The sequence below is a fragment of the Pseudoduganella sp. LjRoot289 genome (assembly GCF_964252925.1).
GTDB lineage: Bacteria > Pseudomonadota > Gammaproteobacteria > Burkholderiales > Burkholderiaceae_D > Rugamonas.
In genome coordinates, this window is record NZ_CAXUPN020000003.1 from 55778 (window position 1) to 111699 (window position 55922).

At 64.8% G+C, this 55922-nt stretch carries 55 protein-coding genes and 1 riboswitch (2 of these 56 running past the window's edge); of the genes, 39 read left to right on the top strand and 16 right to left on the bottom strand.

Annotation, left to right across the window (positions count from 1 at the left end; translation table 11 throughout):
- Nucleotides 1–2340, bottom strand: partial view of a methionine synthase gene (gene metH, locus ACSQ8Y_RS29630; protein ID WP_436270171.1) — the 5' portion only. It extends 1458 nt beyond the left edge of the window; only the first 2340 of its 3798 coding nucleotides appear in the window; its start codon is at nt 2338–2340; the stop codon falls past the left edge of the window.
- 157 nt (nt 2341–2497) lie between these two features.
- Between metH and ACSQ8Y_RS29635 the strand changes: the two genes are divergently transcribed.
- Nucleotides 2498–3316, top strand: a complete 819-nt coding sequence (locus tag ACSQ8Y_RS29635; RefSeq protein ID WP_436270172.1) for a glycosyltransferase — start codon at nt 2498–2500, stop codon at nt 3314–3316.
- A 74-nt stretch (nt 3317–3390) separates the two neighbouring features.
- Here ACSQ8Y_RS29635 and ACSQ8Y_RS29640 read toward each other — a convergent pair whose 3' ends face one another.
- Nucleotides 3391–4338 carry a GlxA family transcriptional regulator gene (locus ACSQ8Y_RS29640; protein ID WP_436270173.1) on the bottom strand — a complete coding sequence of 316 codons (948 nt, stop codon included), beginning with the start codon at nt 4336–4338 and terminating at the stop codon, nt 3391–3393.
- A 191-nt stretch (nt 4339–4529) separates the two neighbouring features.
- On the opposite strand from ACSQ8Y_RS29640, the gene ACSQ8Y_RS29645 reads away from it, so the two are divergent.
- The 4 genes from ACSQ8Y_RS29645 to ACSQ8Y_RS29660 all read left to right on the top strand — a co-directional run bounded on the left by ACSQ8Y_RS29645 (nt 4530) and on the right by ACSQ8Y_RS29660 (nt 6300).
- A complete protein-coding gene (locus tag ACSQ8Y_RS29645; RefSeq protein ID WP_436270174.1) occupies nt 4530–5168 on the top strand; it encodes a cysteine hydrolase family protein in 639 nt (212 codons plus the stop codon).
- Between the two features lie 130 nt (nt 5169–5298).
- Nucleotides 5299–5715: a tautomerase family protein gene (locus tag ACSQ8Y_RS29650; protein ID WP_436270175.1), complete on the top strand. Its 417-nt coding sequence runs from the start codon at nt 5299–5301 to the stop codon at nt 5713–5715.
- Nucleotides 5716–5798: 83 nt separating this feature from the next.
- Nucleotides 5799–6080, top strand: coding sequence for a BrnT family toxin (locus tag ACSQ8Y_RS29655; RefSeq protein WP_436270279.1), 282 nt, complete (start codon nt 5799–5801; stop codon nt 6078–6080).
- The gene (locus ACSQ8Y_RS29660) at nt 6055–6300 is read left to right on the top strand and encodes a BrnA antitoxin family protein (RefSeq protein ID WP_436270176.1); all 246 of its coding nucleotides are present in this window, start codon (nt 6055–6057) and stop codon (nt 6298–6300) included. Before ACSQ8Y_RS29655 ends, ACSQ8Y_RS29660 begins: the two co-directional genes overlap by 26 nt.
- 9 nt (nt 6301–6309) lie before the next feature.
- Here ACSQ8Y_RS29660 and ACSQ8Y_RS29665 read toward each other — a convergent pair whose 3' ends face one another.
- The 3 genes from ACSQ8Y_RS29665 to def all read right to left on the bottom strand — a co-directional run bounded on the left by ACSQ8Y_RS29665 (nt 6310) and on the right by def (nt 8883).
- Nucleotides 6310–7224: a LysR family transcriptional regulator gene (locus ACSQ8Y_RS29665; RefSeq protein ID WP_436270177.1), complete on the bottom strand. Its 915-nt coding sequence runs from the start codon at nt 7222–7224 to the stop codon at nt 6310–6312.
- Between the two features lie 90 nt (nt 7225–7314).
- Entirely contained in the window at nt 7315–8274 is a 960-nt protein-coding gene (gene fmt / locus ACSQ8Y_RS29670) for a methionyl-tRNA formyltransferase (RefSeq protein ID WP_436270178.1), read from the bottom strand.
- 66 nt (nt 8275–8340) lie between these two features.
- Nucleotides 8341–8883: a peptide deformylase gene (gene def, locus ACSQ8Y_RS29675; RefSeq protein WP_436270179.1), complete on the bottom strand. Its 543-nt coding sequence runs from the start codon at nt 8881–8883 to the stop codon at nt 8341–8343.
- 161 nt (nt 8884–9044) lie between these two features.
- Here def and ACSQ8Y_RS29680 point away from each other — a divergent pair, with 161 nt between their 5' ends.
- The 4 genes from ACSQ8Y_RS29680 to ACSQ8Y_RS29695 all read left to right on the top strand — a co-directional run bounded on the left by ACSQ8Y_RS29680 (nt 9045) and on the right by ACSQ8Y_RS29695 (nt 14733).
- On the top strand, nt 9045–10148 hold the full coding sequence (locus tag ACSQ8Y_RS29680) for a LysM peptidoglycan-binding domain-containing protein (protein ID WP_436270180.1): 1104 nt from the start codon (nt 9045–9047) through the stop codon (nt 10146–10148).
- 8 nt (nt 10149–10156) lie between these two features.
- Nucleotides 10157–11344: a DNA-processing protein DprA gene (gene dprA, locus ACSQ8Y_RS29685; RefSeq protein WP_436270181.1), complete on the top strand. Its 1188-nt coding sequence runs from the start codon at nt 10157–10159 to the stop codon at nt 11342–11344.
- A gap of 71 nt (nt 11345–11415) precedes the next feature.
- On the top strand, nt 11416–11880 hold the full coding sequence (locus ACSQ8Y_RS29690; protein ID WP_436270182.1) for a DUF494 family protein: 465 nt from the start codon (nt 11416–11418) through the stop codon (nt 11878–11880).
- Nucleotides 11881–12024: 144 nt separating this feature from the next.
- The gene (locus tag ACSQ8Y_RS29695) at nt 12025–14733 is read left to right on the top strand and encodes a DNA topoisomerase III (protein WP_436270183.1); all 2709 of its coding nucleotides are present in this window, start codon (nt 12025–12027) and stop codon (nt 14731–14733) included.
- 74 nt (nt 14734–14807) lie between these two features.
- Here ACSQ8Y_RS29695 and ACSQ8Y_RS29700 read toward each other — a convergent pair whose 3' ends face one another.
- Nucleotides 14808–15518: a hypothetical protein gene (locus tag ACSQ8Y_RS29700; protein WP_436270184.1), complete on the bottom strand. Its 711-nt coding sequence runs from the start codon at nt 15516–15518 to the stop codon at nt 14808–14810.
- The gene (locus tag ACSQ8Y_RS29705) at nt 15518–16219 is read right to left on the bottom strand and encodes a hypothetical protein (protein ID WP_436270185.1); all 702 of its coding nucleotides are present in this window, start codon (nt 16217–16219) and stop codon (nt 15518–15520) included. Before ACSQ8Y_RS29705 ends, ACSQ8Y_RS29700 begins: the two co-directional genes overlap by 1 nt.
- 299 nt (nt 16220–16518) lie before the next feature.
- On the opposite strand from ACSQ8Y_RS29705, the gene ACSQ8Y_RS29710 reads away from it, so the two are divergent.
- Complete coding sequence (locus ACSQ8Y_RS29710; protein WP_436270186.1) at nt 16519–18156, top strand: methyl-accepting chemotaxis protein; 1638 nt, start codon at nt 16519–16521, stop codon at nt 18154–18156.
- 100 nt (nt 18157–18256) lie between these two features.
- Entirely contained in the window at nt 18257–18676 is a 420-nt protein-coding gene (locus ACSQ8Y_RS29715) for a hypothetical protein (protein WP_436270187.1), read from the top strand.
- A 1-nt stretch (nt 18677) separates the two neighbouring features.
- Here the strand turns inward: ACSQ8Y_RS29715 and ACSQ8Y_RS29720 are convergent, their stop codons facing one another.
- The 4 genes from ACSQ8Y_RS29720 to ACSQ8Y_RS29735 form a co-directional block, all read right to left on the bottom strand.
- The gene (locus tag ACSQ8Y_RS29720; protein ID WP_436270188.1) at nt 18678–22250 is read right to left on the bottom strand and encodes an ABC transporter permease/M1 family aminopeptidase; all 3573 of its coding nucleotides are present in this window, start codon (nt 22248–22250) and stop codon (nt 18678–18680) included.
- A gap of 10 nt (nt 22251–22260) precedes the next feature.
- Nucleotides 22261–23154, bottom strand: coding sequence for an ABC transporter ATP-binding protein (locus ACSQ8Y_RS29725; RefSeq protein WP_436270189.1), 894 nt, complete (start codon nt 23152–23154; stop codon nt 22261–22263).
- 172 nt (nt 23155–23326) lie between these two features.
- Nucleotides 23327–24523, bottom strand: a complete 1197-nt coding sequence (locus ACSQ8Y_RS29730) for an ABC transporter permease (protein ID WP_436270190.1) — start codon at nt 24521–24523, stop codon at nt 23327–23329.
- A 2-nt stretch (nt 24524–24525) separates the two neighbouring features.
- Nucleotides 24526–25314 (bottom strand): ABC transporter ATP-binding protein, encoded by a 789-nt coding sequence (locus tag ACSQ8Y_RS29735; protein ID WP_436270191.1) that lies wholly within the window; start codon nt 25312–25314, stop codon nt 24526–24528.
- A gap of 98 nt (nt 25315–25412) precedes the next feature.
- Between ACSQ8Y_RS29735 and ACSQ8Y_RS29740 the strand changes: the two genes are divergently transcribed.
- Both ACSQ8Y_RS29740 and coq7 read left to right on the top strand, forming a co-directional pair.
- Complete coding sequence (locus ACSQ8Y_RS29740; RefSeq protein WP_436270192.1) at nt 25413–25874, top strand: hypothetical protein; 462 nt, start codon at nt 25413–25415, stop codon at nt 25872–25874.
- Nucleotides 25875–25907: 33 nt separating this feature from the next.
- A complete protein-coding gene (coq7, locus tag ACSQ8Y_RS29745) occupies nt 25908–26552 on the top strand; it encodes a 2-polyprenyl-3-methyl-6-methoxy-1,4-benzoquinone monooxygenase (RefSeq protein WP_436270193.1) in 645 nt (214 codons plus the stop codon).
- Between the two features lie 43 nt (nt 26553–26595).
- Here the strand turns inward: coq7 and ACSQ8Y_RS29750 are convergent, their stop codons facing one another.
- Nucleotides 26596–27018, bottom strand: coding sequence for an OsmC family protein (locus ACSQ8Y_RS29750; protein ID WP_436270194.1), 423 nt, complete (start codon nt 27016–27018; stop codon nt 26596–26598).
- Nucleotides 27019–27262: 244 nt separating this feature from the next.
- Between ACSQ8Y_RS29750 and ACSQ8Y_RS29755 the strand changes: the two genes are divergently transcribed.
- From ACSQ8Y_RS29755 to erpA, 6 genes are all read left to right on the top strand, one after another.
- The gene (locus tag ACSQ8Y_RS29755; protein ID WP_436270195.1) at nt 27263–29434 is read left to right on the top strand and encodes an NHL repeat-containing protein; all 2172 of its coding nucleotides are present in this window, start codon (nt 27263–27265) and stop codon (nt 29432–29434) included.
- A 161-nt stretch (nt 29435–29595) separates the two neighbouring features.
- The gene (gene rplM / locus ACSQ8Y_RS29760) at nt 29596–30024 is read left to right on the top strand and encodes a 50S ribosomal protein L13 (RefSeq protein ID WP_056398365.1); all 429 of its coding nucleotides are present in this window, start codon (nt 29596–29598) and stop codon (nt 30022–30024) included.
- 9 nt (nt 30025–30033) lie between these two features.
- Entirely contained in the window at nt 30034–30426 is a 393-nt protein-coding gene (rpsI, locus tag ACSQ8Y_RS29765; RefSeq protein ID WP_436270196.1) for a 30S ribosomal protein S9, read from the top strand.
- Between the two features lie 123 nt (nt 30427–30549).
- Complete coding sequence (gene argC, locus ACSQ8Y_RS29770; protein WP_436270197.1) at nt 30550–31587, top strand: N-acetyl-gamma-glutamyl-phosphate reductase; 1038 nt, start codon at nt 30550–30552, stop codon at nt 31585–31587.
- A 7-nt stretch (nt 31588–31594) separates the two neighbouring features.
- On the top strand, nt 31595–31984 hold the full coding sequence (locus tag ACSQ8Y_RS29775) for a hypothetical protein (protein WP_436270198.1): 390 nt from the start codon (nt 31595–31597) through the stop codon (nt 31982–31984).
- A 37-nt stretch (nt 31985–32021) separates the two neighbouring features.
- Nucleotides 32022–32387 carry an iron-sulfur cluster insertion protein ErpA gene (gene erpA, locus ACSQ8Y_RS29780; RefSeq protein WP_161071691.1) on the top strand — a complete coding sequence of 122 codons (366 nt, stop codon included), beginning with the start codon at nt 32022–32024 and terminating at the stop codon, nt 32385–32387.
- A 136-nt stretch (nt 32388–32523) separates the two neighbouring features.
- On the opposite strand, the gene ACSQ8Y_RS29785 is transcribed toward erpA, so the two are convergent.
- Both ACSQ8Y_RS29785 and ACSQ8Y_RS29790 read right to left on the bottom strand, forming a co-directional pair.
- Nucleotides 32524–33621, bottom strand: a complete 1098-nt coding sequence (locus ACSQ8Y_RS29785; RefSeq protein WP_436270199.1) for an anhydro-N-acetylmuramic acid kinase — start codon at nt 33619–33621, stop codon at nt 32524–32526.
- A 150-nt stretch (nt 33622–33771) separates the two neighbouring features.
- The gene (locus ACSQ8Y_RS29790) at nt 33772–35154 is read right to left on the bottom strand and encodes a peptidoglycan DD-metalloendopeptidase family protein (RefSeq protein WP_436270200.1); all 1383 of its coding nucleotides are present in this window, start codon (nt 35152–35154) and stop codon (nt 33772–33774) included.
- Nucleotides 35155–35310: 156 nt separating this feature from the next.
- Here ACSQ8Y_RS29790 and tyrS point away from each other — a divergent pair, with 156 nt between their 5' ends.
- From tyrS to pqqE, 19 genes are all read left to right on the top strand, one after another.
- Nucleotides 35311–36567, top strand: a complete 1257-nt coding sequence (tyrS, locus tag ACSQ8Y_RS29795) for a tyrosine--tRNA ligase (RefSeq protein WP_436270201.1) — start codon at nt 35311–35313, stop codon at nt 36565–36567.
- Complete coding sequence (gene dtd, locus ACSQ8Y_RS29800; protein WP_436270202.1) at nt 36564–37016, top strand: D-aminoacyl-tRNA deacylase; 453 nt, start codon at nt 36564–36566, stop codon at nt 37014–37016. Before tyrS ends, dtd begins: the two co-directional genes overlap by 4 nt.
- 13 nt (nt 37017–37029) lie before the next feature.
- Nucleotides 37030–37680: a YbhB/YbcL family Raf kinase inhibitor-like protein gene (locus ACSQ8Y_RS29805; RefSeq protein WP_436270203.1), complete on the top strand. Its 651-nt coding sequence runs from the start codon at nt 37030–37032 to the stop codon at nt 37678–37680.
- An 11-nt stretch (nt 37681–37691) separates the two neighbouring features.
- Nucleotides 37692–38345 carry a histidine phosphatase family protein gene (locus ACSQ8Y_RS29810; protein WP_436270204.1) on the top strand — a complete coding sequence of 218 codons (654 nt, stop codon included), beginning with the start codon at nt 37692–37694 and terminating at the stop codon, nt 38343–38345.
- A gap of 195 nt (nt 38346–38540) precedes the next feature.
- Nucleotides 38541–39557 carry a tRNA dihydrouridine synthase DusB gene (dusB, locus tag ACSQ8Y_RS29815; protein WP_436270205.1) on the top strand — a complete coding sequence of 339 codons (1017 nt, stop codon included), beginning with the start codon at nt 38541–38543 and terminating at the stop codon, nt 39555–39557.
- A 42-nt stretch (nt 39558–39599) separates the two neighbouring features.
- A complete protein-coding gene (locus tag ACSQ8Y_RS29820; RefSeq protein WP_056398400.1) occupies nt 39600–39833 on the top strand; it encodes a helix-turn-helix domain-containing protein in 234 nt (77 codons plus the stop codon).
- A gap of 102 nt (nt 39834–39935) precedes the next feature.
- The gene (gene purH, locus ACSQ8Y_RS29825) at nt 39936–41522 is read left to right on the top strand and encodes a bifunctional phosphoribosylaminoimidazolecarboxamide formyltransferase/IMP cyclohydrolase (RefSeq protein WP_436270206.1); all 1587 of its coding nucleotides are present in this window, start codon (nt 39936–39938) and stop codon (nt 41520–41522) included.
- Between the two features lie 134 nt (nt 41523–41656).
- Nucleotides 41657–42223 (top strand): crossover junction endodeoxyribonuclease RuvC, encoded by a 567-nt coding sequence (ruvC, locus tag ACSQ8Y_RS29830; protein WP_436270280.1) that lies wholly within the window; start codon nt 41657–41659, stop codon nt 42221–42223.
- A gap of 22 nt (nt 42224–42245) precedes the next feature.
- Entirely contained in the window at nt 42246–42824 is a 579-nt protein-coding gene (gene ruvA, locus ACSQ8Y_RS29835) for a Holliday junction branch migration protein RuvA (protein ID WP_436270207.1), read from the top strand.
- 130 nt (nt 42825–42954) lie between these two features.
- A complete protein-coding gene (gene ruvB, locus ACSQ8Y_RS29840; protein WP_436270208.1) occupies nt 42955–44010 on the top strand; it encodes a Holliday junction branch migration DNA helicase RuvB in 1056 nt (351 codons plus the stop codon).
- On the top strand, nt 44003–44794 hold the full coding sequence (locus ACSQ8Y_RS29845; RefSeq protein WP_436270209.1) for a glutaminyl-peptide cyclotransferase: 792 nt from the start codon (nt 44003–44005) through the stop codon (nt 44792–44794). The genes ruvB and ACSQ8Y_RS29845 overlap by 8 nt, the downstream gene beginning before the upstream one ends.
- A 129-nt stretch (nt 44795–44923) precedes the next feature.
- Nucleotides 44924–46555 carry a DUF4214 domain-containing protein gene (locus tag ACSQ8Y_RS29850; protein WP_436270210.1) on the top strand — a complete coding sequence of 544 codons (1632 nt, stop codon included), beginning with the start codon at nt 44924–44926 and terminating at the stop codon, nt 46553–46555.
- 88 nt (nt 46556–46643) lie between these two features.
- A riboswitch (cyclic di-GMP riboswitch) is annotated at nt 46644–46718 on the top strand.
- 77 nt (nt 46719–46795) lie between these two features.
- On the top strand, nt 46796–48139 hold the full coding sequence (locus tag ACSQ8Y_RS29855; RefSeq protein WP_436270211.1) for a VCBS domain-containing protein: 1344 nt from the start codon (nt 46796–46798) through the stop codon (nt 48137–48139).
- A 103-nt stretch (nt 48140–48242) separates the two neighbouring features.
- Complete coding sequence (locus tag ACSQ8Y_RS29860) at nt 48243–48725, top strand: YaiI/YqxD family protein (protein WP_436270212.1); 483 nt, start codon at nt 48243–48245, stop codon at nt 48723–48725.
- Between the two features lie 210 nt (nt 48726–48935).
- Entirely contained in the window at nt 48936–49010 is a 75-nt protein-coding gene (gene pqqA, locus ACSQ8Y_RS29865) for a pyrroloquinoline quinone precursor peptide PqqA (RefSeq protein WP_093552962.1), read from the top strand.
- A 56-nt stretch (nt 49011–49066) separates the two neighbouring features.
- Nucleotides 49067–49987, top strand: a complete 921-nt coding sequence (gene pqqB, locus ACSQ8Y_RS29870; RefSeq protein ID WP_436270213.1) for a pyrroloquinoline quinone biosynthesis protein PqqB — start codon at nt 49067–49069, stop codon at nt 49985–49987.
- Nucleotides 49984–50700 (top strand): pyrroloquinoline-quinone synthase PqqC, encoded by a 717-nt coding sequence (gene pqqC, locus ACSQ8Y_RS29875; protein WP_436270214.1) that lies wholly within the window; start codon nt 49984–49986, stop codon nt 50698–50700. The genes pqqB and pqqC overlap by 4 nt, the downstream gene beginning before the upstream one ends.
- Nucleotides 50701–50731: 31 nt before the next feature.
- Nucleotides 50732–50995, top strand: a complete 264-nt coding sequence (gene pqqD, locus ACSQ8Y_RS29880) for a pyrroloquinoline quinone biosynthesis peptide chaperone PqqD (protein WP_436270215.1) — start codon at nt 50732–50734, stop codon at nt 50993–50995.
- Nucleotides 50967–52151 carry a pyrroloquinoline quinone biosynthesis protein PqqE gene (pqqE, locus tag ACSQ8Y_RS29885; RefSeq protein ID WP_436270216.1) on the top strand — a complete coding sequence of 395 codons (1185 nt, stop codon included), beginning with the start codon at nt 50967–50969 and terminating at the stop codon, nt 52149–52151. Before pqqD ends, pqqE begins: the two co-directional genes overlap by 29 nt.
- Here the strand turns inward: pqqE and ACSQ8Y_RS29890 are convergent, their stop codons facing one another.
- Nucleotides 52152–52598, bottom strand: a complete 447-nt coding sequence (locus ACSQ8Y_RS29890) for a DUF2147 domain-containing protein (protein ID WP_436270217.1) — start codon at nt 52596–52598, stop codon at nt 52152–52154.
- Between the two features lie 135 nt (nt 52599–52733).
- On the bottom strand, nt 52734–55532 hold the full coding sequence (locus ACSQ8Y_RS29895) for a valine--tRNA ligase (RefSeq protein WP_436270218.1): 2799 nt from the start codon (nt 55530–55532) through the stop codon (nt 52734–52736).
- Between the two features lie 179 nt (nt 55533–55711).
- On the opposite strand from ACSQ8Y_RS29895, the gene ACSQ8Y_RS29900 reads away from it, so the two are divergent.
- Nucleotides 55712–55922: the 5' portion of a signal peptide prediction gene (locus ACSQ8Y_RS29900; RefSeq protein ID WP_436270219.1), read on the top strand. 233 nt of this gene lie beyond the right edge of the window; the window shows 211 of its 444 coding nt (coding positions 1–211); its start codon is at nt 55712–55714; its stop codon lies off the right edge, out of view.

Sequence of the window (55922 nt, forward strand, 5' to 3'; positions counted from 1 at the left end):
CTTGCCCTTGGGCTTGGCGACGATGCCGGTGCGCGCTTCCTCGGCCTTTTTCTCTTCCTCGATGTAGGGGATCAGATGGGCCACGGCCTGCTTCATCACACGCGCCGATTTCACCACCTGCGGCAGGAACATCTTGCCCTGTCCGAACAGGTCGCCGACGATGTTCATGCCGTCCATCAGCGGACCTTCGATCACGTGGATGGGGCGGCCGCCGGAGTTCAGCACCTGCAGGCGCATCTCTTCGGTGTCGTCGGTGATGAACTGGGTGATGCCGTGCACCAGCGCGTGCGCCAGGCGCTTCTCGACGATGGCGTTGCGCCATTCCAGGTTCTGCTCCTGGGCCTTGCCGCCGGCTTTCAAGGTGCCGGCGATTTCGATCATGCGCTCGGTGGCGTCGTCGCGTCGGTTCAGCACCACGTCCTCCACGCGTTCGCGCAGCTCGGCCGGCAGGTCGTCGTAGACGCCCACCATGCCGGCGTTGACGATGCCCATGGTCATGCCGGCCTTGATGGCGTGGTACAGGAACACGGTGTGGATGGCCTCGCGCGCCGGGTCGTTGCCGCGGAAGGAGAACGACACGTTGGACACGCCGCCCGAGATCTTCGCGTGCGGCAGGTTGTCCTTGATCCAGCGCGTGGCGTTGATGAAGTCCACCGCGTAGTTGTTGTGCTCTTCGATGCCGGTGGCGATGGCGAAGATGTTCGGGTCGAAGATGATGTCTTCCGGCGGGAAGCCGACCTGCTCGGTCAGCACCTTGTAGGCGCGCGCGCAGATTTCGATCTTGCGCTCGAAGGTGTCGGCCTGGCCTTTTTCATCGAAGGCCATGACGATCACGGCGGCGCCGTAGCTGCGGCACAACTTGGCCTGGCGGATGAACTCTTCCAGGCCTTCCTTCATCGAAATGGAGTTGACGATGGCCTTGCCCTGCACGCACTTCAGGCCCGCTTCGATCACGCTCCACTTGGAGGAGTCGATCATGATGGGCACGCGCGAGATGTCCGGCTCGGAAGCGATCAGGTTCAGGAAGCGCGTCATGGCCGCCTGCGAGTCCAGCATCGCCTCGTCCATGTTGATGTCGATCACCTGGGCGCCGTTCTCCACCTGCTGGCGCGCCACCGACAGCGCCTCGTCGTACTGCTCGTTCAGGATCATGCGCGCGAACGCTTTCGAGCCGGTGACGTTGGTGCGCTCGCCGACGTTGACGAACAGCGAGTCGTCGTCGATGGTGAAGGGCTCCAGGCCGGACAGGCGCTGCGCCACCCTGATCTCCGGGACCGCGCGCGGCGGGGTCGTCTCCAGCAGCGTGGCGATGGCCGCGATGTGGTCGGGCGTGGTGCCGCAGCAGCCGCCGGCCATGTTGATGAAGCCGGCGTCGGCGAATTCGCGCAGCAGGGCCGAGGTGTCGGCCGGCAGCTCGTCGAAGCCGGTGTCGCTCATCGGGTTGGGCAGGCCGGCGTTCGGGTAGATGCAGACGAAGGCGTCGGCGATCTGCGACAGCTCTTCGGCGTAGGGACGCATCAGGGCCGCGCCCAGCGCGCAGTTCAAGCCTATGGTGAGCGGGCGCGCGTGGCGCACCGAGTTCCAGAAGGCCGGCACGGTCTGGCCGGACAGGATGCGGCCGGAGGCGTCGGTCACGGTGCCGGAGATCATCAGCGGCAGGCGTTCCTGTTCCGGGTGCTCTTCATAGTACAGGTCGATGGCGAACAGGGCGGCTTTGCAGTTCAGCGTGTCGAAGATGGTTTCGACCAGCAGCACGTCGGAGCCGCCGTCGACCAGGCCGCGCACCTGTTCATGGTAGGCCGCGACCAGCTGGTCGAAGGTCACGTTGCGCGCGGCGGGATCGTTCACGTCCGGCGAGATCGACGCGGTTTTCGGCGTCGGGCCGAGGGCGCCGGCCACGAAGCGCGGCTTGTCGGCGCTGCTGTACTTGGCCGTGGCCGCCTTGGCCAGCTTGGCCGCCGCCACGTTCATCTCGTAGGCCAGGTGGCCCATGTGGTAGTCGTCCTGCGCGATCGAGGTGGCGCCGAAGGTGTTGGTTTCGATCAGGTCGGCGCCGGCCGCCAGGTAGCGCTCGTGGATCTCCTGGATCACCTGCGGCTGCGTCAGCGTCAGCAGCTCGTTGTTCCCCTTGACGAACAGCTCGCGCGCGCCGCTATCGGCGGGTGCTGCGAAGTCGGCGAAGCGGCCCGTGGGGCCGCCGCGGTAAGCCATTTCATCCAGTTTGTACTGCTGGATGATGGTGCCCATCGCGCCGTCCAGGAACATGATGCGGCGCGACAGCATCTCGCGCAGTTGCGCTTCGGTCTTGGAATAGCGTGGTTGGCTGGCTTTGTTATTCATTTCGCACTTTCGGGGATGGCTGATGGAATCCGATACCGGGTCTAAAATTATACGGCATTGCGGCAATCGGGGCCGAGGGAGGTCCGCCGCGGCCAAGGCGGCCGAAGATGGCTGCCGGTGGCAGCATACGGTCCCCGGTTCCGGTAACATGGCGTGCATGAAGATAACCGTTATCATCTCCGCGCACAAAAAACGCCGCGAAATGGAGTTCGTCCTGACCGGCTACGCCGCCCAGACCCGCATGGCGGACGAGATCATCGTCTCGCAGGACGGCGAGTTCCCGGAGATTGCCGAGGCGGTGGCCGGCTGCCGCCATCTGGACCTGCCGCTGCTGCATCTGACGCAGGAGCACCGGGGCTTCGGCAAATGCCGCGCGCTGAACAAGGCGGTGCTGCAGGCGTCCGGCGACCTGTTGCTGTTTACCGACGGCGACTGCGTGCCGCGCGACGACTTCGTCGAGACCTATCTGCGCTTGAGCCGTCCGGGTGCCTTCCTGGCGGGCGGCAGCCATATCAGCGTGCCGGAACAATATCATTTGCTCCATGACCTGCGTCCTGCGATCCTGGACCAGAGCCTGTTCGACTACGATTTCCTGAACGCGATACCGGGCTTTGACAAGAACCGCAACCGCCTGCTGCGCAGTCCGCGCCTGCAGCGCTTTTACGATTTTCTGTCGCCGCGCAATGCCTTCAGCGGCGCCAATAGCTGCGCCTTCCGGCGCGACGTGCTGGAAGTGGGCGGCTTCGACGAAAGCATGGCCTACGGCGGCGAAGACCTGAACATGGGCCTGCGGCTGAACAACATCGGCGTGCGCGGCATGCGCGCCCGCCACTCCATCGTCAGCCTGCACCTGGACCACGGGCGCGGCTACTACGACGCCGAACTGCACCGGGCGAACCAGGACTGGAACAGGGAAGTGCGCAGCCAGCGCCACGTGCTGCCGCGCGTCTCCCCGATCCGCCAGCTGAAACCGTAGGCCGGGTTAGCCGGCACGGCGTAACCCGGCAGGGTCGACCGTTGGCGGAACGGCCCCAGGGCCAGCCTGCCGCCCTACGCCCGGTACTGCATCCGGTACGCCGACGGCGACATGCCCAGCTGCTTGCCAAACTGCTTGCGCAGCGCGCCCGACGAGCCGAATCCCGTCAGTCCGGCGATCACCTCCACCGTGTGCCCGGTCTGTTCGAGCTGGCGCTGCACGGTCAGCAGGCGCTGATCCAGCAGCCACTGGTGCACCGACGCCCCGGTCTCCTGCCGGAAGCGGCGCGTGAAGGTGCGCTGGCTCATGCAGGCGCGCGCGGCCAGTTGCTCCACCGTGTGCGGCTCGCGCAAGTTGGCCAGCACCCAGTCCAGCGTATTGCGGAACAGGTCCGCCGCCGCCGAACTGGCCAGTTCGTGCTTCAGGCGCTGCGCCTGACCGCCGTGGCGGTAGGACGGCATCACCATGTAGCCGGCGGTGGCGCTGGCCACGCTGGCGCCGCAGCGCTGGCGCAGCACGTGCAGGCAGCAGTCGATGCCGGCCGCCGTGCCGGCCGAAGTGATCACGTCGCCGTCGTCGATGTACAGCACATGGGAATTGACCGCCACGCCGGGATAGCGCTCGGCCAGCTTGCGTGCCCACTGGTGGTGCACGGAAGCGGGACGGCCGTCCAGCAGGCCGGCGGCCGCCAGCACGAAGGCGCCCAGGCACAGGCCGACCACTTGCGCGCCATTGGCCTTGGCTTGGCGCAGCGCCTCCAGCAGGGCTTGTGGCGGCGCCTCGTCCGGGCTGCTCCAGCTGGGCATGATGACGATGTCGGCCCGTGCCACGTCGGCCAGGCCGTGCGAGGTCTGGATGGAAAAGCCGGCGCTGGTGCGCAGGCTGCCGGGCGTAGCGCCGCACACTTTGACCTCGAACAGGCGCGGGCGCGTGTCGCCGTCGTCCGTGCCGAATACCATGCAGGGGACGGACAGGTGGAACGGGCCTATGCCGTCATAGGCGATCACTGCGACAGTCTTCATTGAGATTCTGATCCGTAAGAAGGTGGCTGATTTTGCCATAGGGATGAGCTGGCCGTGGCCAGGCTGCGGAGTTGGCTGCGGAGTTGGCTGCGGAGTTGGCTGTTTTGGAGCGCAATTTGGCCCGGCCGCCACTGTCGCGCCGGTGGTGGCCGGGCCATACTGGACGCCTCATCCAACCTTCGGAGTACAGCATGGAAAACGCAAACGCGCGGCGCGCCCTCGTCGTGATCGACGTGCAAAACGAATACATCGACGGCAAATTCCTGATCGAATACCCGCCGGTGAGCAGCTCCCTGCCCAACATCGCCAAAGCCATGGACGCCGCGCACCAGCGCCGCATACCCATCGTCATGGTGCAGCACATCTCGCCGGAATCGGCGCCGATCTTCGCGCGCGGTTCGCGCGGCGCGCAGGTGCACGAATCGATAGCGTCCAAGCCTGTCCAGCATCGCATCGAAAAGACTATGCCGAGCTGCTTCGCGGGCACCGACTTCGGCGCCTGGCTGAAGGCCAACGACATCGACACCATCGCCGTGGTGGGCTACATGACGCACAACTGCAACGATTCGACCATGCGCCAGGCCATGCACGAGGGCTACAAGGTCGAGTTCCTGGCCGACGCGGCGGGCTCGCTGCCGTATGAGAACAAGGCGGGCCGCGTGTCGGCCAAGGAGATCCACAACGTGGTCAGCGTGGTGATGCAGTCGGCCTTCGCGGCGGTGGTGGGTACCGACGAATGGATCGCGGGGCTGGACGGCGGCGCCGGGTTCGAGCGGGACAATGTGCTTGTGTCGAACCAGCGCTACCTGGCGACCCGGGCCGGAAAATAAGGAAGGGCGCACGGCGACTGGTGAGCCGATTTGTGCGGTTCACGCACAAATCATGTGTGGCGCGGCGTCTGGTGCGGGCGGGGCGGGCGGCCTACCATGGACTCACTCAAGCACACCCAAGGAGTTCCAAATGCCCATCCTGAACCTCACCCTGTCGACCGCCCCGAGCGCCGAACAATCGCAGCGCGCCGCGGCCATCCTGCTGCGCCTGACCAACGACATCCTGCACAAGGCGCAGCCGCTCACCTCCATTGCCATTTCGCACGTGCCGGCGCAGCACTGGTACATCGGATCGGCATCGCTGGCGCAGCAGGAAAAGGCCAGCTTCTTCCTCGACATCAAAATCACCGACGAGACCAACACCGCAATTGAAAAAGCGGCCTATATCAAGGCGGTGTTCGAGGAAATGGCAGGCCTGCTCGGCCCCTTGCACGAGGTCAGCTATGTCCACATCGACGACGCCCGGCCTGCCGCCTGGGGCTACGGCGGCCTGACCCAGCAGTACCGCGCCGTGAAGAAATCGATGGAGCAGCCTGCGGCGGCTTGATCCGCCTCAACCGTTCATCCCACCCTGACGCGCATAGTTGAACCATGCGCGCCGTTGCGCGTCCTATACTGAGTGGGTGTGTGATGCGATTCAGCTGGGATGACAAGAAAAATTTGGCTAACATCAACAAGCACGGGATCGCTTTCATGGAAGCTGGCAAGGTTTTCAATGGACCTGTCTATACTTATCCCGACGAGAAGCAAGACTACGCGGAGCCACGTCGTATCGCGATAGGGTTAATGGATACGCGGCTTGTAACGGTTGTGTTTGTGGAGCGTGGCGACGAACTGGTGCGCATTATCTCAGCAAGAAGAGCGAATACCTTGGAGAGGCGTCCGTATGAACAAAATGTCGGATGTGGCTAGCGGCGGCGATGAGGATAAGATCGACGACGATGGCGATATACCTGAGCCCACTGAAGCAATGCTGCGCAATGCGGAAGTGCGCTGGTACAAGGTTCAGGCCGAGACCGTCATTGTCGATAGCGCCGTTTTGAATTGGTTCAAGGCGCAAGGCGCGGATTATCAGGATCGCATGAATTTAGTACTTCGCGACTACATGCTTGCAGTTCAGTCAAGCAAATAGCCTTCAGCTTCAGCCGCGTTGCCGGTACCAGTCGCTGGCGAAGTCGATGAAGGCGCGGACTTTGGGCGACAGGTGGCGGCTCTGCGGGTAGAGCGCGTGCAACTCGCGCGGGCGCTGGGTGTAGTCGGGCAGCAGCCTGACCAGTGCGCCGCGCTCGAGGTCGCCCTGTACGATGAAGGCGGCGGCATTGACGATGCCCAGCCCGCCAACGGCGGCCGCGCGCAGGGCGACACTGGTGTTCGATTGCAGATTGCCGCGGATGGTCACCGTTTGCTGCACGCCGTCCGGGCCGGTGAAGGTCCAGTCGTGCGGGCGCGGCGCCTGGGTGTAGGCCAGGCAGTTGTGCCGGGCCAGTTCGGCGGGCGTGCGCGGCGTGCCGTGCCGCTGCAGATAGTCCGGGCTGGCTGCCAGCCTCAGCTCGCTGGTGGCGAGGCGGCGCGCGATCAGGGACGAATCGGGCAGCTCGCGGGTCAGGCGCAGCGCGACGTCGAAGCTGTCCTCGATCAGGTCGACGATGCGGTCGTTGCAGACCAGGTCCACTTGCAGCTCGGGATAGTGCGCGATGAAGTCGGGCAGCCATACGGCCAGCTCCAGCGTGCCGAAGGCCATCGGCGCGTTGATGCGCAGGCTGCCGGACGGGCGCGCCTGGTGCTGGCCGACGGCGCGGTCGGCATCATCGAGGGCGTCGAGGATCTCGCGGCTCGCTTCGTAGTATTGCTTGCCGGCCGCCGTCAGGGCGAAACGGCGCGTGGTGCGGTTCAGCAACTGGGCGCCAAGGTAGGCTTCCAGCTGCTTGATCTGGCGCGAGACGGCGGTGTGCGAAATGCCGAGCGCCTCGGCCGCGGCAGTGAAGCTGCCCAGCTCGACCACGCGGCGCAGCGCGCGCAGCGCAGCCAGCTGGTCGATGCGGGCCGGGTCGTTCAAGCGCGCCGCTCGCCGCGGACGCCCGGCCTTGCCACTGCGGTGGCCAAGGCGGATGTTGGCGGCACAGGCTGCACGGACCGCTGCGTCCGCTTATGCAAAGCGCAGGCCGTCGAGCGGGAAGCCTTTGATGAACTCGGCTGCGGGCAGGCGTTTGCCGCCCGGTTTCTGCAGCTCGGTCAGGCGCAGGGAACCGCCGCCGCCGCAGGCGACCACGATGCCGTGCTGCGCGTCGGCAGCCAGCACCTGGCCGGCCGGCGCCGGACTGTCGGCGTCGAGCACCTCGGCGCCCCACAGCTTGATGGTGACGCCGTTGACGTCGCCGTGGGCGCCGGGGAAGGGGTTGAAGGCGCGGATCTTGCGGCCGATGTCGCGCGCGGACTGCTGAAAGTCCAGCGCCGCCTCTTCCTTGCTGATCTTGGCGGCGTAGGTGACGCCCGCTTCCGGCTGCGGCACCGCCTCCAGTATGCCTTTTTCCAATTTCTGCATCACCTTGACGATCATGCGCGCGCCCATGACGGCCAGCTTGTCGTGCAGCACGCCGGTGCTGTCCTGCGGACCGATGGCCAGGCGCTCGATCAGCAGCATGGGGCCGGTGTCCAGGCCTTCTTCCATCTGCATGATGGTGACGCCGGTTTCCGCGTCGCCCGATTCGATGGCGCGGTGGATGGGCGCGGCGCCGCGCCAGCGCGGCAGCAGCGAACCGTGGATGTTGATGCAGGGCTTGATGTCCAGCGTGCTGCGCGGCAGGATCAGGCCGTAGGCGGCCACCACCATCGCGTCGTAGCCGGTCGCCGTCAGCAGCGCGTGGGCTTGCGCGGCTTCGGCCGCGCGCTGCGGGTCTTTGCTGTCCATGCGCAAGGACAAGGGCTGCGCGACGGCAATGTTGTGGGCGAGGGCGTATTGCTTGACGGCTGACGGCTGCAGATGCATGCCGCGCCCGGCCGGCCGGTCCGGCTGGGTCAGGACCAGGGGGATCTCGAAACCCGCCTCGTGCAGGCTCTGGAGCGCTACCGCCGCGAATTCCGGCGTGCCGGCGAAGATGATTTTCATATTGTTGTCCTCTTGGTATGGCACTGGACCGGCACGCAGCCGGCGCCGTGCCGGCCTTGCTCAAGCTTAGAAGCGGCGGCCTTGCGCGCGCAGCGCTTTTTCGCGCGCGATACCGCGTTCTTCCTTGACCATTCTGGTCTTGATGCGGTTGCGTTTCAAGGGCGACAAGTATTCGACGAACACCTTACCCACCAGGTGGTCCATTTCGTGCTGGATGCACACGGCCAGCAGGCCGTCGGCTTCCTGTTCGAACTGTTCACCTTTGATGTCGAAGGCGCGCACCTTGATCCTGGTCGCGCGCTCCACGCCGTCGTACACGCCGGGCACCGACAGGCAACCCTCGTCGTAGACCTGGCGCTCGTCGCTGGCCCAGATGATCTCGGGATTGATGTAGGCGGTCAGCGCGTTCTTTTCCTCGGTGATGTCGATGACGACGACGCGCTCGTGCACGTCGACCTGGCTGGCGGCAAGGCCGATGCCGGGCGCGTCGTACATGGTTTCGGCCATGTCGGCGACCAGTTTGGCCAGGCGGGCGTCGAACGCGGTAACAGGCTGCGCGATCTTGTGCAGGCGTGGGTCGGGATAGCGGAGGATATTCAGTATGGACATGCGGATAGTCGTGTGACTTAAAAATGCAACAGGCGCACCCTGCTGCGCAGCGTGGTTTCTCTTGCTAGTTCAGGGTATTATGGGCAGAATTTGATTCAGTTCGGCAAGCCTTCAGGTCGCGTTCAGGCCTCCGTCCATGCCCGCCTTTAACGGACATATTAATGAAAAATTTTAGCACAGTCGGCGCACGCCTGTTGATTGCGACGCTTATTTCGGGTGTATCGGCCGTTTCGGCACAGTCGATGAACTGCGAATTCCGGCCCAACGCGCCGGACCAGCATGTCGTGGTGAAGGGCGACACGCTGTGGGATATCTCCGGCAAATTCCTGGAACGGCCATGGTGCTGGCCCCAGGTGTGGGGCATGAACCGCGAGGAAATCCGCAACCCGCACTGGATCTATCCTGGCCAGATCGTCTACCTGGACCGCGCCTCGGGCCGGCTGCGCCTGGGCAACCGGGTCGGCGACGGCAGCGGCGGCGCGGGCAACCCGTCCGCGCTGCGCCTGTCGCCCCAGGTGCGCATGGAGGGCCTGGGCAAGGACGCCGTCGAATCGATACCGACCGGCGACATCGAGCCTTTCCTGACCCAGCCTTTGATCATCGAAGATGACGAGCTGAAGAATGCGCCGCGCATCATTGCGGCGCAGGAAGGCCACGTTTTCCTCGGCAAGGATGAAAAAGCCTATGTGCGCGGCGACCTGAAGGGCGGCACGTCCTTCCAGGTGTTCCGCCCCGGCAAGCCGCTGAAAGACCCGGTCACCAAGGCCGTGATCGGCCAGGAAGCGTTCTATCTGGGCACGCTGAAGCTGACCGCGGCCGCCAAGGACGGCTCCGAAGTGCACAGCTTCGTGGTTGCCACGGCCAAGGAGGAAATGGGCAAGGGCGACCTGCTGATGCAGGCGGCGCCTACACCGATGCGCAACTATGTGCCGCATCCGCCGGATATCAAGGTCGACGCGGCCGTGGTGGCGATCTACGGCGGCGTCACGCACGCCGGCCAGAACCAGGTTGTCAGCGTTAATCGCGGAAAGCTTGACGGACTCGATATCGGCTCCGTGCTGCAGCTGTACCATAAGGGGAAGACGGTGACCGATCCAGGCGCCAGCAAAGGCTGGCACAACCTGGGGAATCCGCAGGTCAAGCTGCCGGATGAAGAAGTGGGCAGCTTGTTTATCTTCCGCGTGTTCAAGCATATTTCGTACGGCCTGATCATGCAGGTAACGGCGCCGGTGGAAGTGGGCGACGTCGCCAAATCGCCGGAGTAAACCGCACCGTGCAAGCCACGGAAACCCTCGCCCCCGCCCACCAGGCCGAGCCGCAGCAGTTGGACGCCGGGCGCCTGGCCGCCTGGTTGCGCCTGCAGCTGACGGCGGGCGTGGGCGCGGCCAGCGGCGCCGCGCTGATATCCGCCTTGCACGATCCCGCCAGCGTTTTCGAGGCCGAGCCCGCCGTCCTGCATGCGGTGTTGACGGACGTGCTGCCCGCCAGCCTGGTCGGCGCGGCGGTGCAGGCCTTGCGCGCGCCGCCGCAGTCCCTGCTGGACCAGGCCGCGCGGCTGGCGGACGCCACGCTGGCATGGCTGGCGCAACCCGGCCACGCCCTGATGACGCTGGCCGATCCCTGTTTCCCGCCGCAGCTGGCCAACATCCCCGCCGCGCCGCTGCTACTGTATACAAGGGGGCGGCGCGCATTGCTGTACCAGCCGTCGGCGGCCATCGTCGGCAGCCGCAACGCCAGCGCGCAGGGCGTGGCCAATGCGCTGCGCTTCGCCGAGGCCCTGTCGGCGGCCGGGCTGGCCATCGTGTCCGGACTGGCGCGGGGCATCGACGCGGCTGCGCACGAGGGCGGACTGGCCGGCGGCGCTTCCACCGTGGCCGTGATGGGGACCGGCATCGACCGCCTCTACCCGGCCGCCAACCGCGAGCTGGCGCTGCGCATCGCGTCCGAAGGCTGCATCGCCAGCGAATACCCGCTGGGCACGGCGCCGGCCCCGGAGAACTTTCCGCGCCGCAACCGCATCATCAGCGGCCTGGCGCGCGGCGTACTGGTGGTGGAGGCGGCGGCGCGCTCCGGTTCGCTGATCACCGCGCATTACGCCGCCAACCAGGGCCGCGAGGTGTTCGCCGTGCCGGGCTCCATCCACGCTACGCTGAGCAAAGGTTGCCACCATTTGATACGCGAGGGCGCCAAGCTGGCCGAATCGGCCGCCGACGTGCTCGAGGACCTGTTGCCGGACGCCCCGCGCGGGGAAGGCGCGGCGCGCAAAGTGGCCATCGTCCAGTTGCGCGGCGAGCTGGAGGCGGTGCTGCTGGCGCTGGGCCACGACCCGTGCAGCGCCGACGCCCTGGCCCTGCGCGCCGGCCTGTCCGCCGGCGACACCCAGGGCCATTTGCTGGCGCTGGAACTGGCCGGCCTGGTGGAGAGATTGCCTGGAGGCATGTTTCAGCGCTTGCAGGGCTGAGCCCGGGGTCCCCCGGCGCCGTTGCGGTGCGGGGCTTGTGTTTCGCCGTTCTTAACTGTTAGAGTAGCGCCATGTTCGACATCCTTGTTTATCTCTACGAGACTTATTACCGCCCCGATGCGTGCCCGGAACCGGCCGCGTTGGCGAGGAAACTGTCGGCTGTCGGTTTCGACGACGAAGAGATATCCGAAGCGCTGGTCTGGCTGACGGACCTGAACGAAATGGCCGGCGTCGAGCAAACGCTGACCGCCTCCTCCACCGGCACCCGCTACTATGTGGAAGAGGAGCAGGACGCGCTGGGCACGCCCGCCATCGGCTTCATCCAGTTCCTGGAAAGTGCCCAGGTGCTGTCGCCGCTGCAGCGCGAAATCGTCATCGAGCGCGCGCTGGCGCTGGAGGAATCGCCGGTTTCGCTGGGCAAGCTGAAGGTGATCGTCCTGATGCTGCTGTGGAGCCAGGGCAAGGAACCCGACGCGCTGATGTTCGACGACCTGTTCGGTTCCGATGAAGATCAGATGCCGCGCCTGCTGCATTGAACCCGCGTTTCGCCATTTTCCCGGCTTTCCTGCGCCATGCCGCAAGACCATCCCATGCTTTAATCAATGTCGGCAGTTGACAATGTCTGTATGATGCGCATGCTGCACCGAATCCAGAGTTAAAAAAACAAGAGAATAGAAAATATGAGCAAAACCCTCATCATCGCCGAGAAGCCATCTGTCGCGAACGACATCGCGAAGTCGCTGGGCGGCTTTACCAAGCACGATGAGTACTTTGAGTCGGACGAATACGTGCTGTCCTCGGCCGTGGGCCACCTGCTGGAAATCGCGGTGCCGGAGGAGCACGACGTCAAGCGCGGCAAATGGAGCTTCGCGCACTTGCCGATGATCCCGCCGTACTTCGCGCTCAATCCGATCGCCAAGACCGAATCGCGCCTGAAAGTGCTTAACCGCCTGATCAAGCGCAAGGATGTCACCGGCCTGATCAACGCATGCGACGCGGGCCGCGAAGGAGAACTGATCTTCCGCCTGATCGCCCAGAACGCCAAGGCCAAGCAGCCGGTGCAGCGCCTGTGGCTGCAGTCGATGACGCCCAACGCGATCCGCGAAGGCTTCACCCACCTGCGCTCCGACGAGGAAATGCTGCCGCTGGCCGACGCGGCGCGCTGCCGCTCGGAAGCGGACTGGCTGATCGGCATCAACGGCACCCGGGCCATGACCGCGTTCAACTCGAAAGAGGGCGGCTTCTACCTGACCACCGTGGGCCGCGTGCAGACGCCGACCCTGTCCATCGTGGTCGAGCGCGAAGAGAAGATCAAGAAATTCGTGTCGCGCGACTTCTGGGAAGTGCGCGCCGAGTTCGTCTGCGCGGCCGGCATCTACGAGGGCCGCTGGCTGGACAGCAGCTTCAAGAAGGACGAGAACGATCCCGAGAAGCGCGCCGAGCGCCTGTGGTCCAAGGCCGCCGCCGACAGCATCGCGCTGGCCTGCAGGGGCCGCCAGGGCAATGTCACCGAGGAATCGAAGCCGACCACCTCGATGGCGCCCGGCCTGTTCGACCTGACCAGCTTGCAGCGCGAGGCCAACGGCCGCTTCGGCTTCTCGGCCAAGAACACGCTGGGCCTGGCCCAGGCGCTGTACGAAAAGCACAAGGTGCTGACCTACCCGCGTACCGATTCGCGCCATCTGCCGGAAGACTACCTGGACACCGTCAAGGAAGTGCTGGGCGTGCTGGGCGAGAACAACAACTACCACACCTTTGCCAAGCAGATCCTGAGCAAGGGCTGGGTCAAGCCGAACAAGCGCATCTTCGACAACACCAAGATCTCGGATCACTTTGCCATCATTCCGACCGGCATCGCCCCGAAGAATCTGTCCGAGCCTGAACAGAAACTGTACGACCTGGTGACGCGCCGCTTCATGGCCGTGTTCTTCCCGGCCGCCGAGTTCCAGGTGACCACCCGCTACACCGAAGTGTCCGGCCACCAGTTCAAGACCGAGGGCAAGGTCATGACCAACGCCGGCTGGATGGCGATCTACGGCAAGGACGTGGCCGGCGAGGACGACAAGGAGGGCAGCGGCATGCTGGTGCCGGTCGCCAAGGGCGAGAAGGTGCAGACCGAGAAGGTCAGCGCCAACGGCCTGGTCACCAAGCCGCCCGCGCGCTACACCGAGGCGACCCTGCTGTCGGCCATGGAAGGGGCGGGCAAGCTGATCGATTCCGACGAGCTGCGCGACGCCATGTCCGGCAAGGGCCTGGGCACGCCGGCGACGCGCGCGGCCATCATCGAGGGCCTGCTGGGCGAGAAATACCTGCTGCGCGAAGGGCGCGAGCTGATGCCGACCGCGAAAGCGTCGCAGCTGATGACCTTGCTGCGCGGCCTGGGCGTGAACGAACTGACCGCGCCGGAACTGACCGGCGAGTGGGAATACAAGCTGTCGCAGATGGAAAAGGGCCGCATCTCGCGCGAGGAATTCATGCGCGAAATCGCCCAGATGACGCAAATCATCGTCAAGCGCGCCAAGGAATACGACAACGACACGATACCGGGCGACTACGCGACCCTGACCACGCCTTGCCCGAACTGCAACAGCGTGGTGAAAGAGAATTACCGCCGTTTTGCCTGCACCAAGTGCGAATTCTCGATGAGCAAGACGCCGGGCAGCCGCCAGTTCGAGATCTCGGAAGTGGAGCAGTTGCTGAAGGACCGCACCATCGGCCCGCTGCAAGGTTTCCGTTCCAAGATGGGCCGTCCGTTCGCCGCCATCCTGCGCATCGTGCGTGACGAGGACATCAAGAACTTCAAGCTCGAGTTCGACTTCGGCCAGAACGACGGCGAAGGCGAGGACGGCGAAGGCGTCGACTTCACCGGCCAGACCGCGCTTGGCCCGTGCCCGAAATGCGCCGGCCAGGTGTACGAAATGGGCCTGGCCTATGTGTGCGAGAACAGCGTCGCCAAGCCCAAGACCTGCGACTTCCGCAGCGGCCGCATCATTCTGCAGCAGGAGATCCTGCCCGAGCAGATGGTCAAGCTGCTCAACGACGGCAAGACCGATTTGATGCCGGGCTTCGTGTCGCAGCGCACGCGCCGGCCGTTCAAGGCTTTCCTCGTGAAGGGCAAGGACGGCAAGATCAGCTTCGAGTTCGAAGAGCGCAAAGCCAAGCCGGGCGCCAAGCCTAAGGCCGCGAAAGCGGACGCGGAAGAGGGCGGCGAGGGCGAGGGCGGCGAAGCGGCAGCGGCAGCGGCGCCGGCCAAGAAAGCGGTGGCCAAGAAAGCAGCCGCGAAACCGGCGGCGAAACCGGCGGCGAAAAAAGCCGCCGCCAAGCCGGCAGCGAAGAAGCCGGCGGCGAAGAAATCGCCAGCCAAAAAAGCCGCTGAAACGGTGGAATAAGCAAACGGGACCGAAAGGTCCCGTTTTTACGTCCGCCCCGCAGGCGGGAATGAGAAGCTTGCGGCGGCTTGTGATTACTCGACTGCCGTGACGCGCCAGTTGCCGGGCGCGAAGGGCAGGGCGGTGATGTCGCCGGGAATCCATTGCTGGCTTTCCAGGGCGCTGGCGCCGAGGACTTCCTCGCCCTCCAGCCAGGGCAGTGTCGACGCCACGATGCGCCAGCCGCCGCCGGTGCGCAGCACCGTGAATTCGCTCCAGACGCCGGCGCCCGGCGCCTGCGCATCATAGGCGTCGCCCGGGCGGCCGCAAGCCCAGGCCATCCAGCGTTCGCCGCTGAGCAGGTAGGCGAGCGCGCCCGAGTCCACGCTTTCCAGCCGCGCGCCGCGCATCGGGCCGGCGGCCACGCGCACCCAGTCTTCCTGGTAGCTGTTGTCGATGCCGGTTTCATGCAAGGCGTCGTCGCTGTCGAAACGCATATAGCCCGCGTCGATTTCGGCGCCCAGCGCGGGGAAAGCGATTTCGGGATGCCAGTCGCAGCGGTCGCCGGACACCACCGTCTTGCCCGCGAAGCCAGTCTGCGCGCTGAAGCGGGCCCGCTGGGCCGGCGGCAAATGCGCCAGCTGGGCGCGGCTGTTCAGCGACGGACGGTCGATCGGGATGCGCAAATCGATGTGGAAACTGGCCGATTGGAACCACCAGACTTGCGTGCTCAGGTCGCTGGCGCCATTGCTGCGCCAGATGCCGGTACGTCGCCACAAGCCTTGGTAGTTCGCCGGAACAGTCATCAGCGCAAGTCGTCTGTAGAGAAATAGACCGTGCCGCGGATGGCGGACGGAACAGCCTGCAGCGCGGCGGCCAGCGCCTGGGCGTCCGGTTGCGTCATGCCCTTCCTGGCGATGATGACCGGTGCGTAAGGCGCGTGCGATGCTGCACGGTAAGAAACAATATGATCGAAATCCGGCCGGCTGTCGATCTCCTTGATCAGGAAACGCTCATTTCCGTTGCCCACTTGCACATAAGTTGCCGTGGCGCTTGTTTTTTCTGCAGCAGACAGCGGGCGGAACAGCAGCACCTGGTCCACCACCAGCGTGGCGCCGCTGTATTGCGTCTTGCCGCCTTGCTCGAAATGCCCCAGCACGATATCGGCCTTGAAGCGCCGCAGCGGCTCGGCCGCAGCCGGCGCCAAGCGGTCCAGCTCGAACTTTTCCGGCGCGACCGTCCACAGTGCCGTTTTCCCGTCCAGCCGTCCTTTCAGCGCCGCATCCAGCCTGGCGTCGGTGAGGTGGACGCGCAGCACCACCTGGTAGTCGTGCGGGGCGTGGAACATCGGCAGGTGGGAGGCGTACAAGCCGTCCTTGCCGCCGAACAGGGCCATGCCGTGCTCGCCGAAGCTGGGGCCAGCCGCGCTGGCGGGCGGGATGGCGACCCACGGGGCGGCCGCCATCACGGCGGCGCAAAGCCATTGTTGCCGGGTAAATGTATGCATGGCGCCATGGTATGCTGGTCCACGTGTCGCGTACAGCAACTTAAATGGTCTGGAATCCGGCCCGCTCCTGTGCGTGGCAGCGGCATCTGGCAGACGCGCTCGCTGCGGCAGGTCAGGCGGCCTGGCCTTATCCTCCCGACTACGTAGTTTCCACGAGGCACTAGTTTTCGCCGCGTGATACGCTTCGCCTCCTCCAAAGTAAGCTTAGCAAGAGCAAGTGTTTATTTTTCGATACTTGCCGCCTTAGCCCCAGCCGGGGCGCGGTTGCCGCCTGTGCCCCCTCGCGTTAAAGAGAAAAAATGAAAAACCTGAAAATAGGAACCCGCCTTGCCGGCGGTTTCGGTCTCGTCTTGATGTTGGCAATGCTGATGGCCTGGGTCGGCCTGAGCCACATGCGTTCGGTTGCCGAAGCCAGCCACGACATGATGCAGCAGCCGCTGGCCAAGGAGCGCATGATCAGCGACTGGTACCGCTTGATCCACACCAGCGTGCGCCGCACCACCGCCATTTCCAAGAGCACCGACCCCAGCCTCGGCTCCTTCTTCGCCGCCGACGCCGCCGCGTCCAGCAACGAAGTCAACGCGCTGCAGAAGAAGGTTGAACCCTTGCTCGAGAGCGAGGCGGAAAAGGCGCTGTTCGCCACGATGATCGCCGCCCGCAAGCGCTACGTGGCTGCGCGCGACGGCATAGTCGCGCTGAAGAAGGAAGGCAAGTTCGACGAGGCGGCCGCGCTGCTGGAAAAGGATTTCATCCCCGACGGCAAGGCCTACCTGGACGCGCTGAGCGGCTTGCTGGCCATGCAGCGCCACAGCATCGACAGCCAGGCTGCGCGCATCGACGGCATCCACCAGGAAAGCCGGCGCTTCATGCTGGGCTTTGCCGTCGCCGTGCTGGCCCTGGGCGGCGTCTGCGCCTGGCGCCTGACGCGCGGCATCACCGAGCCCCTGGAACGCGCGGTGCAAGTGGCCTGCGCCGTGGCTTCGAACGACCTGCGCAGCGATATCGTGGTCGACAGCCGGGATGAAACCGGTACGCTGCTGCGGGCGCTGAAAACCATGAATGGCGGACTGGCGCGCATCGTCGGCGAGGTCCGTTCGGGCACCGGGCAGATCGCCACCGCCTCGCGCCAGATCGCCGCCGGCAACCAGGACTTGTCGAGCCGCACCGAACAGCAGGCGGGCAACCTGGAGGAGACCGCGTCGTCGATGGAGGAGCTGACTGCGACCGTGAAACAGAACGCCGACAACGCGCGCCAGGCCAACCAGCTGGCCGTGGCCGCCTCGCGTGTCGCCGAGCGCGGCGGGGAGGTGGTGGGGCAGGTGGTGGAGACGATGGAGTCGATCAACGCATCGGCGCGCAAGATCGTGGACATCATCAGCGTCATCGACGGCATCGCTTTCCAGACCAACATCCTGGCCCTGAACGCCGCCGTCGAGGCCGCCCGGGCGGGCGAGCAGGGGCGCGGTTTCGCGGTCGTGGCCACCGAGGTGCGCAACCTGGCGCACCGCAGCGCCGCCGCCGCCAAGGAAATCAAGGCGCTGATCGATGACTCGGTCGGCAAGGTGGACGCCGGCAGCAGGCTGGTCGGACAGGCCGGCGTGACGATGAGCGAGGTGGTCGACAGCATCCAGCGCGTGACCGGCATCATGGGCGAGATCAGCACCGCCAGCGTGGAGCAGAGTGCCGGCATCGAGCAGGTCAACGCTGCGATGACGCAGATGGACCGGGTGACGCAGCAGAACGCCGCGCTGGTGGAGGAGGCCGCCGCCGCCGCCGAGGCGCTGGAGGCGCAGGCCGCAGCGTTGGCCGGTGTGGTGAGCGTGTTCAAGTTGCCGGAAGGCTCACGTTTCGGCCCGGAATACGCCGTGCACGCTTCCCGGGCGGTATCGCCGCTGCCTGGCCGCGCCGCCGGCGAGGCCGTGCGCCTGCGCGCCTGAGCGCTGCCCTGCGGCGCAAGCGGCAGCTCTGCGGCGTGCGCCGCAAAAATCCCGAAGTAGGTACCCTGTGGGAATAACAACATACTTCGGGAGCAACTCTATGCGTAATACCTGTATGAAACTGAGCGCCTTATGCGCCGCGCTGCTGCTGGCCGCCTGCCAGACCACGCAGACCACCGGCAGCATGGCGCAGGAAGAAGCACCGTCGCCCAAGAATCCGGCGTTCACCTCGGAAATGGCGAAATTCAACGCCCAGTTCCCGAACGCCAAGGTCAGCAAGTACGAGGACGAGTCGATCGCCTTCAACAATGCGCAGAAGCTCGACGAGCGCGGCAACTGCCACGGCAAGTCGAAATATCCGGTCACCATCATGCTGCTGCTTGACGCCAGCGGCAAGGTCACCAACGCCGTGACCGACGTGGAAAACGGCAAGGCCGCGTGCTTCCGCCAGACTTACGCCTCGGTACAGTTCCCCAAGCCGCCCATCGCGCCTTACCGCAAAGCCATCCTGCTGAAATAACTTACTGTTCGACGGCGGTCATGTTGTCGTCGGGCTTGCGGTCGATCAGTTTGTTGTCCGGATCGATGCCGGCCTTGGCCGGACGGCCACTGACCACCAAGGTGTAGACGGTCTCCTTCTGCGTCACCAGCTTGCGTTCGCGCAGCAGGCTGTTGCCGTCCTTGTCGTCGACGCCCACGTCGATCAGGTCGCGGATCGGCACTTCCTTTTCCGCGCCCAGCTCGTCGGCGCGCAGCTTGCTCGCATGCACCTTCAACGTCAGCTCGTACTTGCCGTCCGCGCGCTTGCGGGCCGTCGCGCTCAGCGCGCGGTTGTCGTGCAGCACGATGGCGTTGAACAGGTCGTCGATCAGGTAGGCCTGCTCCGGCGGCGCGATCTTGCGCAGCGCGTCCACCAGCACCGTCACGCTCGGGTAGGGCGAGGTGCGGAAGGCATGCTGCGCCAGCAGGCCCTTCAGCACGGCGTTGACCTTGTCCTCGCCCAGGATGTCCTGCAGCTGGTACATGGCCAGGCTGCCCTTGCGGTAGTGGATGTAGGCCTGGTCTTCATTGTCGGCCAGCGGCAGCTCCTTCTTGTTCTCCAGTGCGCGCCCCAGCAGGTAGGCGTTCAGGTCGTAGCGCAGGAAGCGGCGCATCTTGTCGGCGCCGTACTGCTTCTTCATCACCATCAGCGCCGAATACTCGGACAGCGTTTCGCTCAGCACGGTCGCGCCGCGCGTGTCGCCGCCCACCAGCTGGTGCGCCCACCACTGGTGCGCCACTTCGTGCGCGGTGATGTAGAAGGGGTAATCGATGTCCTTGGGGTTCTTGTCGTCGACCTTGGCGATGAAGCCCACGCTTTCCGAGTACGGTATGGTGTTCGGGAACGACTGCGCGAACGCGGCGTAGCGCGGGAATTCGACAATACGCACCACCTTGTGCTGGTAGGGGCTGTAGTTCTTCGCGTAGTACTCCAGCGCGTCCTTGACGCCCTTGGCCATGCGGTCCAGGTTGTATTCGTGGCCGGGCTGGTAGTAGATTTCGATGCCCACGTCCTGCCACCAGTCGTGCTTGACCGCATAGCGGGCCGACTGGAAGGCGTAGAAGTTCAGAATGGGCTTGTCCATCTTGTAGTGGAAGTAGCGCCGGCCCTTGGCCTTCCATTCGCTCTCCAGCGATCCCGGGGCCACTGCCGTCTGGTCGGCGCTGGTGCTGACGGTGGCGTCGAAGGTGACCCAGTCGGCGTCGCTGCCGATGTAGTTGTTGGCCAGGCCCTTGGGATCGTCGCGCGGCAGCGCCCGTTCCTGCGCGGGCAGGCCGTGGCGCTTGCGGTCGCGCGGGTCGGTCAGCTCGGCCTGGCGCTGGTAGCCGATGTGGGGCAGCACGGTGTTGTTGAAGAAGGTGCCGTTCTGCACCACCGGCGTGTCCTGGCCGAGGCCGAGGATGCCCTTGGGCGCGTACTCCAGCTCGAACTCCAGCGGCATGCGCGCGCCCGGCGGCAGCGGCGTGGCCAGTGTGTAGATGTAGACGCCCAGGTAGTCATCCTTGGCTTTCAGGCGCGCCACCTGGCCGAAGCGCAGCGGTTTCAGGTCGGCGCGCGTGTCCTGCGTGATATAGATGTCGGTGATGGGCTGCACGCTCTTGTTTTCCAGCATGTAGCGGCCCTTGACCTGCAGGCGGCGCTGTTCCGGCTCGATCGCGACGCCCAGCTGCACGTCGGTGATGCGCGGCTGCGCCAGGCCGGCCAGCGCCTTGTATTTGCGCTCGTAGTCGGCGCGGTCGGCCAGCTGGCGGTAGGGCGATTTGTAGCAGTTGGCGATGTGCAGGTTGTAGAACAGCACGCTGCCGGCGCCGAGGAAGATGCTCAGGCCTATGCCCAGCGTGGCCAGCACCGGCGTGGTCAGCGCGTGGCGCGCCAGGGACAGGCGCTGGCGCCATTCGTCGTTGTTGCCGCGCGCCCAGAACAGCAGCGACAGCACCACCAGCATCAGCGCGGCGCCGCCCCAGTACAGCTCGAACCAGCGTTCGCGCACCAGGAAGTGGCCGTAGCCGTTCATGGCGGAGTAGACGAAGCTCGGCGAGGTGCCGAACACCAGCATCGGATGATCCAGGCCCAGCGAGGGCAGGGTGATGGTGGCCACGTAGTACAGGATCATGGCGAAGTAGGCCAGGTATTTGTGGTTGATCAGCACCTGCGCGGTGATCGCCAGCACCGCCACCAGCGCGTAGCCGGGCAGCTGGATGGTGAACAGGTGCTGGAAGTACAATCCGGGCTCGAGCAGGAAATAGCCTTTGCAGATCTGGATCGTCATGCCGCACAGCATGACCACCAGCATCAGCAGCGCTTGCAGGCCGATCAGCGCGAACAGCTTGGACAGCAGCGGCAGCCAGCTCGGCACCGGCAGCGCGTCCAGCATCTGCGCCATGCGGTTCTCGCGCTCGCGCCAGACCAGCTCGCCCGCGTAAAAGGTGGTGATGGCCAGCATGAACAGCGCGAAAGTCTCCGTCACCAGCTCCAGCACCTTGTAGGTCACCGGATAGGTCTTGGTGCCGTACATGGAGCCCATGTCCAGCGCGCCGGCGAACATGGTCAGCACGCCGGCCAGCACGATGACCAGGAAGTAGACGTTCTTGACCGTTTCGCGCAGGTTCAGCCAGGTGTTCTTGAGCAGCAGCAGGCCCAGCCTGCGCGACTGGAAATCGGGCGCCTCGTGCGTGTTGCTGGCGCTGTGGCTGATGTGCAGCGGCGGCTCGCCGTCGCCGCGCGCATCGGCCTTGCCGCCGTCAATGGCGCTGACGAAGCGGAAGCGCCAGTAGCCCAGCAGCAGCACCACCACCGAGAACGAGGTCCACAGCACGCGGTTCAGCAGGTACACGCCTTCGGGCAGCACCAGGCGCGTGTTGCGCTCGGCGATGGGCCAGTATTCGGTCAGGTGGATGGCGGCGGCGGTGCCGAAGGGGTCGATCAGCGAGGCCAGGGTCTTGTAGTCCAGGTCGCGCGCCAGGCCGGGCGCGACAATGTAGCCGATCAGCATCACCACGCTGCTGATGTAGACCGGCAGCATGCGCCGCGTCAGCGCGGCCAGCACGAAGAAGATGGCGCCGAAGATGAACAGGTTGGGCAACAGCGTGGTGAAGTACGGGATCAGGTAGGCGGCCAGCGGGGGGCTGCCCAGGCGCTCGGGGTCGATGCCCGGTATCCAGGTGCCCAGCCAGGCGCCCAGCAGGATGGACGAGAACACCACCGCCAGGGTCAGGTAGGCGCCCAGGAAGCGGCCCAGCATGTACTGGTGCTTGCGGATGGGCGCGCTGAAGAAGAAGTGGTGCATATCGTACTCGAAGTCCTGCTGCACCGAGCGGCCCATCATGGCTGCCACCACGATCACGCCCAGACAGCCGAGGAAGCTGGCCGTGAACATGATGGAGCGCGGCGCGTTGATGAACACGCGGCCGCCGAAGGTGACCACGGCGTCCTTGAACACGCCGCCGGCGGCGGCTATCCACAGCATGGCCAGCAGCAAAAACATGCCGAAGTAGACCCAGGTGGACAGCAGCTTCAGGCGCTGGCGCGCCTCGAACAGGGCGATGGCGAACATGGTGGCCGCCTCAGTCGCAGTGGTCCGCCGCGTTGTGGCGGCCGGCGATGGTGGCGAAATACAGGTCTTCCAGGTCGCCGATGGCTTCCTCGAAGCCATCGCCCGGGTCGTCGTCGCTGTAGACGTGGATCAGGGTGCGGCCGGACAGCAAACGGGTGGAAATGACGGCGTGGCGGGTCTGGAATTGCTGCAGGTCTTTCTTGTCCACGAAGCGCGCCCAGATCTTGCAGCTGATGTCGTCGATCAGCTGCTGGGTCTGCCCGGTCAGCAGCAAATGGCCTTTGTTGATGATGGCCATGTTGGCGCACAGGTCGGCCACGTCGCTGACGATGTGGGTGGACAGGATGACGGTGCGGTCGTCGCCGATGTCGGACAGCAGGTTGTGGAAGCGCACCCGCTCCTGCGGATCCAGGCCGGCGGTCGGTTCGTCGACGATGATCAGTTTCGGGTCGCCCAGCAGCGCCTGGGCGATGCCGAAGCGCTGGCGCATGCCGCCGGAGTAGGTGCCCAGCTTCTGGTGGCGCACCTCGAACAGATTGGTTTGCTGCAGCAGGCCGTCCACCACCTCGCGCCGGCGGGCCCGGTTCGACAGGCCTTTCAGCACCGCGAAGTGGTCCAGCATCTCGTAGGCCGACACTTTCGGATAGACGCCGAAGTCCTGCGGCAGATAGCCCAGCAGGCGGCGGATCTCGTCCTTTTCGTCCAGCACGTCCAGCTCGCCCAGGAAGACCGAGCCGGCATCGCATTCCTGCAGCGTCGCCAGCGTCCGCATCAGGGTCGACTTGCCGGCGCCGTTGGGGCCGAGCAAGCCGAACATCCCGGCCGGTATCGTGAGCGAAATATTGTCCAGCGCCACCACGCCGTTGGCGTAGGTCTTGGACAAATTGCGGATGCGTAATTCCATGCTGACTCCTATCGTACCCTGCTGCACTGCAACAAGGCATACCACTTACTCAATACTGGCATTGTATTGAAATTGCGACACAGCGGTTGCCTCATTGCGACAGTCGGCAAATTCGGGGCGCCAGAGTGCGCAAAGCCGGGAGTAGCGTTGGCTTGTCGGCGGGAGTGAGCAATCAGTTGCGGAACAGCACCTGCTCGCGGCTGAACCACCAGCGGCACAGGGCCAGCAGCGCGCCGGCCGTGAGCGTGGTCGACAGCAGTATCACCGAGAACATGCGGTAATCCATGGTGCCTTTGACAAGTTCCTTCATCGCCAGCGAGACATTGGTCAGCGGCACCATGGCCCAGAACCAGTTCAGCTCCACGCCCGGCAGCAGCGCCACCATCACCGGCAGCAGCGACAGCAGCATCAGCGGCGAGATCAGCCCGGCCGCTTCCTTGTAGCTCTTGGCGTAGATCGACAGCGACAGTAGCACCGCGGCGAAGATGGCGGCGGTGGGCGCCAGCATCAGCGCCACCATGGCCAGGTCGAGCAGGCCGATGGTGCGCAGCATGGCGGCCAGGTCGGGCGCGACGGCGCTGCCGAGGAAGGACAGCAGCATGCCCATGCTGGCCACCATCAGCAGCGAGGACATCAGGCCGACCGTAAACAGCACCAAAAATTTGGCCAGCACGATGGAAGTGCGCGGCACAGGCGCCAGCAGCAGCGTCTCCAGGGTGCCGCGCTCTTTTTCGCCGGCGCCGAGGTCGATGGCCGGGTACATGGCCGCCATCAGGCAGCCCATCAGCAGCAGATAGGGCAGCAAGCCGCCCAGCACCGCTCCCATCTGCTCCCGCTTGCCGGCCGTGGAACGCTCCTCCAGCGTGATGGGGTTGAGCGCGAAGCGCAGCTGGTGCTTACTCAGTTTGAGCGCCGACAGCGCCTCCTCGCGCAGCGCGCCGTTCTGCACGTCGAGCTCGGCCGCCACCCGTTTGCGGATCACGTCCACCATCACCGCGCTGTTGTAGTGCAGCACCACCTTGGCTTGCTCCTTGCCGTCCAGCTGCTGCTGGAAGCCGGCCGGGATCACCAGCGCGAACTTGATGACGTCCTTGTCGATGGCGCTGCGGATCTGGTCCGGGCTGGCCAGCGCCACTTCGCGGAAGCCGCGCTCGCGCGTGAAGCGCGCGCCCAGTTCCGGCGCGTGCTCCTTGCCGAACACGGCGTAGCTGAGCTCGGCGTTGCGCGCCTTGTTGAACATATTCGACGACACCCAGCTGAAGCCGCCCAGGATCAGCGGCATCGCCAGCACGGGTATGAGCACGGTGAAGATGAAGGTCTTGCGGTCGCGCGCCAGTTCCAGGATTTCCTTCAGGTAGATGGTCCACATCGTCAGTCCTCCGCTTCCGGCCGGCTCACGACATCGATGAAGGCGTCGTACAGGTCGGCGCTGCCGCCCAGGTGGCGCAGCTCGTCCACCGTGCCGTGGAAGGCGGTCTTGCCGTGGTTGATGATGCAGACGCGGTCGCACAGCTTTTCCACCTCGTGCAAATGGTGGGTGGAAAACACCAGCGGCACGCGCAGCGCCTTGTAGCTGGCGATGAAGTCCAGCAAGATCTTGGCCGACATCACGTCCAGGCCGGTGGTCGGCTCGTCGAGGATGACGATTTGCGGCTCGTGCACCACGGTGCGGGCGATGGCGCATTTCTGTTTCATGCCGGTGGACAGCTGGTCGGCGCGCCTGTTGCCGTAATGCTGCATCTGCAGCAGTTCGAACAGTTCGTCGCAGCGCCGCTTCAGGCGGGCCGCGCCCATGCCGTGCAGGCGGCCGAAGTATTCGACGTTCTCGCGCGCCGTCAGGCGGCCGTACAGGCCGGTGGAGCCGGACAGGAAGCCGATCCGCTGGCGCGCCAGCAGTGGATTTTTCAACAGGTCCACGCCGTCCACCATGGCCACGCCGGCGTCGGCCTTCAGGGCGGTGGACAGCAGGCGCAGCGTGGTGGTCTTGCCGGCGCCGTTGGGGCCCAGCAGGCCCAGCACCTCACCGGGCGCGCAGCGGAAGCCGACGTCGCGCACCGCGTGGAACCAGCCGTCGTGGCCGCGCGGATCGCGTTGCGGCAGGGGCCGGCCTTTTTGCGCGGGTAGCGCAAAGCGCTTCGCCAAGCCCTGAACTTCGAGCATTTCATTGTCCTGTTGTAAAGATGGTTCACCAGAGTAGCATGCCAAAATTCTCGCATGCAAGATACAAAACCGTTTTGTCTTGCTATAGTCTGCCCAACATGAAAACCAGTTCGCCCATCGATACCGCCACCAGGGAAAAAATCCTCGCCGTCACGCGCTGCGGGGTCACCGTTTCCGAAGCCACCGGCTACTTCCGCGTGGCGCTGGGCCTGCATTACCTGTCCGGCCTGATGACCAAGCAGACGCTGGACTTCAAGAAGCTGGACAAGGAATACAACCGCTTCATCTACCAGTCCATCGGCAAGGGCCACAGCATTACCAGCATCCTGCAATACATGAGCGGTGAAAAAGTGATCAAGGTGATCGATTCGCCGCGCTTCCTGCGCGCCTTCGCCGAACATTGCGACGCGGTGCCGGTGGACAACATCCCCTTCCTGCTGGGCCTGAACCTGGGCGTGGCCAAGGATTTGTCCGGCATCGACGTGCGCGGGCCGGTGGCCGACTGGATCGAGCGCCAGCGCATCCTGCGCGAGGAAAGGGAAGCTGCCGAAGGCATATAATGGTGTCTTCCGAACCACGTTAAGCAGAACATCATGGCAGCGAACCATTTTCACACTCCCCTGGACCGTTTGATCGCCGGCGCCGACAAGGCGCTGCGCGTGGTGGCAGGCGTGGCATCGGCTTCGCGCCCGAACCCGGCCGCGCACGCGGCGGACGCGGCGCTGAGCGAAGCCGAGCAGCGCCATGCGGCCGGCCTGATGCGGGTGAACCATGTGGGCGAGGTGATGGCGCAGGCGCTGTACAACGCGCAGGCGCGTTTCGCGCGCAGCGAGGAAATCCGCCAGCAGTTCGAAATCGCCTCGCGCGAGGAAGAGGACCACCTGGCGTGGACCGCGCAGCGCCTGTCCGAGCTGGGTTCGCAGATCAGCGTGCTCAATCCGCTGTTTTACGCGGGCGCCTACGCGCTGGGCACGGCCGCCGCCGTGATGGGCGACGCGCGCAGCCTGGGCTTTGTGGTGGAAACGGAGCGGCAGGTCGAGGCCCACCTGGCCAGCCACCTGGACAAGCTGCCGCCGCAGGACGCCAAGTCGCGCGCCATCGTCGAGCAGATGCGTATCGATGAGGTGGCGCACGGCGAGGCCGCGCAGCAGATGGGGGCGGAAACCGCGCCCTTGCCGGCGCGCATGGCGATGACGGTCATGGGCAAGCTGATGACCGGCACCGCGTACTACATCTGAAGCGTCATCCCCTCGTAGGAGGGGATCCACAGGCAGTGAAGGCTCAGCCTTCCACGATCTCGTAGGAGTGCGTGATCTCGGCCGTCTTGGCCAGCATGATGGACGCCGAGCAGTACTTGTCATGCGACAGCGCGACGGCGCGCTCGACCGTGGTCTGCTTCAAGTTCTTGCCGGTGACGGTGAAATGGAAGTGGATCTTGGTGAACACTTTCGGATCGGTGTCGGCGCGCTCGGCCTTCAGCGTGACGTCGCAGCCGCGCACGTCTTCACGGCCGCGCTTGAGGATCAGCACTACGTCATAGGCGGTGCAGCCGCCGGTGCCCAGCAACACCATCTCCATCGGGCGCGGCGCCAGGTTGTGGCCGCCGCCTTCCGGCGCGCCATCCATGTTGACCAGGTGGCCGGAGCCGGTCTGGGCCAAAAAACTCATCCCGGACGGGCCGTTCCAGCTGACTTTGCATTCCATATTGCATCTCCGTAAGAAAACTTTGCGCTTATTGTAAAGGACTGCGGCCCGCCGCGCTTGGCGGCCGGCCGCCGCCGTCCTGCACTGCAGCAAAATTTTTTACCGGAAGCAGTGTTGCCACTGGCTTCCACCTTGCAACGCAGTGCAACATAAATGTTGCCCACTTTCACGCAATCTCGCATACTTACCGGTCAGGTTTTCGTACTTCCGCACGTCCATCCCTTTCAAACAGGTAGGAACCCCCATGAGCCAACCGACTGTATCCGACAACAGCTTCAAACACCTGTGCCACTACGGCGAGCTGGTCCTTCCTGGCACCACGGCGCACGGGGAAGTGCCCGACGACTTCACGATGAACTCCCCGGTCGGCGTCGCGCGCGACAATTACAACCACGTCTGGGTGTGTGATACCGGCAACAGCCGCGTGCTGGTTTTCACGGCCGACTTCGAGACGCTGTTGCACGTCATCGACGGCAAACCGGACGGCGACGGCCTGGACAAGCGCCTGCTGATGCCTTTCCACCTGTGCCCGCACCCGACCGACGACATCATGTACTGCACCGACATGGGCAACGGCCGCGTGGTGGCATTCGAGTACGACGAGCACAGCGCCGAGTTCCAGTTCGCCTTCGGCGACGTGGGGCAGAAGAACTTCATCCCGCTGTCCGACCCGAACGGCATTGCCGTGGTGCGCGAGGCGGACGGCGAGCACTACATCTACGTCAGCGACGAGTTCTTCCACACTGCCGGCGACGTGCGCAGCCGCTGCGTGAAGTTCACGCTGGACGGCGCATTCGTGCTGCAGTTCCGCGCCGTGCAAGACCTGGACAGCACCCACGACCTGCTGTGGCCGCAAGGCCTGGCCAGCGACAGCAAGGGCAATCTCTACCTCGCCAACACCGGCATGTACGAAATCCTGAAGATCGACACGGCCTGGCCGGTCAAGGACGACACCTTGCAGGCGACCAAGGAAACCGCGCTGCTGCATGGCTTCGGCAAGCCGACCGGCATCGGCAAGTTCAACGTCATGCGCTCGGTATGCGTGATCGACGACTACGTCTTCGTGCCGGGCCAGGTGGAAAACGCCATCATGGTCTACAACCCGGACGGCAAACTGCAGGAGAAGGTGGTGGGCATGCTGCCGATGTGGAACCACGAGCCCGAGCCCGTGCATTCCTATTCCGACCTGATCTACGGGGCGCTGGAAGACCGCGTCTTCGTCGGTCCCTACCAGATCTGCGGCGGCAAGGAAAAGAACACCTATTACATCAGCGAGCCCTTCGCCTCGACGGTGCTGCACGTGAGCATCAATATCATCGACGACGACCTGCCGACCACGGCCCTGCTGCTAGACTCGGTCGGCCACCGCCGCGACAATTCCACGGTTGCGCTGGCCACGTCCCAGTTCAACTGCATGACCTCGGTGATCCGCGTCGATCCGAACCGCAAGGGCGACGGCGTGCTGCCGAACAAGAATTGGCTGGACAACTGGGCCAAGACGGCTGCCGGCGTCTACCAGTACTGGTATGACAACGTGCTGGTGCGCACCGGCCTCGATCCGCTGGCCCGCGTCGGCACGTCCTCGTACAACATCGATTCCGGCAACTGGTGCTTGAAAACCTTCAACACCAGCGTCAACCCCTACGTCCAGTTGCAGGACATGGTGCGCGGCTTCTTCACGCCCGGCGACATCGCGATGACGGCGTATTACCCGTCGCAGCCGCTGCTGGGCCAAGTCTGCCCCGGCACGCCGCTGATCTTCATCACCAACTTCAACATGTCGACCGTGTCGATGTACCAGTACGGCCCCAACGGCCACCTGCTGAACTACGGCGTGCCTTTCGGCACGGGCAAGCTGAAGGCGCCGCAGGGCATCACGGTCAACAGCCACGGCGAAATCTACATCGCCGATTCGCTCAACAACCGTGTCTCGATGTGGCAGCTGCAAGCGACCGGCAACGTTGCCTTCGTCAAGAACTTCGTGTGGGAGGAGGGCGGCAAGGCGCTGGCATCGTTCACGCCCTGCGACATGGACGTCGACACGCAGGACCGTTTGTTCGTCTGCGACCAGTTCAACAACTGCATCCGCGTGTTCGACCGCGAAGGCAAGAGCTTGTGGAGCTACGGCGAAGCCGGCTATTGCGACGACCTGGACCAGGACTACGAGAAGTTCTACCTGCCGGCCAGCCTGTGCATCGACGACGAGGACAACCTGATCGTCAACGACCTGGTGAACCGCGCGCTCAAGGTGTTCAAGATCCGGCCGGACACGCTGGAGTACAAGACCGGCGACCTGGTGTTCAAGAAGTACCCGGAGACGGGCGGGGTGTGGATGCCGTTCTTCATCTATGCCCACAAGGGCAACGTCTATGTGCCGGACACCACCTTCAACGTCGTCAACGTATACAGCTATTAACCCGGCCATTGACCGCAGCTATTGACCAGGGAGTGCAAGCCGGGCTATAATTGCCGGCTTTCCCATTCGCTCAGGGAAAGTAGACAACAAGGATGCGTCCGCTGCAACACCGGGGCGGAACCACCAGATGAGCGTTTTTAATTTTCACAGAAAGTCATAACATGAAAACTTTTTCCGCTAAGGGCCATGAAGTCCAGCGCGATTGGTTCGTGATTGACGCGACGGACAAAGTCCTCGGCCGTGTTGCCAGCGAAGTGGCACGCCGACTGCGCGGCAAGCATAAGCCAGAGTTCACCCCGCACGTCGACACCGGTGACTTCATCGTCATCATCAACGCAGGCAAACTGCGCGTGACCGGCACCAAGGCAACCGAGAAGACCTACTACCGTCACTCGGGCTACCCAGGTGGCATCTACGAGACGAACTTCCTGAAAATGCAACAGCGCTTCCCGGGCCGCGCCCTGGAAAAAGCTGTCAAAGGCATGCTGCCTAAGGGCCCGCTGGGCTACGCAATGATCAAGAAGCTGAAAGTGTACGCCGAGGGTTCGCACCCGCACGCTGCTCAGCAACCTAAAGCACTCGAAATCTAAGGAACTGACATGATCGGTAACTACAACTACGGCACCGGCCGTCGCAAGAGTGCAGTGGCTCGCGTCTTCATCAAAGCAGGCACTGGCCAAATCATCGTTAACGGCAAGCCAGCGGCTGAGTACTTCTCCCGCGAAACCGGCCTGATGGTCATCCGTCAACCACTGGAACTGACCGGCAACGTCGAGCGTTTTGACATCAAAGTCAACGTACACGGCGGCGGCGAGTCCGGCCAGGCAGGCGCTGTGCGTCACGGCATCACCCGCGCACTGATCGACTACGATGCAACGCTGAAGGGCGACCTGGCACGTGCCGGCTTCGTTACCCGCGATGCACGCGAAGTTGAACGTAAAAAAGTCGGTCTGCGCAAAGCACGTCGCGCAAAGCAATTCTCGAAGCGTTAATCTGCTTCTTTCGGCATGTGTTTCGGCACATGCTGTCGAAAAAGCCGCCCGGTACGCCGGGCGGTTTTTTTTCAGCCCTGCTAAAATGGGCACCCCCTCTTCATTTACTCCCAAGGAAAGAACATGATCAAAGTTGGCATCGTCGGCGGCACCGGATACACCGGAGTGGAACTGCTGCGATTGTTGGCCGTCCACCCCCAAGTGCAGCTGACGGCAATCACGTCGCGCAAAGAGGATGGTTTGCCGGTGGCTGACATGTATCCTTCCCTGCGCGGCCGCGTCAACCTGGCGTTCTCGGCGCCGGACAAGGTCGACCTGAGCCAGTGCGACGTGGTGTTCTTCGCCACCCCGCACGGCGTCGCCATGGAGCAGGCGCCCGCGCTGCTGAAGGCCGGCGTCAAGGTGATCGACCTGGCGGCGGACTTCCGCATCAAGGACCAGGCCGTATTTGAAAAGACGTACAAGATTCCGCACACCGCGCCGCAGCTGATCGAGCAGGCCGTCTACGGCCTGCCGGAGCTGAACCGCGAAGACGTCAAGGGCGCCAAGCTGATCGCCAACCCGGGCTGCTACCCGACCACCATGCAGCTGGGCTTCGTGCCGCTGCTCAAGGCCGGCATCGTCGACGCGGGCAACCTGATCGCCGACTGCAAGTCCGGCGTGTCCGGCGCCGGCCGCAAGGCCGAGATCGGCACGCTGTTCTCCGAGGCCAGCGACAACTTCAAGGCCTACGGCGTGTCCGGCCACCGCCACACGCCCGAGACTGTGGCCCAGCTGCAGCGCTTCAGCAGCGACAAGGTCAGGCTGATCTTCACGCCCCACCTGGTGCCGATGATACGCGGCATGCATTCCACGCTGTACGCGCGCCTGAACAAGGACGTGACCAACGAGGCGCTGCAGGCGCTGTTCGAGGACGCCTACAAGGACCAGCCTTTCGTGGACGTGATGCCCTTCGGCTCGCACCCGGAAACCCGCAGCACGCGCGGCGCCAATATGCTGCGCCTGGCGCTGCACCGCCCGGACAACGGCGATACCGTCGTCGTGCTGGTGGTGCAGGACAACCTGGTCAAGGGCGCGTCCGGCCAGGCCGTGCAGTGCATGAACTTGATGTTCGGCCTGGAAGAAGGCATGGGCCTGGACAACATCGCGCTGCTGCCGTAAGCACGTCGTGGAAAAAGGCAAATGGCAGGGTTCCGGGGCTGCGGCGCCGGAAACCGTGCTGGTCGAGCACAAGGCGCCGCTGCTCAAGCGCGCCGCCGCCGTGGCCGTCGTGCTGGCGCTGGCCGGCGTGCTGCTGGTGTGGGGCATCGACCTGGGCCAGCGCATCTTCGGCGCCAGCCGGGGTGCGCCCGCCGCGCAGGATCAGCTGGCGCTGGTGCAGGCGGAACTGGTCCGCGTCACCGCCGAGCGCGACGCCTTGCTGGAGGCGGCGAGCAAGGCCGGGCTCCCGATTGCCACTGGTAGAACCGGGTCGCAGCCCCCATCTGAGGACAAAGTGTTGCCGGAGAACCAAACGCAGCCGGGGAAAGCAGGCCCCGACAGCATGAGTTCCCACTAAGGTCTATAATGGCCGTATGAATTTTGAGGAGTACCAAATGAATGCAGTAGCCGAAGTGCAAGACGAAGTAATCCCGGTCCCTATCGTGTTCACCGACAGCGCCGCGCAGAAGGTTGCGCAACTGATCGAAGAAGAGGGCAATCCCGACCTGAAACTGCGCGTATTCGTGCAGGGCGGCGGCTGCTCGGGCTTCCAGTATGGTTTCACGTTCGATGAAATCGTCAACGAAGACGACACCACGATGGACAAGAACGGCGTGCAGCTGCTGATCGACTCGATGAGCTACCAGTACCTGATCGGTGCCGAGATCGACTACAAGGACGATCTGGAAGGCGCGCAATTCGTCATCAAGAACCCGAACGCCACGTCGACCTGCGGCTGCGGCTCCTCGTTCTCGGCATAAAGTGATGTGAGGCCGCTGCGGCGGTATTGGGGAAACTCGTACGGCGGACATGCTTGCTTGGTCCGCCGTTTTGCGCTGGGGCGGCGTTTTTGCGCGGGCGTCGGCGACGCCGCGCTGGCCGACCTGGAATGCGGCGTCAGCGCGGATAGAGCGCGCCGAGCACGCGTTCGCCGCGCGCCCCGGTGACGGCAGGCAGATTACCCGCCAGCCGCTCATTGAAGCGGAACGCCAGCCACGCGAAAGCCAGTGCTTCCATGCGGTTCGGCTCCACGCCCAGCGCGGCGGTCGAATCCACGCTGGTTCCCGCGCCCAGTTCGGCGGCCAGCTCGCGCATCAGCGTGCAGTTATAGGCGCCGCCGCCGCAGATATACAGCGCTTCCGTCTTCGGCGCATGCTCGCGGATCGCGTTCGCCAGCGACACCACGGTCAGGCGCGCCAGCGTGGCTTGCACGTCCTGCGGCGCGGCCGAGGCGTAGGGCGCCAGCTGCGCGTCCAGCCAGTCCGCGTGGAACAGGTCGCGTCCCGTGCTCTTGGGGGCGGGCAGGGCGAAATAGGGTTCGCGCAGCATCGCGTCGAGCAGCGGCTGGATCACCTGGCCCGACGCGGCCCAGGCGCCGTCCTCGTCGTAAGCCTTGCCCTTATGGCGCAATATCCACGCATCCATCAGCACATTGCCGGGGCCGGTATCGAAGCCGGTCGCCTTGCCGTCGCCGCGCAGCACGCTGATGTTGGCGATGCCGCCGATATTGGCCAGCACGCGCAGCTTGCCCTCCTGGCTGAACATGGCCTGGTGGAAGGCCGGCACCAGCGGCGCGCCCTGGCCGCCGGCAGCCACGTCGCGGCTGCGGAAGTCCGCCACCACGTCGATGCCGCACAGCTCCGCGAGCAGCGCCGGGTTGCCGGTCTGGCGCGTGTAGCCCAGTTCGGGCCGGTGGCGTATGGTCTGGCCGTGCGAACCGATGGCCCGCACGTCGGCCGGTTTCATGTCGGCCTGGGTCAGCACAGCCTGCACGCACTCGGCATAAAGTCCGGCCAGCTTGTTGGCCGCCAGCGCCTCGCGTTCCAGTTCGTTCGGGCTGGCCGCCTGCAGCGCCATCAACTCGGCGCGCAGCGCGGGCGGGAAGGGCACATAAGCCGCCGCCATGGTGCGCGCCGCGCCGGCCCAAAAGTCCACCAGCACGCCGTCCACGCCATCCAGGCTGGTACCCGACATCAACCCGATATAAAGGCTCATCCGCGTCTCCCAATAGTTTTCCACTATTGTGCCTCAGCCCAGCGGAAAAGGGGCCAGGGTCAAATTTTAAAAAGGGCCAGGCTCCTTTTTTCTGACAGGCAAAAAAAACGGCGCCGTTGCTGGCGCCGTCTTGTTCTCTTGCGGACTGCTTTATTTTGCGGCCAGGCTGCCTGCGTTGGCATTGGTCGGGCGCAGCAGCGCGAAGCGGTGCATCATGTCGCCGGAGACGGTTTTGAAGCGGCTCAGCTCGGCCGCGGTCAGCGGGGCTTGCGCTTGCACGTTCAGCTTGGTCGGATCCTTGGCGTCGCCGCCTACCCGGAACTCGTAGTGCAGGTGGGCGCCGGTCGACCAGCCGGTGCTGCCGACATAGCCGATCACGTCGCCCTGGCTGACCTTGGCGCCTTTCTTCAGGCCCGGCGCGAAGCGGCTCATGTGGGCGTAAGCGGTGGTGTAGTTGGACCAGTGCTTCAGCACGACCAGGTTGCCGTAGCCGCCCTGGGTGCCGGCGAAGTCCACCACGCCGTCGCCGGAGGCGCGGATAGGCGTGCCGGTCGCGGCCGCGAAGTCGATGCCTTTGTGGGCCTTCCAGTTGCCCGAAATCGGGTGCACGCGCATCGAGAAGCCGGACGAGATACGGGAGAACTCCAGCGGCGACTTGAGGAAGGCTTTTTTCAGGGACTTGCCGTCGAAGCTGTAGTAGCCGCCACCCTGGTTGCTGCTCGGATCTTCAAACCAGACCGACTGGTAGGTCACGCCGCGGTTGGTGAATTCACCGGCCAGGATGCGGCCGGCACGGATGAACTCGCCATCCTGCCAGAACGTTTCGTAGACCACGTTGAAATGGTCGCCGCGCTTCAGGTCGGAACGGAAATCGATGTTGGTCGAGAACATCTCCACGATCTGGTGCACCACGGTGTCGGGCAGCTTGGCGCCGTCGTTGCTGGCGTCGGTGGCCGCGAACAGCGTGGAATTGATGGTGCGCGCGTGCATTTCCACGCGGCGTTCCAGCTTGGCCGCTTCTTCGCTGGCGACGAAACCTTCGCCCTTGCGGCTGACCAGGATGTTCTTGACCGGCGTGTCCTTGCTGTCGACCACGGTGGCGCGCAGCCACACCAGGTTGCCGTTCTCGTCGGTTTGCGCTTGCACGCGCTTGCCGGTTTTCAGCTGCATGACGCCCTTGGCGACCTTGTCCTTCTTGATGAAGGTTTCGGCCGCGTCGTCTTCCACGCCGAGGCGCGTCATCAGCGTGGCGAGCGAGTCGCCGGCGCGGATGCGTTCTTCGTGGACGTACTTTTCGGTGGATTCCTGCTGTTCGAGGGCGCCGATTTGCGCGGAGATATTGGGCAGTTCGAGGTTCTGGGAGATGGACTTGACCGGTAGATCCGCCGCGTCCGGCGCGAGCGGCGCGACGCCGGCCGCACCGAAGGCGCACACGGCAAGGAAGATCGCCGATGCACTCATGATGCGCGCCTTGCGCGTCGAACCTAGCAAGTTGACCAAGCGTGAGCTTGTGAATTTGTTTATATGGTTCATGCAATCAGTTAAAATTTACCGCTTGAACTGTTCCGGACCTTGATATTTTTATAGTTGTCGTCTTGTTGGATTTTCATGCGGCAAGATTGATGGGATCGCGAATTATATCAAACTATCGGACTCATCCTACATTTTCACGAGATTTCGTCACCCCCTATGGCTACTAGCACCGACACGCCCAAGAAGGCTTCCTCCACGGCACTGCCGCTGTCCGACAGCGTCCAGGCAGCCCTGGCCATCACCAAACGCGGCGTCGATGAGCTGCTGATCGAGAGTGAATTCGCGCAGAAACTGGCGCGCTCCGAACAAAGCGGCGTGCCGCTGCGCATCAAACTGGGCCTGGACCCGACCGCGCCCGACTTGCACCTGGGCCACACCGTAGTGCTGAACAAGATGCGTCAGCTGCAAAACCTGGGCCACCAGGTGATCTTCCTGATCGGCGATTTCACCTCCATGATCGGCGACCCGTCCGGCCGCAACGCCACCCGTCCGCCACTGACGCGCGAGCAGATCGAAGCCAACGCCGCCACCTACTTCAAGCAGGCTTCGCTGGTGCTGGACCCTGCCAGGACCGAAATCCGCTACAACTCCGAGTGGTGCGACCCGCTCGGCGCGCGCGGCATGATACAGCTGTCCTCGCGCTACACCGTGGCGCGCATGATGGAGCGCGACGACTTCACCAAGCGCTTCAAGAGCGGCACGCCGATCTCGATCCACGAATTCCTGTACCCGCTCATGCAGGGCTACGATTCCGTGGCCCTCAAGGCTGACCTGGAACTTGGTGGCACCGACCAGAAATTCAACCTGCTGGTGGGCCGCGAGCTGCAAAAAGATTATGGCCAGGAGCCTCAGTGCATTTTGACCATGCCGCTGCTGGAAGGTTTGGACGGTGTCGAAAAAATGTCCAAGTCGAAGAACAATTACATCGGCATCACCGAACCGGGCAACACGATGTTCGCTAAACTGATGAGCATCTCCGACGTCATGATGTGGCGATATTTCGAACTCTTGTCGTGGAAATCGATCGAAGAAGTAGCGGCGATGAAACGCGCCGTGGAGCAGGGTGGCAACCCGCGCGACGCGAAAGTGGCGCTGGCGCAGGAGATCGTCGAGCGCTTCCATTCGCGCCAGGCGGCCGAGGATGCGCTGGCCGACTTCGTCAACCGTTCCAAGGGCGGCATACCGGACGACGTGGCCGACATCGCCCTGTCCGGCGCGCCGGCCGGCATCGCCCAGCTGCTCAAGCAGGCCGGGCTGTGCGCCTCGGTGTCGGAAGCGAGCCGCATGGTGGACCAGGGCGGCGTGCGCGTGGACGGCGCGGTCGTCAGCGACAAGGCGCTGAAGCTGGACGCCGGCGTGTTCGTGCTGCAAGTGGGCAAGCGCAAGTTCGCGCGCGTCACCTTGACGGCATGATAGGGCTGCTGCAGCGCGTCAGCAGCGCCACGGTGGTGGTCGAGGGCGGGCTGGTCGGCGCCATCGACGCCGGCCTGATGGTACTGGTGTGCGCCGAGCGCGGCGACACCGAGAAGGAAGCGGACGCCCTGCTGGCCAAGCTGCTGGGCTACCGCGTGTTTGCGGACGAGGCGGGCAAGATGAACCGCAGCGTGACCGATGTCGCCGGCGGCTTGCTGCTGGTGCCGCAGTTCACGCTGGCGGCGGACACCAGGTCTGGCACGCGCCCGTCGTTCACGCCAGCCGCCGCCCCGGCGGATGGCGCGCGCCTGTTCGCGTATTTCGTGGAGCAGGCGCGGCGCAAGCATGCGCAAGTGGCGACGGGGCGGTTCGGCGCCGACATGAAGGTGTCGCTGACGAACGATGGACCGGTGACGTTCTGGCTGCAGGTCGACCCGAAGCGGGTCTAACGAGGAGGCGGTGATGAAGCTGTGGAGTGATTCTTTCAGGAACGGCGGTGTCATCCCCGCCGAATTCGCGTTTGCCGAGCCGGATCCGGCCAAGCGCATCAGACTGGCGGCCAACCGCAATCCGCACCTGGCCTGGAGCGAGGTGCCGAACGGCACCCAGTCGCTGCTGCTGCTGTGCATCGACGGCGACGCGCCGGCCGATGCGGCCGACGCCAACCAGGAAGGCAAGCTGCTGTCGCCGGACTTGCCGCGCAGCGACTTTTACCACTGGAGCCTGGTCGACATCCCGCCCGAACTGAGCACCATCGCGGCGGGCCAGTTGTCCAACGGCGTCGTGCCGAGGGGGAAACCCGGACCGGACGCGCCGCTGGTGGTGTTCAACGGCGGCCAGCACCAGCTGCGCCACGGCCTGAACGACTACACCGACTGGTTTGCGGGCGACCCCGCCATGGCGGGCGAGTATTTCGGTTATGATGGCCCCTGCCCGCCATGGAACGACCTGCGCGTGCACCATTATGTGTTCCGGCTGTATGCGCTCGATGTGCCGCGGCTGCCGCTGGAAGGACGCTTCACCTGCCTGGAGGCGAGCATCGCGATGCGCGGCCATATCCTGGACGAAGCACAAACCATAGGCGCCTACAGCCTGAATCCCCAGGCGCGCTAAATCAGGGTTACATGACTACCAGCATCTTATTGATACGCCACGGCGAAACGGCGTGGAACGCCGTGCGCCGCCTGCAGGGCCACATCGACATCCCACTGAACGACGAGGGGCAGCGCCAGGCCGAGGCGCTGGCGCGCGCGCTGGCCGACGAGCCGCTGCATGCCATCATTTCGAGCGACCTGCAGCGCGCGCTGCAGACGGCGCAGGCGGTAGCGGGCCACCACGGCCATCCGGCCCGCACCGTCCAGCAGGACGTCCAGTTGCGCGAGCGCTGCTACGGCGTGTTCGAAGGCATGCTGTATGCGGACATCGAGCGCACTTATCCGGCCGAGTTCGCCGCCTGGCAGGCGCGCGACATCGACGCCGTGCCGCCGGCGGGCGCGCGCGTGGCCGAAAGCTTCCGCCAGTTCCACGACCGCTGCACGGATGGCATCGCCGCCTGGGCCGAGCGGCATCCGGGGCAAACCATCGCCATCGTGGCGCACGGCGGCGTGCTGGAATGCGCGTACCGCGCCGCCACCGGCATGACCTTGGACAGCCCGCGCGACTTCCAGGTCAAGAACGCCGGCATCAACCGTTTCACTTTCGATAACGGCAAACTGGCGCTCAAACACTGGGGCGACACCGCTCACCTCGAACAGCTCGTCCTGGACGACATCATTTAGCCGATGTGCCGCCGCCCGCCTGCGCGGGCACGACAAGGTATGTCGCACGCCCGTGCTTATAATTTACGCAAGGAAACTCAGTTTCATAAGCGATACGCTGCTCAAGCATGCGTATCAGATTAAATAGTGCTTATTATTTGAGCACCCCTTCGGGTAGAATAGACGGTTTCCCCATCCCACCTTTAGGCTCCACCAGTGCAAATCGGCCCTCATATACTTCGCAACAACGTCTTCGTCGCCCCCATGGCCGGCGTGACGGACAGGCCATACCGCCAGCTCTGCAAAGAGCTGGGCGCCGGTTACGCCGTGTCGGAGATGGCGGCCTCGAACCCGCGCGTGTGGGCGTCTGAAAAGAGCTCGCGCCGCATCGACCATGCCGGGGAAATGGAGCCGAAGGCGGTGCAGATCGCCGGCGCCGACCCGCAGGAACTGGCCGATTGCGCAAAATACAACGTTGACAAGGGCGCCCAGATCATCGACATCAACATGGGCTGCCCGGTCAAGAAAGTGTGCAACAACTGGTGCGGTTCGGCCCTGTTGCCGCACGAGGACCTGGTCGAGCGCATCCTGCATGCGGTGGTCAATGCGGTGGACGTGCCCGTCACGCTGAAATTCCGTACCGGCTGGGACCGCGAAAACAGGAATGCCCTGCGCATCGCGCGCATCGCCGAGCAGGCCGGCATCCGCATGCTGACCTTGCACGGCCGCACCCGCGCCGACGGCTACACCGGCGACGCCGAGTACGACACCATCGCCGCCGTCAAGGCGGCCGCCGGCATCCCCGTGGTGGCCAACGGCGACATCACCTCGCCCGAGAAAGCCCGTTATGTTCTGGACAGGACCGGCGCCGATGCGGTGATGGTGGGCCGCGCCGCGCAAGGCCGCCCATGGATTTTCCGCGAGATCGACCACTACCTGCGCACCGGCACCCACCTGCCGGCGCCGCTGGTGGCCGAAGTGGCGGCGCTGATGGACGAGCACCTGCAGGCGCACTACGCTTTTTACGGCGAACGCAAGGGCATGCTGACCGCGCGCAAGCACATCGGCTGGTATGTGCGCGACCTGGCAGGCGGCGAGGAATTCCGCCAGCGCATGAACCGCCTGGAGTCCACGCAGGAACAGTTGCTGTCGGTTAAAGAATTTTTTGAATCGCAATGGAAGTATGGCGAACGGTTACAATACCGCCTCGCCGAAGAACAGCTGGCCGCCTGACCGGTGCCAGCCTGGCAGATTAATTAGCAGAAATATATAAAAATGAGCAAAGAAAGCATTCAGGAAGTCGTCCAGAAATCCCTGGAAGATTACTTCAACGACTTGGGCGAGCAACAAGCGTCGAACATCTATGACATGGTCGTGCTGACCGTGGAACGTCCGATACTCGAAGTCGTGATGACGCGCGCCGACGGCAACCAGTCGCACGCCGCGCAGATGCTGGGCATCAATCGCAATACTTTGCGGAAAAAATTGCAGGAACACGGCCTGCTGTAAGGCCCCGCTGACGTCCCGGCTTGCATGGCTGTGACCGGCCGTTGCTGCCGGGGAGTTCCCACCGTTGGTCTCAACCGAACACTCAACAAACTAGCCACAGCCATGATTAAACAAGCTCTCATCTCCGTCTCCGACAAGACCGGCGTCCTGGACTTCGCCCGTGCCCTGTCCGCCATGGGCGTCAACATCCTGTCCACCGGCGGCACCGCCAAGCTGCTCGCCGACAACGGCGTGCCGGTGACCGAAGTGGCCGACTACACCGGTTTCCCGGAAATGCTGGATGGCCGCGTGAAGACGCTGCACCCGAAAGTCCACGGCGGCATCCTCGCGCGCCGCGACTTCCCCGAGCACATGGCCAAGCTGGAAGAGCACGGCATTCCGACCATCGACCTGGTGGTGGTGAACCTGTATCCCTTCCAGGCCACCGTGGCCAAGGACAGCTGCACGCTGGACGACGCCATCGAGAACATCGACATCGGCGGTCCGGCCATGCTGCGTTCGGCGGCCAAGAACCACAAGGACGTGATCGTCATCTGCGATCCGTCCGACTACGGCGTGGTGCTGGCCGAGATGAAGACCACGGACGCCGCGCCCGGCTACGTCAGCTATGAAACCCGTTTCATGCTGGCCAAGAAGGTCTACGCGCACACGGCGGCCTACGACGGCGCCATCACCAACTACCTGACCAGCCTGGGCCCGGACCGTTCGCACGCGAACCGCGCCGCCTACCCGCAGACGCTGAACGCGCACTATGAAAAAGTGCAGGACATGCGCTACGGCGAAAACCCGCACCAGTCCGCCGCGTTCTACCGCGACGTGGCGCCGGTCGCCGGCGCGCTGGCCAACTACACCCAGCTGCAGGGCAAGGAACTGTCGTACAACAACATCGCCGACGCGGACGCCGCGTGGGAATGCGTGAAGTCGATGGGCAGCTTCGACCAGTCGGCCGCCTGCGTCATCGTCAAGCACGCCAACCCGTGCGGCGTGGCACTGGGCGCCAACGCGGTGGACGCGTACAAGCGCGCGCTGCAGACCGACCCGACCTCGGCCTTCGGCGGCATCATCGCCTTCAACGTGGAAGTGGACGGCGCCGCCGCCACCGAACTGGCCAAGCTGTTCGTCGAAGTGCTGATCGCGCCGTCGTTCACGGCCGACGCCAAGCAGATCCTGTCGGCCAAGCAGAACGTGCGCCTGCTGGAAATCCCGCTGGGCAACGGCGTGAACGCCATGGACTTCAAGCGCGTGGGCGGCGGCCTGCTGGTGCAGTCGGCCGACGCGAAGAACGTGCTGCTGGCCGACCTGAAAGTGGTCACCAAGCTGCAGCCTACCCAGCAGCAGCTGCAGGACCTGATGTTTGCCTGGCGCGTGGCCAAGTACGTCAAGTCGAACGCGATTGTATTCTGCGGCAATAACATGACCCTGGGCGTGGGCGCCGGCCAGATGAGCCGCATCGACTCCGCGCGCATCGCTTCGATCAAGGCGCAGAACGCCGGCCTGGCCCTGGCCGGTTCGGTGGTGGCGTCGGACGCCTTCTTCCCCTTCCGCGACGGCCTCGACGTGGTGGTGGACGCGGGCGCGACCTGCGTGATCCAGCCGGGCGGTTCCATGCGCGACCAGGAAGTGATCGACGCCGCCGACGAGCGCGGCGTGGTGATGCTGTACACCGGCACCCGCCACTTCCGCCATTGATTTACAAATAAGCTGCCATCAGTGTTCCGAAAGCGGGGCCGGACCGGGAAACCTGTCCGGCCCCGCTTTTTTGCACTGTGCTTATATACAGCTTTTGCTGCTTGCCGGCGATGTTGTTGATGTACAATCCCAGCATGATTATTCTCGGCATCGACCCTGGCTTGCGCACGACCGGCTTTGGCGTCATTCACAAGCAGGGGGCGAAGCTGCGCTATATCGCGTCCGGCACCATCAAGTCGGGCGAGGGCGACCTGCCGGCCCGGCTGAAGGTGATACTGGACGGCGTGAGCGAAGTCGCGGCGACCTACCAGCCGGACTGTTCGGCTATCGAGAAAGTCTTCGTCAACGTCAATCCCCAATCGACCCTGCTGCTGGGCCAGGCGCGCGGCGCCGCCATTTGCGCGCTGGTGAGCAACGGCCTCAGCGTGGCCGAATACTCGCCCACCCAGCTCAAGCAGGCCGTGGTCGGCACCGGCAAGGCCGACAAGGCGCAGGTGCAGGACATGGTCGCGCGCCTGCTGTCGCTGCCCGGCCTGCCCGGCTCGGACGCGGCCGACGCGCTCGGCGTGGCGATCTGCCATGCGAACAGCTATGATGCGCTGGCGCTGATCGCGCTGGCCGGTGCGCTGCCGGGCAAGGCCGGCCAGGCCGCGAGCCCGCTGGCCGGCCTGCGCATGCGGCGCGGCCGCCTGGTCGACTAAACAAATACTTTAAGGTTCACACATGATCGGACGTCTCTCCGGCATCCTGCTTGAAAAAAATCCGCCGCAACTGCTGGTGGACGTGCAAGGCGTAGGCTATGAAGTCGACGTGCCCATGAGCACCTTCTACAACCTGCCCGGCGTGGGCGAGAAGGTGGTGCTGTTCACCCACCAGGCCATCCGCGAGGACGCGCACCTGCTGTTCGGCTTTGGCAACGCGGAGGAGCGCGCCGTGTTCCGCCAGCTGATCAAGATCAGCGGCGTCGGCGCGCGCACCGCGCTGTCCATCCTGTCCGGCATGACGATACCCGACCTGGCGCAGGCGGTCACGCTGCAGGAATCGGGCCGCCTGGTGAAAGTGCCCGGCATCGGCAAGAAGACCGCCGAACGCCTGCTGCTGGAACTGAAAGGCAAGCTGGGCGCGGACCTCGGCGCCGGCCACGCGCACCCGGTGCACGACGCGCAGTCGGACATCCTGAACGCGCTCATCGCTTTGGGGTATTCTGACAAGGAAGCGCTGCTGGCGCTGAAGACCGTACCCGCCGGAGCCGGCGTGTCGGACGGCATCAAGCAGGCGCTGAAGGCGCTCTCTAAAGGTTAAGTTAGCATGTCGTTCCCGCGCAGGGCTCGGCGCCCCCGCGGGAACCCATACGCCGCGAGCTACCCGATGCCGTGTATGGATTCCCGCTTGCGCGGGAATGACAATGGGTCCATCTACCGGTAATTGAACAATGAGTATCCAGACCGACAATTTCACAGAGCAGCGCATCATCGACGCCGCGCCGTCGTCGCCGAATGAAGAGGCGATAGAACGCGCGCTGCGGCCCAAGCATCTCGATGAATATGTCGGGCAGTCCAAGATCCGCGACCAGCTGGAGATCTTCATCGCCGCCGCGCGCGGCCGCAAGGAAGCGCTGGACCACACCTTGCTGTTCGGCCCGCCCGGCCTGGGCAAGACCACCCTGGCCAACATCATCGCGCGCGAGATGGGCGTGAACCTGCGCCAGACCTCAGGCCCGGTGCTGGAGCGTCCGGGCGACCTGGCCGCCATCCTGACCAACCTGGAAGCGAACGACGTGCTGTTCATCGACGAGATCCACCGCCTGTCGCCGGTGGTCGAGGAAATCCTGTACCCGGCGCTGGAAGACTACCAGATCGACATCATGATAGGCGAGGGGCCGGCGGCACGTTCCGTCAAGCTGGACCTGCAGCCGTTCACGCTGGTCGGCGCCACCACGCGTGCCGGCATGCTGACCAACCCGCTGCGCGACCGCTTCGGCATCGTCGCGCGGCTGGAGTTCTACACCGTGCCCGAGCTGACCAGGATCGTCATCCGCAGCGCCGCGCTGCTGAAGGCGAAGATGGATCCGGACGGGGCGGCCGAAATCGCGCGCCGCGCGCGCGGCACGCCGCGCATCGCCAACCGCCTGCTGCGCCGCGTGCGCGACTACGCGGAAGTGAAGGGCAACGGCGACATCACGAGGGATGTCGCCGCCGCCGCGCTGGTCATGCTGGACGTGGACACCGTCGGTTTCGACGTGATGGACCGCAAGCTGCTGGAGGCGGTGCTGTTCAAATTCGCCGGCGGCCCGGTGGGTATCGGCAACCTGGCCGCTGCCATCGGCGAAGCGGCCGACACCATCGAGGATGTGCTGGAACCGTATCTGATCCAGCAAGGCTATCTGCAGCGCACGCCGCGCGGCCGGGTGGCCACGGCGGCGGCCTACCAGCACTTCGGCGTCACGCCGCCGCGCACCAATCCGAACGGGGAGCTGTGGGATGTCTGACGTGACGCGTTTTCTTCCCAAGCTGGCCGCGCTGGCGCTGGCTGGCGCAATGCCGGCCATATCCGCAGTGGCCCACGCCGCTGTGCCGGTCTACGGCTACGACATCAAGCGCAGCTATCCGCACGACGCGCAGGCTTTCACGCAGGGCTTGCTGTTCCGCGACGGCATCCTGTACGAAAGCACCGGGCTGAACGGCCGCTCCTCGGTGCGCAAGGTGGCGCTGGAAACCGGCAAGGTGTTGTTAAAGACAGACATTCCGCAGCAGTTCTTCGGCGAAGGCATTACGGCGATCGGCAACGTCATCATCGGCCTGACTTGGACCAGCCAGACAGGCTTCGTGTTCGACAGCGAGACCCTGCAGCTCAAGCAGACTTTCTCCTACCCCGGCGAAGGCTGGGCGCTGGCCACCGACGGCGAGCGTATCTACATGAGCGATGGCAGCGCCACTATCCGCGTGCTGGACCCGAAGACCATGCAGCAGACGCGCCGCATCCGCGTCACCGCCGACGGCGAGCCGGTCACGCAGATTAACGAGCTGGAGTGGGTGGAAGGGCAGATCTACGCCAACATCTGGCAAACCGACAAGATCGCCCGCATCGATCCCTTCAGCGGCCGCGTGGTCGGCTGGATCGATTTGACGGGCCTGGCCGCCAAGGCCGGCGTCGAGCCGGGCGGCGACAACGTCCTCAACGGCATCGCCTATGACAGCGCCAAACGGCGCCTGTTCGTCACCGGCAAGCTGTGGCCCAAGTTGTTCGAAATCGAACTCAAGCCAAAAAAATAACAGCTGTGAACCGGCGGTCAACGTACTGCCGGTTAGCCGCGCGCGTGGCATTGATTGTTCCGATATGCCGGTGGTAGCCTGATTGAATTGCCGTACGGCAACCAATCAACCCACCGGAGCTCCGCAGTCATGGACACCATCGCACCCCGCCTGACCAGTTTCAAACTCCCCGCCACCATCGACCTCAGCCTGGGCCAGGCCGACCTGGCGTTCCGGGTGGATGCGCGCGACGAAACGTACGGCTCCGGCATGCGCATGGCGCGCGTCTGGCTGCAGCAGTCGCCGGTTTCGCCGCTCGGGCCGACGGGCGCGGTCGTGGTCGGCCTGCCGGGCGGCGCCGACGTGTTCGGCGACGCTACACCGACCGTGGCCAGCGCGGTGTTGCCGCTCAGTACGGCCACGCCTAACGGCGTCTACCGTGTGTACGACGTGGAGGTGATCGACCAGGCCGGCAACGCGCGCCACTACTACGAGAGCGATTTGATCGCCATGGGCCAGAACACGGCCGTCACCGTGAGCGGCGGGGTGGCCGACACCAGCGCGCCGGTGCTGACCGGCCTGACACTGCCGGGCACCGTGGATCTGAGCAATGGCGCCGGCGCCATCGTTTTCTCCGCGCAGGCGCAGGACGCGGGCGGCAGCGGCGTGGCCGGCGTCGAGCTCTATTTCGACCGCAATCTCCAGCTTGACTCGACCACCGGCGCGACGGTGTCGGTCGGCGGCCTGATGGCCGGCGGCGCCGACACCTTCTGGGACGGCACGCGTGAAAGCTCGGCCTACAGCGGCCAACTGTCCGCCTCGACCGGTACCGGCGCCTACCACTTGCTGTCTGCCGTGGTGACCGACCAGAGCGGCAACAGCACCGAATACAGCGCGGCCCAGCTCGCCGCGTTGGGCTTGGCCACCGGTTTCGAGGTGACGGGCGGCACGCCGAGTGCGGCAACGGCGAGCGTGGCCTCGGCCTATACCGGTGGCAACGTGGTGCTGTCGGTCGCGTCGCAGGCGTGGACGGACGGCGGCAATGCGATCAGTTTCCAGCTCCATTATGATCCGGCGGTCGCCCATTTCGTCGGCGCCGAACTGGTCGGGGGCAGCATGGAGGGCCTGGTGGTCAGCAGCGATGAAAACGGCGGTATGGGCGTGCTGACCATTTCCGGCAGCGCCGCCAATGGCGCGGCGGCGGGCGCTTTCCTGGCGCTGACCTTGGCGCCGCAGGCGACCTCCGGCAACATGCCGTACGCGGTCGGGGCCTTCCTGGTCAACGGGCAGCAGCAGGATCTGGGCGACGCGGCCCAGACTGCATTCTATTTCGGCGACGAGGGCGTCGGGCTGCAGTTCGGCGAGCAGCGCCTGATGTTGGGCGGACACAACATCGCATTCGACACCGACGGCAACGCCGGCCAGGCCTACCGCTTGTACCAGGCCGCATTCGACCGCGCGCCGGACCTGCCCGGCCTCGGCTTCTGGATCCACGCCATGGACGGCGGGGTCGCGCTGCGCGACGTGGCCGCGTCCTTCCTGGGCAGCCCGGAGTATGCCGGGCTGTACGGCAGCAATCCCTCGGCCACGGAATTCGTCGCCGAGCTTTACCAGAACGTGCTGCACCGCGAGCCGGAGCAGGCTGGTTTCGACTTCTGGGTCCACGCGCTCGGCGCGGGCGTGGCCCGCAGCCAGTTGCTGGTCGATTTCAGCGAGAGTCCCGAAAATGTCGCGCAGGTGATCGGCGCCATACAGAACGGCATCGCCTACGTTCCTTATTGATGATGCCGCCAGCTGGGAGTGTGTTGTAAAAAAGAAAGTTTCATTGTTTATTTATAATTTTGGTTTCTTTTGCGAAAATATCGTTATAATTACGTCTAGCCACTCCCGCAGCGATGCGGGGTCGGAAAGCTACGGATCTCCTTGAGATGGCCGGGTTGCGTTGGGGGAAATGCTGCGGATGGCAGCATCACCAAATCACAATACCGGGGCACGACGCGTGTCCGCTCATAGGAGTACTACATGGCTGCAAAGACCACTCAGAAAGTCGCTATCCTCACCGGCGCGGCAAAAGACGACCTGTTTAGCGCGGCGGCCACTGGCTTGAGCGAAGACGGCAGCGTGGCCAACCTGGCCGTGCTGGGCAACGATCCCGGCGCCGCCAAGCTGTACTCCCTGCAGCAGAACACCACGACTCTGGCCGCAGGCACGCAACTGGCTGCCACCGCCAGCGCGGTATCGGCCAGCGGCGCCGTCATTTCGATCAACACCGACGGCACTGTGCATTACGACGCCAGCGGCTTGAACCTGCAAAGCCTGGCGCAAGGCGAGACCTTCACCGATACCTTCACCTACACCGTCCAGATGGGCAACGGCGCGCTGAGCACCGCGGTCGCCACGGTGCAGATCGCCGGCGCCAATGACGCGCCTGTCCTGGCCAGCGTGGCCGCTGCCGTCTTCCATGACGACGCCGCCGCCGCCGGTCCCGTCGGCGCGTCCGGCCTGCTGGCCGCGTCCGACGCCGACCACGGTGCCTCGCTGGCCTTCGCCTTCAGCGGCGCCAGCGCCCTGGGCTCCCTGACCCTGGACGCCGCCACCGGCGCCTACAGTTTCGAAGGCGTAGCGGCCATGCTGGACGCGCTCAAGGCTGGCGAACACGCCAGTGCCAACTACAACGTCACCGTGACCGACGAATTCGGCGCCCAAGCGGCACAAACCCTGAGCTTCGAGTTCATCGGCGCCAACGACACCGCCGTGCTGGGCGGCCAGACTGCCGGCGCGGTGTCCGAAGACGGCACGCTGCAGGCTGGCGGCACCGTCACCGTCGCTGACCGCGACGCTGGCGAAGCGGCCTTCCAGGCTGTGGACAGCGCGGCGCTGGCCGGCACCTACGGCAACTTCAGTTTCGACGCGGCCAGTGGCGCGTGGACCTACACCCTGAACAACGACGCCGCCAACGTGCAGGCGCTGCACAACAATGAGACCGTGAGCGACAGCCTGGTCGTCGCGTCGGTCGACGGCAGCAGCGAAACCATCACCGTCAGCGTGATGGGCACCAACGAAGCGGCGCATTCCACGCCAGTGTCCGATCCGGTCAACCCGGCCGATACCTTCCGCGTCACCAACGGCCAGCAAGCAGTGAACGGCCGCCAGATCTTCACCGGCTTCGACAGTAACGACGAACTGGTCTATGCCAACAACATGCAAAAGACCGGTATCAGCTTTGGCGACACCGACAATGACGGCAAGATCGACTCCATCGTCGGCTTCGAGATCACGAAGGGCCACAACACCTCGTCCTTCGAAGTCGTGCTGATCGGCTACGCCGGCCTGACCGACGCCCAGGTGCACGCCACCAACCTGTAAGCGCCATCGCCCCGGCGCGCCAGGGCGCCAGGGCTATCCGCCAGGCAGCAAGCCGCCAAGCGGTATCGCGGCTATACTGACGCCCATCGTAGATGGGGGAAGCATGCAGATCTGGGTGGATGCGGACGCTTGTCCGGCAGTGATCAAGGAAATTTTGTACCGGGTGGCGGAGCGCACGCAGATGCAGGTGACGCTGGTGGCAAACCAGCTGATGCGGGTGCCGCCGTCGCGTTTCGTGCGCGCGGTGCAAGTGCCGTCCGGCGCCGATGTGGCGGACCAGGAAATCGTGCGCCTGCTGGCGCCGGGCGACCTGGTCGTCACCGGCGATATCCCGCTGGCGTCGGACGTGCTGAAAAAGGGCGGCCTGGCGCTCAATCCGCGCGGCGAGTTCTACACCAGCGACAACATCGCCCAGATGCTGACCATGCGCGCCTTCATGGAGGAGCTGCGCAGCGGCGGCGTCGACACCGGCGGCCCGGCGCCGTTCAACCAGGCCGACCGCCAGAACTTCGCCAACCAGCTCGACCGCCACCTGGCCAAGGTGAAGGCCGCCAGCTTGCGCGGTCCCCGCACCGACCCGGCGTAATTGCAGTTCCACCTCATCGCGCCGCGCGCGCCCGGCATGTGACAGTTGGCACAGCTGTCACATGGCTATTGTTCCGTTTCGACACAGTGCCGCTCAAGCCGGCGCTGCTCCTCCATGCTGCAAGGCTCGGCATGGAAGTTGCGTAGATGGTTGTGAACGTCGGGAACCCTCCCGGACCTTCACACCACTACCAACCTCAAGGAGACTGTCATGCAATGGAGCAAACCCGAGTTTATCGACTTCCGTTTCGGTTTTGAAATCACGCTGTACGTTTTCAATCGCTAAGGGATGCGGCGGCCGGCCTCCCCCTCGGCCGGCCGCCGCACCCGAACGGGCACACAATGAAAATCATCGTACTCGGCTCCGCGGCGGGCGGCGGCTATCCCCAGTGGAACTGCAACTGCCGCAATTGCAACGGCCTGCGCAAAGGCGCCATCCGAGGCCGCGCCCGCACCCAGTCCTCGATCGCGATTTCAAGCAACGGCAATGACTGGCTGCTGGTCAACGCATCGCCCGATATACTCACCCAGATTCGCGCCACGCCGGCATTGCAGCCTGCCCGCGCCGCGCGCGACAGCGGCATCGCTGCCGTGCTGCTGATGGACGCCCAGGTCGACCACGTCACCGGCCTGATGATGCTGCGCGAGGGCAGACAGATTCCGTTGTACTGCAGCGCTTCCGTGCGGCAAGACCTGCTGGCCGGCTACCCGCTGGCGAAGGTGCTGTCGCACTACTGCGGCGTGCAATGGCACGAGCTGGCTGTGGCCGGCGGCGATCGCGTCAGCTTCACCGTGCCGCTGCTCGACGGGATCCGCTTCACGGCGATACCGCTGGAGAGCAAGGCGCCGCCGTATTCGCCGCACCGCGACCATCCCGCGGCGGGCGACAACATCGGCTTGCTGGCGCACGACCTGATCACCGGCAAGAAGCTGTTTTATGCGCCCGGCCTGGGCGCCATCGCACCGCCGACGGCGGCCGCCATGCGCGAGGCGGACTGCCTTCTGGTCGACGGCACTTTCTGGACCGAGGACGAAATGATCAGCCTCGGGTTTTCCGGCAAGCCGGCCGTCGCCATGGGCCATCTGCCGCAGTCCGGCGCCGGCGGCATGCTGGAGGTGCTGGACGGCATGCCGGCCGGCCGCAAGATCCTGATCCACATCAACAACACCAACCCCATACTCGATGAGGACTCGCCGCAGCACGCCACGCTGCTGCGGCACGGCGTCGAGCTGGCGTACGACGGCATGGAGATCGCATTATGAACGTGATGTCGAGAGCGGCAATCGGCTGCCAGCCACGCTGGGACAAGGCCACTTTCCACGCGCAGCTGCTGGCCAAGGAACAGTATTACCACATCCACCACGGCTTCAACGTGCGGATGCAGGAAGGCAGCCTGACGCCGGCGCAGATACGCGGCTGGGTCGCCAACCGCTTCTATTACCAGATCCGCATTCCGCAGAAGGACGCCGCCATCCTGGCCAACTGCCCGGAGCGCGAGACGCGCCGGCGCTGGCTGCTGCGCATCCTGGACCACGACGGCAGCGGGGAGAACGAAGGCGGTATCGAAGCCTGGACCCGGCTCGGGATGGCGGTCGGCATTCCGCGCGCGGAGTTGTGGTCGCTGCAGCACGTGCTGCCCGGCGTGCGCTTCGCTGTGGACGGCTATGTCAACTTCGCGCGCCGGGCGCCATGGCAGGAGGGTGTGTGTTCGTCGCTGACCGAGATGTTCGCGCCCAGGATCCACCAGGACAGGCTGGCCAGCTGGCCGGCCAACTATCCCTGGATCGATCCGGCCGGCCTGCACTATTTCCGCAGCCGCATCTCGCTGGCCGAGCGCGACGTGGAGCACGGCCTGGAGGTGACGCTGGCCCACTTTGTCACGCGTGAACAGCAGGAGCGGGCGCTGGGCATTTTGCAATTCAAACTCGATGTGCTGTGGTCGATGATGGATGCGATCGACCGGGCCTATGGCTAGCCAGGCAAGGCTATCAACAAGTGGGGGAAATATGGAAACGACGACCGCGGCTCCCAGGCTTTCGCGCCTGTTCCGGCTGCAGTGGGAGCAAGCGCAGCTGGCGTACGTGCTGCTGTACCCGGAGGGCATGGTCAAGCTGAACGGCAGCGCCGCTGAAATCCTCAAGCGCTGCGACGGCCGCAGCGCGCTGCCGGACATCGTCGCGCAGCTGGAGCAGGCCTTCAACGCCAGCGGCCTGGATGCGGACGTGCAGGCCTTCGTGGCCGATGCGCGGCAGCGGGGCTGGCTTGTCTGACGCCGCCCTCCGGCAGGCCAGCGAGGCGCGGCCCGCGCCTCCCGTCGCGCCACCCCTGTGGTTGCTGGCCGAGCTTACCTACCGCTGCCCTTTGCACTGCGCGTTCTGCTACAACCCGGTCGACTACGCCAGCAGGCGCAAGGAGCTGAGCACCGACGAATGGCTGGACGTGCTGCGCCAGGGACGCGCGCTGGGTGCGGCGCAACTGGGCTTCTCCGGCGGCGAACCGCTGCTGCGCGATGACCTCGAACTGCTGGTGGCCGAAGGGCGCCGGCTGGGTTTCTACACCAACCTGATCACCTCCGGCATCGGCCTGACCGAGGAGCGGCTGCGGCGCCTGTCGGAGGCGGGTCTGGACCACATCCAGCTCTCGTTCCAGGACTCCACGCGCGAGATGAACGACTTCCTCAGCAGCACCCGCACCTACGAGCTGAAGTCGCGCGTGGCGGCGCTGATCAAGCGCTTCGACTATCCGATGGTGTTGAACGTGGTGCTGCACCGCTACAACCTGGACCATGTGGACCGCATCATCGACATGGCGCTGGAGATGGGCGCGGAATACCTGGAGCTGGCCAACACGCAGTATTACGGCTGGGGCCTGGTCAACCGCGCGCAGCTCATGCCGACGCAGGCGCAGCTGCGCAGGGCGGAGCAGGTGGTGAGCAGCTACCGCGAACGCGTCGGCAAGCGCCTGCGCATCCTGTTCGTGGTGCCGGACTATTTCGAGGGCCGGCCCAAGGCCTGCGTGAATGGCTGGGGTGCCATGTTCATGGCGGTGGCGGCGGACGGCGCGGCGTTGCCCTGCCATGCGGCGCGCAGCATCCCCGGCCTGGAGTTCCCGCATGTGACGCAGCACAGCCTGCGCGACATCTGGTACGACAGCGCGGCGTTCAACAAGTTCAGGGGCGATGCGTGGATGCAGGAGCCGTGCCGCAGCTGCGAGGACAAGCACAAGGACTTCGGCGGTTGCCGCTGCCAGGCGCTGGCGCTGGCCGGCGACGCTGCCGCGGCGGACCCGGTCTGCGCCAAGTCGCCGCGGCACGGCGAGCTGAAGGAAATCGTGGTGCACGCCCACCGCGCGCAGGCTGCCGGGTCGCTGCAGCCGCTGGTGTTCCGCAGCGACGCGAATTCGCTGCGGCTGTCCGGGGAGAGCTGATTACTCCTGGCGCACCCAGGTCTGCGAACGGCCCAGCATCGGTACGCCGATGTAGCCGCGCACTTTCAGCTTCTTGCCGCCGTCGGCCAGTTCCATCTTGCTCTTGTAGATCTTGCCGTTTTCCGGATCGAGGATCTCGCCGCCGTTGTATTCGTCGCCGTCCTTCTTCAGGCCGGACAGCATCATCAGGCCGACCAGGGGCTGGTCCTTGCGCGCGTCCGTGCATTTGTCGCATTTCGGGTTCTGTTCCTGCTCGGGCGCGCGGAACAGCTTCTCGATTTTGCCTTGCAGCACGCCGTTGCTTTCGGTGATGCGGATCAGCGCCTTCGGTTTGCCGGTCGCGTCGTCGATGTTTTTCCACAGGCCGACCGGCGTGGCGTCTTGCGCCCAGGCGGGCGACATGATGACGGCGGCGGCCAGGGCGCCCGCTTTAATCCAGTTTTTCATACGGTTTGTCTCCAGAGTTGTTTTTTGTCCTACGAGTGTAGCGCACTGCCGGCGCGAAAAAATAGAGTAGTCGTTCGGTTATTGCCCGGACGAAAAAAAAGCCGGCGCGTGCCGGCTTTTCGGGGTGCGGGAAACTCAGGCGGGCAGCTTGGCCAGCTGTTCGCGCATCTTTTCGATGGTGGCGCTGAAATTGGCCAGGCGCTCCTTCTCCTGCGCAACAACAGCGGCCGGGGCGCGCGCCACGAAGCTTTCGCTGGACAGCTTGGTGCTGGCCTTGGCGATCTCGCCGTCGATGCGGGCGATTTCCTTGGACAGGCGCTCGCGCTCGGCCGCCACGTCGATTTCCACTTTCAGCATCAGCTTGGTGGTGCCGACGATGGAGACGGCGGCGGTCGTTTCGGGCAGCGCGTCGACGACGGACACGTCGGCCAGCTTGCCCAGCGCCTGGATGTAGGGCGCGAATACGGCCAGGCGTTCCTTGTCGGACGGCGAGGATGCCTCCACGACCAGCGGCACGCGCAGCGACGGCGCCAGCTTCATTTCGCCGCGCAGATTGCGGGTGGCGTCGATCAGCGTCTTCAGCTCGCCCATCCAGGCTTCGGCCGCCTCGTCGATGTTGGCCGGGTTGGGCAGCGGGTACTGCTGGGTCATGATGGATTTGCCTGCGCTGTCCTTGCCGGCCAGCGGCGCGACGGCCTGCCACAGTTCCTCGGTCACGAAGGGAATGATGGGGTGCGCCATGCGCAGCACCACTTCCAGCACGCGCAGCAAGGTGTGGCGGGTGGCGCGCTGCTGGCCTTCGGTGCCGTTCTGGACCTGGACCTTGGCCAGTTCCAGGTACCAGTCGCAGTACTCGTCCCAGACGAACTTGTAGATGGTGCTGGCGATGTTGTCGAAGCGGTAGTCTTCGAAGCCCTTGACCACGTCGGCCTCGGCCTTCTGCAGCAGCGAGATGATCCACTTGTCCGCCTGCGACAGGTCGGCAACGCTGGAGCTGCAGTCCTTGCCCTCGGTGTTCATCATGACGAAGCGGGTGGCGTTCCACAGCTTGTTGCTGAAGTTGCGGTAGCCTTCGCAGCGGCCCAGGTCGAAGTTGATGTTGCGGCCCAGCGAGGCGTAGGACGCCATCGTGAAGCGCACCGCGTCGGTGCCGTAGGCGGCGATCCCTTCCGGGAACTCCTTGCGCGTGGCCTTGGCGATCTTCTCGGCCGCTTTCGGGTTCATCAGGCCGGTGGTGCGTTTCTCCACCAACTCGTCGATGCCGATGCCGTCGATCAGGTCGATCGGGTCCAGCGTGTTGCCCTTGGACTTGGACATTTTCTGGCCCTGCGAATCGCGCACCAGGCCGTGCACGTACACGGTGTTGAACGGGACCTTGCCGGTGAAGTGCGCGGTCATCATGACCATGCGCGCGACCCAGAAGAAGATGATGTCGAAGCCGGTCACCAGCACCGACGACGGCAGGAAGGCCTTCAGGTCCGGCGTTTCCTCGGGCCAGCCGAGGGTGGAGAAGGGCACCAGCGCCGACGAGAACCAGGTGTCGAGCACGTCGCTGTCGCGGCGCAGCGGGCCAGTGCTGCCAGCCGCCTGCTGCTTGGCCACCGCTTCGGCTTCGGTCTTGGCGACGAAGATGTTGCCCTGCTCGTCGTACCAGGCCGGGATCTGGTGGCCCCACCACAGCTGGCGCGAAATGCACCAGTCCTGGATGTTGTTGAGCCACTGGTTGTAGGTGCTGCTCCAGTTTTCGGGCACGAACTTGACTTCGCCGGAGGCGACTTTTTCCAGCGCCACTTCGGCGATCGACTTGCCCGGGTTGAAGGTGCCTTCCGGCGCCGGCTTGCTCATGGCGACGAACCACTGGTCGGTCAGCATCGGTTCGATGACGACGCCGGTGCGGTCGCCGCGCGGCACCATCAGCTTGTGCGGCTTGACCTGCTCCAGCAGGCCTTGCGCGTCCAGGTCGGCCACGATCTGCTTGCGGGCGGCGAACCGGTCCATGCCCTGGTAGGCAGCCGGCGCGTTTTCGTTGATTTTCGCGTCCAGCGTCATGATGGTGATCATTTCCAGCTTGTGGCGCTGGCCGACGGCGTAGTCGTTCATGTCGTGCGCGGGCGTGATCTTCACGCAGCCGGTGCCGAAGGCCTTGTCGACATAGCTGTCGGCGATGACCGGAATTTCACGGTCGCTCAGCGGCAGCTTCAGCATCTTGCCCACCAGCGCCTCGTAGCGCTCATCGGTCGGGTCCACCGCCACGGCGACGTCGCCCAGCATGGTTTCAGGACGGGTGGTGGCCACGGTCAGCGAACCGCTGCCGTCGGCCAGCGGGTACTTGATGTACCACATGGAGCCGTCTTCTTCTTCCGACACCACTTCCAGGTCCGACACGGCGGTGCCCAGCACCGGGTCCCAGTTCACCAGGCGCTTGCCGCGGTAGATCAGGCCCTGCTCGAACAGGCGCACGAACACGTCGGACACCACTTGCGAGCGCGGCTCGTCCATCGTGAAGTATTCGCGGGCCCAGTCGGGCGAGGTGCCCATGCGGCGCATCTGGCCGGTGATGGTGGAGCCGGATTTCTCTTTCCACTCCCAGACTTTTTCGACGAACTTCTCGCGGCCCAGGTCGTGGCGCGATACTTTCTGCGCGTCCAGCTGGCGCTCCACCACGATCTGGGTGGCGATGCCGGCGTGGTCGGTGCCAGGGATCCAGGCCGTGTTATGGCCCAGCATGCGGTGGTAGCGCGTCAGGCCGTCCATGATGGTCTGGTTGAACGCGTGGCCCATGTGCAGGGTGCCGGTCACGTTCGGCGGCGGCAGCTGGATGCTGAAGGAAGGTTTGGACAGATCGAGGGAGGCGGCGTAGTAACCGCGCTTCTCCCACTCGCTGCGCCAGAACTGTTCTATGTCGGCGGGCTCGAAAGACTTGGCTAATTCCATGGTGTTGGGCTGTGTTGTATGCGAAAACAGCCATTATAAGGGGGCAATGCCGCCTGCGCATGCCGCCGGCGCCGCAGTGCACAATTTTTTCACAATATATCGATGCCATCTGTGCAACGGCTCAGGTGCTGGAACCGTGACGGGAGCGTGCGGAAGCGCGGCGATGCTAGGATTCAGCCATGCCGCCACCATCTGTCACGCAATTGTCCGTCGCCCGATTCCTGCGCTACGCCTGGGCCGCGCCCTGCACGGCGGTGGGCCTGGCATGCGCCGCGCCGGCCTTGCTGTCCGGCGCCCGGGCGCGCGTCGTGGAGGGCGTGATCGAAATCGCGCTTGCCGAGCGGGACCCGGGGCGCTTGTTGCGGGCCTTGCCGTTCAACGCCATCACAT

Coding starts and splice junctions, on each gene's coding strand:
- pqqC (WP_436270214.1), top strand. CDS start 49,984: ATGAACGTGATGTCGAGAGCGGCAATCGGCTGCCAGCCACGCTGGGAC.
- pqqD (WP_436270215.1), top strand. CDS start 50,732: ATGGAAACGACGACCGCGGCTCCCAGGCTTTCGCGCCTGTTCCGGCTG.
- coq7 (WP_436270193.1), top strand. CDS start 25,908: ATGGCAGCGAACCATTTTCACACTCCCCTGGACCGTTTGATCGCCGGC.
- tyrS (WP_436270201.1), top strand. CDS start 35,311: ATGGCTACTAGCACCGACACGCCCAAGAAGGCTTCCTCCACGGCACTG.
- ACSQ8Y_RS29750 (WP_436270194.1), bottom strand. CDS start 27,018: ATGGAATGCAAAGTCAGCTGGAACGGCCCGTCCGGGATGAGTTTTTTG.
- ACSQ8Y_RS29680 (WP_436270180.1), top strand. CDS start 9,045: ATGAAAAATTTTAGCACAGTCGGCGCACGCCTGTTGATTGCGACGCTT.
- ACSQ8Y_RS29705 (WP_436270185.1), bottom strand. CDS start 16,219: ATGCATACATTTACCCGGCAACAATGGCTTTGCGCCGCCGTGATGGCG.
- ACSQ8Y_RS29660 (WP_436270176.1), top strand. CDS start 6,055: ATGAACAAAATGTCGGATGTGGCTAGCGGCGGCGATGAGGATAAGATC.
- argC (WP_436270197.1), top strand. CDS start 30,550: ATGATCAAAGTTGGCATCGTCGGCGGCACCGGATACACCGGAGTGGAA.
- ruvB (WP_436270208.1), top strand. CDS start 42,955: ATGAGTATCCAGACCGACAATTTCACAGAGCAGCGCATCATCGACGCC.
- fmt (WP_436270178.1), bottom strand. CDS start 8,274: ATGAAAATCATCTTCGCCGGCACGCCGGAATTCGCGGCGGTAGCGCTC.
- ACSQ8Y_RS29810 (WP_436270204.1), top strand. CDS start 37,692: ATGACTACCAGCATCTTATTGATACGCCACGGCGAAACGGCGTGGAAC.
- erpA (WP_161071691.1), top strand. CDS start 32,022: ATGAATGCAGTAGCCGAAGTGCAAGACGAAGTAATCCCGGTCCCTATC.
- purH (WP_436270206.1), top strand. CDS start 39,936: ATGATTAAACAAGCTCTCATCTCCGTCTCCGACAAGACCGGCGTCCTG.
- ACSQ8Y_RS29790 (WP_436270200.1), bottom strand. CDS start 35,154: ATGAACCATATAAACAAATTCACAAGCTCACGCTTGGTCAACTTGCTA.
- pqqB (WP_436270213.1), top strand. CDS start 49,067: ATGAAAATCATCGTACTCGGCTCCGCGGCGGGCGGCGGCTATCCCCAG.
- ACSQ8Y_RS29715 (WP_436270187.1), top strand. CDS start 18,257: ATGCGTAATACCTGTATGAAACTGAGCGCCTTATGCGCCGCGCTGCTG.
- ACSQ8Y_RS29845 (WP_436270209.1), top strand. CDS start 44,003: ATGTCTGACGTGACGCGTTTTCTTCCCAAGCTGGCCGCGCTGGCGCTG.
- ruvA (WP_436270207.1), top strand. CDS start 42,246: ATGATCGGACGTCTCTCCGGCATCCTGCTTGAAAAAAATCCGCCGCAA.
- dtd (WP_436270202.1), top strand. CDS start 36,564: ATGATAGGGCTGCTGCAGCGCGTCAGCAGCGCCACGGTGGTGGTCGAG.
- ACSQ8Y_RS29655 (WP_436270279.1), top strand. CDS start 5,799: ATGCGATTCAGCTGGGATGACAAGAAAAATTTGGCTAACATCAACAAG.
- ACSQ8Y_RS29730 (WP_436270190.1), bottom strand. CDS start 24,523: ATGTGGACCATCTACCTGAAGGAAATCCTGGAACTGGCGCGCGACCGC.
- ACSQ8Y_RS29735 (WP_436270191.1), bottom strand. CDS start 25,314: ATGCTCGAAGTTCAGGGCTTGGCGAAGCGCTTTGCGCTACCCGCGCAA.
- ACSQ8Y_RS29850 (WP_436270210.1), top strand. CDS start 44,924: ATGGACACCATCGCACCCCGCCTGACCAGTTTCAAACTCCCCGCCACC.
- ACSQ8Y_RS29725 (WP_436270189.1), bottom strand. CDS start 23,154: ATGGAATTACGCATCCGCAATTTGTCCAAGACCTACGCCAACGGCGTG.
- rplM (WP_056398365.1), top strand. CDS start 29,596: ATGAAAACTTTTTCCGCTAAGGGCCATGAAGTCCAGCGCGATTGGTTC.
- ACSQ8Y_RS29645 (WP_436270174.1), top strand. CDS start 4,530: ATGGAAAACGCAAACGCGCGGCGCGCCCTCGTCGTGATCGACGTGCAA.
- pqqE (WP_436270216.1), top strand. CDS start 50,967: ATGCGCGGCAGCGGGGCTGGCTTGTCTGACGCCGCCCTCCGGCAGGCC.
- ACSQ8Y_RS29650 (WP_436270175.1), top strand. CDS start 5,299: ATGCCCATCCTGAACCTCACCCTGTCGACCGCCCCGAGCGCCGAACAA.
- ACSQ8Y_RS29785 (WP_436270199.1), bottom strand. CDS start 33,621: ATGAGCCTTTATATCGGGTTGATGTCGGGTACCAGCCTGGATGGCGTG.
- ACSQ8Y_RS29640 (WP_436270173.1), bottom strand. CDS start 4,338: ATGAAGACTGTCGCAGTGATCGCCTATGACGGCATAGGCCCGTTCCAC.
- ACSQ8Y_RS29820 (WP_056398400.1), top strand. CDS start 39,600: ATGAGCAAAGAAAGCATTCAGGAAGTCGTCCAGAAATCCCTGGAAGAT.
- ACSQ8Y_RS29805 (WP_436270203.1), top strand. CDS start 37,030: ATGAAGCTGTGGAGTGATTCTTTCAGGAACGGCGGTGTCATCCCCGCC.
- ACSQ8Y_RS29755 (WP_436270195.1), top strand. CDS start 27,263: ATGAGCCAACCGACTGTATCCGACAACAGCTTCAAACACCTGTGCCAC.
- rpsI (WP_436270196.1), top strand. CDS start 30,034: ATGATCGGTAACTACAACTACGGCACCGGCCGTCGCAAGAGTGCAGTG.
- ruvC (WP_436270280.1), top strand. CDS start 41,657: ATGATTATTCTCGGCATCGACCCTGGCTTGCGCACGACCGGCTTTGGC.
- ACSQ8Y_RS29740 (WP_436270192.1), top strand. CDS start 25,413: ATGAAAACCAGTTCGCCCATCGATACCGCCACCAGGGAAAAAATCCTC.
- ACSQ8Y_RS29695 (WP_436270183.1), top strand. CDS start 12,025: ATGAGCAAAACCCTCATCATCGCCGAGAAGCCATCTGTCGCGAACGAC.
- ACSQ8Y_RS29720 (WP_436270188.1), bottom strand. CDS start 22,250: ATGTTCGCCATCGCCCTGTTCGAGGCGCGCCAGCGCCTGAAGCTGCTG.
- ACSQ8Y_RS29860 (WP_436270212.1), top strand. CDS start 48,243: ATGCAGATCTGGGTGGATGCGGACGCTTGTCCGGCAGTGATCAAGGAA.
- ACSQ8Y_RS29690 (WP_436270182.1), top strand. CDS start 11,416: ATGTTCGACATCCTTGTTTATCTCTACGAGACTTATTACCGCCCCGAT.
- ACSQ8Y_RS29895 (WP_436270218.1), bottom strand. CDS start 55,532: ATGGAATTAGCCAAGTCTTTCGAGCCCGCCGACATAGAACAGTTCTGG.
- ACSQ8Y_RS29635 (WP_436270172.1), top strand. CDS start 2,498: ATGAAGATAACCGTTATCATCTCCGCGCACAAAAAACGCCGCGAAATG.
- ACSQ8Y_RS29700 (WP_436270184.1), bottom strand. CDS start 15,518: ATGACTGTTCCGGCGAACTACCAAGGCTTGTGGCGACGTACCGGCATC.
- ACSQ8Y_RS29710 (WP_436270186.1), top strand. CDS start 16,519: ATGAAAAACCTGAAAATAGGAACCCGCCTTGCCGGCGGTTTCGGTCTC.
- ACSQ8Y_RS29855 (WP_436270211.1), top strand. CDS start 46,796: ATGGCTGCAAAGACCACTCAGAAAGTCGCTATCCTCACCGGCGCGGCA.
- ACSQ8Y_RS29890 (WP_436270217.1), bottom strand. CDS start 52,598: ATGAAAAACTGGATTAAAGCGGGCGCCCTGGCCGCCGCCGTCATCATG.
- def (WP_436270179.1), bottom strand. CDS start 8,883: ATGTCCATACTGAATATCCTCCGCTATCCCGACCCACGCCTGCACAAG.